The 56,609-nt window shown below is 73.1% G+C and carries 49 protein-coding genes (2 of these 49 cut by a window edge); 22 read left to right on the forward strand and 27 right to left on the reverse strand.

All coding sequences use genetic code 11. The features are described from left to right. Both N6H00_RS30815 and N6H00_RS30820 read right to left on the reverse strand, forming a co-directional pair. A protein-coding gene (locus tag N6H00_RS30815; protein ID WP_268975099.1) for a TetR family transcriptional regulator crosses the window boundary here: on the reverse strand, positions 1-434 show its 5' portion. It extends 391 nt beyond the left edge of the window; only the first 434 of its 825 coding nucleotides appear in the window; the start codon lies at positions 432-434; its stop codon lies beyond the left edge, outside the window. A 115-nt stretch (positions 435-549) separates the two neighbouring features. Then, on the reverse strand, positions 550-2,391 hold the full coding sequence (locus N6H00_RS30820; RefSeq protein ID WP_268975100.1) for a 3-hydroxyacyl-CoA dehydrogenase family protein: 1,842 nt from the start codon (positions 2,389-2,391) through the stop codon (positions 550-552). Positions 2,392-2,782: 391 nt separating this feature from the next. On the opposite strand from N6H00_RS30820, the gene N6H00_RS30825 reads away from it, so the two are divergent. After that, positions 2,783-3,472, forward strand: a complete 690-nt coding sequence (locus N6H00_RS30825) for a HEAT repeat domain-containing protein (RefSeq protein ID WP_268975101.1) — start codon at positions 2,783-2,785, stop codon at positions 3,470-3,472. Positions 3,473-3,556: 84 nt separating this feature from the next. Here N6H00_RS30825 and N6H00_RS30830 read toward each other — a convergent pair whose 3' ends face one another. Then, positions 3,557-4,591: an Rv2578c family radical SAM protein gene (locus N6H00_RS30830; RefSeq protein WP_268975102.1), complete on the reverse strand. Its 1,035-nt coding sequence runs from the start codon at positions 4,589-4,591 to the stop codon at positions 3,557-3,559. A gap of 157 nt (positions 4,592-4,748) precedes the next feature. On the opposite strand from N6H00_RS30830, the gene N6H00_RS30835 reads away from it, so the two are divergent. The 10 genes from N6H00_RS30835 (at position 4,749) to N6H00_RS30880 (ending at position 19,543) form a co-directional block, all read left to right on the forward strand. Then, entirely contained in the window at positions 4,749-5,192 is a 444-nt protein-coding gene (locus tag N6H00_RS30835; RefSeq protein WP_268975103.1) for an SRPBCC family protein, read from the forward strand. Positions 5,193-5,455: 263 nt separating this feature from the next. Next, complete coding sequence (locus N6H00_RS30840) at positions 5,456-8,020, forward strand: MFS transporter (RefSeq protein ID WP_443073089.1); 2,565 nt, start codon at positions 5,456-5,458, stop codon at positions 8,018-8,020. Positions 8,021-8,184: 164 nt separating this feature from the next. Then, complete coding sequence (locus N6H00_RS30845; protein ID WP_268975104.1) at positions 8,185-10,671, forward strand: SpoIIE family protein phosphatase; 2,487 nt, start codon at positions 8,185-8,187, stop codon at positions 10,669-10,671. Continuing rightward, positions 10,668-11,387, forward strand: a complete 720-nt coding sequence (locus N6H00_RS30850) for a class I SAM-dependent methyltransferase (protein ID WP_268975105.1) — start codon at positions 10,668-10,670, stop codon at positions 11,385-11,387. The genes N6H00_RS30845 and N6H00_RS30850 overlap by 4 nt, the downstream gene beginning before the upstream one ends. 132 nt (positions 11,388-11,519) lie before the next feature. Then, positions 11,520-12,353, forward strand: coding sequence for a M55 family metallopeptidase (locus N6H00_RS30855; RefSeq protein WP_268975106.1), 834 nt, complete (start codon positions 11,520-11,522; stop codon positions 12,351-12,353). Further along, the gene (locus N6H00_RS30860; protein ID WP_268975107.1) at positions 12,346-13,686 is read left to right on the forward strand and encodes a M20/M25/M40 family metallo-hydrolase; all 1,341 of its coding nucleotides are present in this window, start codon (positions 12,346-12,348) and stop codon (positions 13,684-13,686) included. Before N6H00_RS30855 ends, N6H00_RS30860 begins: the two co-directional genes overlap by 8 nt. Positions 13,687-13,779: 93 nt before the next feature. Beyond that, positions 13,780-15,828 carry a S9 family peptidase gene (locus N6H00_RS30865; RefSeq protein ID WP_268977177.1) on the forward strand — a complete coding sequence of 683 codons (2,049 nt, stop codon included), beginning with the start codon at positions 13,780-13,782 and terminating at the stop codon, positions 15,826-15,828. Continuing rightward, positions 15,825-16,568, forward strand: coding sequence for a 4'-phosphopantetheinyl transferase family protein (locus N6H00_RS30870; RefSeq protein WP_268975108.1), 744 nt, complete (start codon positions 15,825-15,827; stop codon positions 16,566-16,568). Before N6H00_RS30865 ends, N6H00_RS30870 begins: the two co-directional genes overlap by 4 nt. Then, the gene (locus tag N6H00_RS30875; protein ID WP_268975109.1) at positions 16,561-17,127 is read left to right on the forward strand and encodes a GNAT family N-acetyltransferase; all 567 of its coding nucleotides are present in this window, start codon (positions 16,561-16,563) and stop codon (positions 17,125-17,127) included. Before N6H00_RS30870 ends, N6H00_RS30875 begins: the two co-directional genes overlap by 8 nt. A 118-nt stretch (positions 17,128-17,245) precedes the next feature. Beyond that, a complete protein-coding gene (locus N6H00_RS30880) occupies positions 17,246-19,543 on the forward strand; it encodes a DUF5107 domain-containing protein (RefSeq protein ID WP_268975110.1) in 2,298 nt (765 codons plus the stop codon). Positions 19,544-19,873: 330 nt separating this feature from the next. Here the strand turns inward: N6H00_RS30880 and N6H00_RS30885 are convergent, their stop codons facing one another. The 5 genes from N6H00_RS30885 to N6H00_RS30905 all read right to left on the reverse strand — a co-directional run bounded on the left by N6H00_RS30885 (position 19,874) and on the right by N6H00_RS30905 (position 23,360). Continuing rightward, a complete protein-coding gene (locus N6H00_RS30885) occupies positions 19,874-20,227 on the reverse strand; it encodes a VOC family protein (RefSeq protein ID WP_268975111.1) in 354 nt (117 codons plus the stop codon). A 23-nt stretch (positions 20,228-20,250) separates the two neighbouring features. Then, positions 20,251-21,060 (reverse strand): class I SAM-dependent methyltransferase, encoded by an 810-nt coding sequence (locus tag N6H00_RS30890; protein ID WP_268975112.1) that lies wholly within the window; start codon positions 21,058-21,060, stop codon positions 20,251-20,253. Positions 21,061-21,214: 154 nt separating this feature from the next. Continuing rightward, on the reverse strand, positions 21,215-21,598 hold the full coding sequence (locus N6H00_RS30895) for a CBS domain-containing protein (protein WP_268977178.1): 384 nt from the start codon (positions 21,596-21,598) through the stop codon (positions 21,215-21,217). Positions 21,599-21,745: 147 nt separating this feature from the next. Then, positions 21,746-22,129 carry a DUF2795 domain-containing protein gene (locus tag N6H00_RS30900; protein WP_268975113.1) on the reverse strand — a complete coding sequence of 128 codons (384 nt, stop codon included), beginning with the start codon at positions 22,127-22,129 and terminating at the stop codon, positions 21,746-21,748. 61 nt (positions 22,130-22,190) lie between these two features. Then, positions 22,191-23,360 (reverse strand): baeRF2 domain-containing protein, encoded by a 1,170-nt coding sequence (locus tag N6H00_RS30905; RefSeq protein WP_268975114.1) that lies wholly within the window; start codon positions 23,358-23,360, stop codon positions 22,191-22,193. 240 nt (positions 23,361-23,600) lie between these two features. On the opposite strand from N6H00_RS30905, the gene N6H00_RS30910 reads away from it, so the two are divergent. Both N6H00_RS30910 and N6H00_RS30915 read left to right on the forward strand, forming a co-directional pair. Next, a complete protein-coding gene (locus N6H00_RS30910) occupies positions 23,601-24,137 on the forward strand; it encodes a phage holin family protein (protein WP_268975115.1) in 537 nt (178 codons plus the stop codon). Between the two features lie 6 nt (positions 24,138-24,143). Further along, a complete protein-coding gene (locus N6H00_RS30915; protein WP_268975116.1) occupies positions 24,144-24,719 on the forward strand; it encodes a TIGR03086 family metal-binding protein in 576 nt (191 codons plus the stop codon). A gap of 1,247 nt (positions 24,720-25,966) precedes the next feature. On the opposite strand, the gene N6H00_RS30920 is transcribed toward N6H00_RS30915, so the two are convergent. The 5 genes from N6H00_RS30920 to N6H00_RS30940 form a co-directional block, all read right to left on the reverse strand. Continuing rightward, positions 25,967-28,066, reverse strand: a complete 2,100-nt coding sequence (locus N6H00_RS30920; protein WP_268975117.1) for a catalase — start codon at positions 28,064-28,066, stop codon at positions 25,967-25,969. Continuing rightward, positions 28,063-28,629 carry a type 1 glutamine amidotransferase domain-containing protein gene (locus N6H00_RS30925; protein WP_268975118.1) on the reverse strand — a complete coding sequence of 189 codons (567 nt, stop codon included), beginning with the start codon at positions 28,627-28,629 and terminating at the stop codon, positions 28,063-28,065. The genes N6H00_RS30920 and N6H00_RS30925 overlap by 4 nt, the downstream gene beginning before the upstream one ends. 99 nt (positions 28,630-28,728) lie before the next feature. Beyond that, a complete protein-coding gene (locus N6H00_RS30930; protein ID WP_268975119.1) occupies positions 28,729-30,534 on the reverse strand; it encodes a thiamine pyrophosphate-requiring protein in 1,806 nt (601 codons plus the stop codon). A gap of 67 nt (positions 30,535-30,601) precedes the next feature. Continuing rightward, positions 30,602-31,567 (reverse strand): TIGR03557 family F420-dependent LLM class oxidoreductase, encoded by a 966-nt coding sequence (locus N6H00_RS30935; protein WP_268975120.1) that lies wholly within the window; start codon positions 31,565-31,567, stop codon positions 30,602-30,604. Between the two features lie 627 nt (positions 31,568-32,194). Then, positions 32,195-33,391 carry a PAS domain-containing protein gene (locus tag N6H00_RS30940; protein ID WP_268975121.1) on the reverse strand — a complete coding sequence of 399 codons (1,197 nt, stop codon included), beginning with the start codon at positions 33,389-33,391 and terminating at the stop codon, positions 32,195-32,197. Positions 33,392-33,535: 144 nt separating this feature from the next. Here N6H00_RS30940 and N6H00_RS30945 point away from each other — a divergent pair, with 144 nt between their 5' ends. After that, positions 33,536-34,324, forward strand: a complete 789-nt coding sequence (locus N6H00_RS30945; protein ID WP_268975122.1) for an ANTAR domain-containing response regulator — start codon at positions 33,536-33,538, stop codon at positions 34,322-34,324. Here N6H00_RS30945 and N6H00_RS30950 read toward each other — a convergent pair. Further along, entirely contained in the window at positions 34,248-34,814 is a 567-nt protein-coding gene (locus tag N6H00_RS30950; protein ID WP_268975123.1) for a hemerythrin domain-containing protein, read from the reverse strand. The genes N6H00_RS30945 and N6H00_RS30950 overlap by 77 nt on opposite strands. Before the next feature lie 206 nt (positions 34,815-35,020). Here N6H00_RS30950 and N6H00_RS30955 point away from each other — a divergent pair, with 206 nt between their 5' ends. The 4 genes from N6H00_RS30955 to N6H00_RS30970 all read left to right on the forward strand — a co-directional run bounded on the left by N6H00_RS30955 (position 35,021) and on the right by N6H00_RS30970 (position 40,161). Beyond that, positions 35,021-36,244, forward strand: coding sequence for an aminotransferase class I/II-fold pyridoxal phosphate-dependent enzyme (locus tag N6H00_RS30955; protein WP_268975124.1), 1,224 nt, complete (start codon positions 35,021-35,023; stop codon positions 36,242-36,244). A 508-nt stretch (positions 36,245-36,752) separates the two neighbouring features. Further along, the gene (locus tag N6H00_RS30960; protein WP_268977179.1) at positions 36,753-37,751 is read left to right on the forward strand and encodes an MBL fold metallo-hydrolase; all 999 of its coding nucleotides are present in this window, start codon (positions 36,753-36,755) and stop codon (positions 37,749-37,751) included. Between the two features lie 230 nt (positions 37,752-37,981). Beyond that, positions 37,982-39,076, forward strand: a complete 1,095-nt coding sequence (locus N6H00_RS30965) for a right-handed parallel beta-helix repeat-containing protein (protein ID WP_268975125.1) — start codon at positions 37,982-37,984, stop codon at positions 39,074-39,076. 11 nt (positions 39,077-39,087) lie between these two features. Beyond that, positions 39,088-40,161 carry a methyltransferase gene (locus tag N6H00_RS30970; RefSeq protein WP_268975126.1) on the forward strand — a complete coding sequence of 358 codons (1,074 nt, stop codon included), beginning with the start codon at positions 39,088-39,090 and terminating at the stop codon, positions 40,159-40,161. 61 nt (positions 40,162-40,222) lie between these two features. Here the strand turns inward: N6H00_RS30970 and N6H00_RS30975 are convergent, their stop codons facing one another. From N6H00_RS30975 to N6H00_RS31015, 9 genes are all read right to left on the reverse strand, one after another. After that, positions 40,223-40,972 (reverse strand): class F sortase, encoded by a 750-nt coding sequence (locus tag N6H00_RS30975; RefSeq protein WP_268975127.1) that lies wholly within the window; start codon positions 40,970-40,972, stop codon positions 40,223-40,225. A gap of 111 nt (positions 40,973-41,083) precedes the next feature. Beyond that, a complete protein-coding gene (locus tag N6H00_RS30980) occupies positions 41,084-41,650 on the reverse strand; it encodes a hypothetical protein (RefSeq protein ID WP_268975128.1) in 567 nt (188 codons plus the stop codon). Positions 41,651-42,054: 404 nt separating this feature from the next. Next, positions 42,055-42,384 (reverse strand): TcmI family type II polyketide cyclase, encoded by a 330-nt coding sequence (locus tag N6H00_RS30985; RefSeq protein WP_268977180.1) that lies wholly within the window; start codon positions 42,382-42,384, stop codon positions 42,055-42,057. 2 nt (positions 42,385-42,386) lie between these two features. Continuing rightward, a complete protein-coding gene (locus N6H00_RS30990) occupies positions 42,387-42,851 on the reverse strand; it encodes an SRPBCC family protein (RefSeq protein ID WP_268975129.1) in 465 nt (154 codons plus the stop codon). A gap of 2 nt (positions 42,852-42,853) precedes the next feature. Further along, entirely contained in the window at positions 42,854-43,111 is a 258-nt protein-coding gene (locus N6H00_RS30995; protein WP_268975130.1) for an acyl carrier protein, read from the reverse strand. Further along, positions 43,111-44,361, reverse strand: coding sequence for a ketosynthase chain-length factor (locus N6H00_RS31000; RefSeq protein WP_268975131.1), 1,251 nt, complete (start codon positions 44,359-44,361; stop codon positions 43,111-43,113). Before N6H00_RS31000 ends, N6H00_RS30995 begins: the two co-directional genes overlap by 1 nt. After that, the gene (locus N6H00_RS31005; protein ID WP_268975132.1) at positions 44,358-45,626 is read right to left on the reverse strand and encodes a beta-ketoacyl-[acyl-carrier-protein] synthase family protein; all 1,269 of its coding nucleotides are present in this window, start codon (positions 45,624-45,626) and stop codon (positions 44,358-44,360) included. The genes N6H00_RS31000 and N6H00_RS31005 overlap by 4 nt, the downstream gene beginning before the upstream one ends. Next, positions 45,623-46,030 carry a cupin domain-containing protein gene (locus N6H00_RS31010; RefSeq protein ID WP_268975133.1) on the reverse strand — a complete coding sequence of 136 codons (408 nt, stop codon included), beginning with the start codon at positions 46,028-46,030 and terminating at the stop codon, positions 45,623-45,625. The genes N6H00_RS31005 and N6H00_RS31010 overlap by 4 nt, the downstream gene beginning before the upstream one ends. 102 nt (positions 46,031-46,132) lie before the next feature. Then, positions 46,133-47,311 (reverse strand): SchA/CurD-like domain-containing protein, encoded by a 1,179-nt coding sequence (locus N6H00_RS31015; RefSeq protein WP_268975134.1) that lies wholly within the window; start codon positions 47,309-47,311, stop codon positions 46,133-46,135. Positions 47,312-47,476: 165 nt separating this feature from the next. Between N6H00_RS31015 and N6H00_RS31020 the strand changes: the two genes are divergently transcribed. Continuing rightward, a complete protein-coding gene (locus tag N6H00_RS31020) occupies positions 47,477-49,114 on the forward strand; it encodes an FAD-dependent oxidoreductase (protein WP_268975135.1) in 1,638 nt (545 codons plus the stop codon). A gap of 702 nt (positions 49,115-49,816) precedes the next feature. Here N6H00_RS31020 and N6H00_RS31025 read toward each other — a convergent pair. Both N6H00_RS31025 and N6H00_RS31030 read right to left on the reverse strand, forming a co-directional pair. Next, positions 49,817-50,488, reverse strand: a complete 672-nt coding sequence (locus N6H00_RS31025; RefSeq protein WP_268975136.1) for a DedA family protein — start codon at positions 50,486-50,488, stop codon at positions 49,817-49,819. Continuing rightward, entirely contained in the window at positions 50,488-51,270 is a 783-nt protein-coding gene (locus N6H00_RS31030; RefSeq protein WP_268975137.1) for an MBL fold metallo-hydrolase, read from the reverse strand. The genes N6H00_RS31025 and N6H00_RS31030 overlap by 1 nt, the downstream gene beginning before the upstream one ends. A 203-nt stretch (positions 51,271-51,473) precedes the next feature. Between N6H00_RS31030 and N6H00_RS31035 the strand changes: the two genes are divergently transcribed. Then, on the forward strand, positions 51,474-52,499 hold the full coding sequence (locus N6H00_RS31035) for a dipeptidase (protein WP_268975138.1): 1,026 nt from the start codon (positions 51,474-51,476) through the stop codon (positions 52,497-52,499). A gap of 564 nt (positions 52,500-53,063) precedes the next feature. Here the strand turns inward: N6H00_RS31035 and N6H00_RS31040 are convergent. Both N6H00_RS31040 and N6H00_RS31045 read right to left on the reverse strand, forming a co-directional pair. Further along, positions 53,064-53,846: an alpha/beta fold hydrolase gene (locus tag N6H00_RS31040; protein WP_268975139.1), complete on the reverse strand. Its 783-nt coding sequence runs from the start codon at positions 53,844-53,846 to the stop codon at positions 53,064-53,066. Continuing rightward, on the reverse strand, positions 53,843-55,006 hold the full coding sequence (locus N6H00_RS31045; RefSeq protein WP_268975140.1) for an FAD-dependent oxidoreductase: 1,164 nt from the start codon (positions 55,004-55,006) through the stop codon (positions 53,843-53,845). Before N6H00_RS31045 ends, N6H00_RS31040 begins: the two co-directional genes overlap by 4 nt. 122 nt (positions 55,007-55,128) lie before the next feature. Between N6H00_RS31045 and N6H00_RS31050 the strand changes: the two genes are divergently transcribed. Both N6H00_RS31050 and N6H00_RS31055 read left to right on the forward strand, forming a co-directional pair. Further along, on the forward strand, positions 55,129-55,878 hold the full coding sequence (locus tag N6H00_RS31050; protein WP_268975141.1) for a TetR/AcrR family transcriptional regulator: 750 nt from the start codon (positions 55,129-55,131) through the stop codon (positions 55,876-55,878). Positions 55,879-56,038: 160 nt separating this feature from the next. Further along, a protein-coding gene (locus N6H00_RS31055; protein ID WP_443073249.1) for a SpoIIE family protein phosphatase crosses the window boundary here: on the forward strand, positions 56,039-56,609 show its 5' end (the start). It continues 1,901 nt past the right edge of the window; only the first 571 of its 2,472 coding nucleotides appear in the window; the start codon lies at positions 56,039-56,041; the stop codon falls past the right edge of the window.

Consider the following 56,609-nt stretch of genomic DNA (forward strand, 5'->3'; position numbering starts at 1 on the left):
TCCCGCAGGGCCGGTACCTCACGGGTCAGCCGGTAGCGCTCCACGGAGACGGTCGGCGCGGACGCGTACATCCGCATGACCTCCTTGATCCCGCGGCACACGGTGTCCAGGGGGTTCTCATGCGGAGGCGCCGCGTCCAGCACCGCCGCGGCCCGCACCAGCGTGTCGTCGTGGTCAGGGAAGATCGCCTCTTCCTTGGAGCGGAAGTGCCGGAAGAAGGTGCGCCGGGCCACCCCCGCGCGGGCCGCGATCTCATCGACGGTCGTCGCCTCGTACCCCTGCGTCGCGAACAACTCCATCGCCGCGGCGGCGAGTTTGCGCCGCATGGACAGACGCTGAGCCGCGGCGCGGCGGCTTCCCGCGCTCTCACCGCCGCCGGACGAGGGGGGTCGCTTCGTACGCTCCGTACGCGTGGCCTTCACGGGCTGGGACATGTGGGGAACGTAACACGCTTGTGTGTGCCGGTGCGGGGGCAGACCGACGGAAGGCTCCAGCAGCCCTCCCCACCGGGCACCGGACTGCGCCGGTCCGCCCCACCCGGAGCCGAATTCAGGCCTTGGCATACTCGCGGAAGCCGCGCCCCGTCTTGCGCCCCAGGCACCCGGCCGCGACCAGATGCTCCAGCAGCGGCGCCGGCGCCAGACCCGGTTCCCGGAACTCCCGGTGCAGCACCCGCTCGATGGCCAGCGACACATCGAGCCCCACGACGTCGAGCAGTTCGAAGGGACCCATCGGATAGCCGCCGCCCAGCTTCATCGCGGCGTCGATGTCGTCCGGGGTGGCGTAGTGCTCCTGGACCATCTTCACCGCGTTGTTGAGGTACGGGAACAGCAGGGCGTTCACGATGAAACCGGCCCGGTCGCCGCAGTCCACCGGATGCTTGCCCACCGCCGCACACACCGCGTGCGCCGTCGCGCGCACCTCGTCCGCCGTCAGCACGGTGTGCACCACCTCGATGAGCTTCATCGCGGGCGCCGGGTTGAAGAAGTGCAGGCCCACCACGTCCTGCGGGCGCGAGGTCGCCCGCGCGCAGGCGATGACCGGCAGCGATGAGGTGGTCGTGGCCAGCACCGCACCCGGTTTGCAGACCTTGTCCAGCGCCCGGAACAGCTCCTGCTTGACGACCAGGTCCTCGGCCACCGCCTCCACGGCCAGATCCACCGAGCCGAACGCGTCCGGCGAATCCGCCGTGGTGATCCGCTCCAGCGCCTGCCGCCGGGCCGGTTCGGTCATCCGCCCCTTGGCCACCGACCGCCCCAGGGACTTGGCTATGCGGGCCTTCGCCGCCTCGGCCTTCTCCAGGGTCCGGCCCGCCAGCACCACCTCCAGGCCCGCCTTGGCGAAGACCTCGGCGATCCCGGCGGCCATCGTGCCCGAACCCGCGACGCCGACGGCGCGCACCGGGCGCGCCCCATCGGTGGAGTGCCGCACCTGGTCCGACGCGGCGTCCGGGACCACGGTGCCGCTGCCCGGCGCCTCGTACGTATAGAAGCCGCGGCCCGCCTTACGGCCGGTGAGACCGGCCTCGGCGAGCTGCCCCAGGACGGGCGCGGGCGCGTGCAGCCGGTCACCGGAGGCGGCGTACATGGCCTCCAGGACGGTACGGGCGGTGTCGATGCCGATCAGGTCGAGCAGGGCCAGCGGGCCCATCGGCAGCCCGCAGCCGAGTCTCATCGCGGCGTCGATGTCCTCCCGTGCCGCGTACTTGGCCTCGTACATCGCGGCGGCCTGGTTGAGATAGCCGAACAGCAGCCCGTCGGCGACGAACCCGGGCCGGTCGCCGAGCGCCACCGGCTCCTTGCCCAGATCGCGGGCGAGCGCGGTGACCGCCTCGACGGCCGCGGGGGCGGTGAGCACGCTGGAGACGATCTCGACGAGCTTCATGGCCGGTGCCGGATTGAAGAAGTGCAGGCCCAAGACCCGTTCCGGATGGGCGGATTCGGCGGCCAGCCGGGTCACCGACAGCGCGTTGGTGCCGGTCGCGATGACCGCGGCGGGGCTGACCACGGTGTCCAGCTCGGCGAAGACCTCGTGCTTGGTGTCGTAGTCCTCGGGCACCACCTCGATCACCAGGTGCGCGTCGGCGGCGGCACGCAGATCGGTCGAGACGCGGAATCGGTCCAGGATTCCGGCCCGTTCCCGCTCGCTGATCCGCTCGCGCCGCACGGCGCGGGCGGTGGCGGCCTCGAGCGCGGTGACGGCTCGGCGGCAGGCGCTCTCGCTGATGTCGATGCCGATCACCTCGCGGCCCGCTCGGGCCAGGATCTCGGCGATGCCGGTGCCCATCGTGCCGAGCCCGACGACGGCGACAGTAGTGAGCGGGGCCCGGGAGGGGGAGAGATCAGAGGGGGACGTAGTGCTGACGCCGGTGTGTGGGAGACGACGGTCCATCGCGGACTCCAGAGGGTGTTCCCCGGCACGGGGATGACGTGACGACTGAGGGGAGCTCGGGTCATGCCGCTGCCACCGCTCACACCACGCATGCGCGGGGGGCTGACGCGGCTGACGCACATCCCCGACGGAAGGTCTTGCACGCTCCCTGGCGGACAGCGCCGTACGGAGGAGACTGCCCGTGGGAGACACGTGGCCGGCCCTGTCCCGGGGCCATGCCGTATCTGCTTGTGGGAACTGCCGAACCGACGTCACACAGGGCGGCTGCGTCACCAGGCCGCCGGAGCAGGGGTACTGCCCGTGTGGCCATATTAACTCGCGGGTAACCAAGATGCCAGAGCCATTGTGAGTCCGTGCCGGGACGCGGCTCACCGGGGAGGGGAGACCTCGTATGGACGATGAATTCCGGACGCTGACGGAGCGGGTACGGGCCTCGCTCACGACCCCGCAGGAAACCGCGGCCCATGCCTCGCTGCTCGCGCTCGTGCGCCAGGGCACCCCCGCCGCGCGCGAACAGCTGGCCCGCATCCTGGTCGCGCCGGAGCAGCCGCTGTGGGCGCGGGAGACCGCGGCCTTCGTGCTCGGCAGCGCGGGCGACCGCCGGGCCTTCGAAACCCTCGTCCTCCTGCTCAACTACCGCGAGCCGGCCCGCTGTGCGACCGCCGCCCGGGTGCTGGCCCGCCTCGGCGATCCGCGCACCGCGCGGGCCGCCGCCGCCCTGGCCACGAACCCGCTGCGCACCGCGTACTCCCTGCACCCCATCCGGCTGCTGGTGGAGCTGCGCGCCCCCGAGTCCGTACCGGCCCTGGTCGCCGCCCTGGAACGGCAGTTGGCGGCCCGCGACCGCCACTGGGCGATCGCCCGCGCCTGCGTCGAGGGCCTGGGCGCGATCGGCGACGAGCGCGCCATCCCGGCCCTGACCGCCGCCGCCCGGCACATACGCCTCAGCGCGGCGGCCGCCGCCGCCCTGGCCCGCATCACCGGCGAAGGCGCCGTCACGGGCGGTGGCGCCCCGGAGCCGGCGGGCACGGCCGGTAAGGCCGGTAAGGCGGAGAGCGTGGGTGAGGCCCGCGTGCCGTGAGGGGAGCCGTGTTCGTGCCGCGGTGACCGGGACGGCCTACAGCAGTGACGGCCTATGGCAGTGACGGTCTATGGCAGTGACGGTCTACAGCAGTGACAGCTGGGACGGCGCCGGGGGCGAGTCGGACCGGGTCTCCGGCTCCTCCTGGACGTTGCGGTGCGCGCCCGCCGCGTACGGGCCGATGCCGTACTCGGCGGCGAAGTCGTGCACCATCCCGGTGATCCGCCGCTGGTACCACTTCGGGGCGTAGGAGCCGCCCTCGTAGAGCGCGTCGTACCGCCGCAGCAGGCGCGGATGGCGGTGGGTGAGCCAGGTGGTGAACCACTCGCGGGCGCCGGGACGCAGATGGAGCACCAGCGGGGTCACGGAGCTGGCCCCGGCCTCGGCGATCGCCCTTACGGTGGCGCGCAGTTGCTCGGGGGAGTCGCCGAGGAAGGGGATCACCGGGGCCATCAGCACCCCGCACGGAATCCCGTGAGCGGACAGCGTGCGCACGACGTCCAGGCGCCGCTCGGGCGAGGGCGTGCCCGGTTCGACCGTGCGCCACAGCTCGCCGTCGGTGAAGCCGACCGAGACCGAGACGCCGATGTCGGTGACGCGTGACGCCCGCCGCAGCAGCTCCAGATCGCGCAGGATCAAGGTGCCCTTGGTGAGGATCGAGAAGGGGTTGGCGCGCTCCGTGAGCGCCGTAAGGATGCCGGGCATCAGTTGGTACCGGCCCTCGGCGCGCTGGTAGCAGTCCACGTTCGTGCCCATCGCGATGTGCTCACCGGACCAGCGGCGGGAGGCCAGCTCGCGGCGGAGCAGCTCCGGCGCGTTGGTCTTCACCACGATTTGGGAGTCGAAGCCGAGCCCGGTGTCCAGGTCCAGATAGCTGTGCGTCTTGCGCGCGAAACAGTAGACGCAGGCGTGGGTGCAGCCACGGTACGGATTCACCGTCCATTCGAACGGCATCCGGGAGGCGCCGGGCACCCGGTTGATGATCGAGCGCGCCCGGATCTCATGGAAGGTGATCCCGCGGAACTCCGGGGTGTCGAAGGTGCGGGTGGTCACCGCGTCCGCGGCGAAGAGGGCCGGGGTGGCCGCCCCGTCATCTCTGCTCAGGTTGTCCCAGCGCATCGCAGGCACCTCCGGGTCTCGCTCGTACCACAATAGAACACATGTGTGATTCGTTTTCGTCAAGCCTGGATTTGGGCCGGTGACCTGGAGGTGGTTGGCTTGCGTTTGTCAGGACGTCACGGGCAGGGACGTCACGTCGAACGCGGGAGGAAAAGCGATGGGGCAGGTCGAAGCCACCACGGAGCGGATCGTCACGGGTAAGCCCGAGGACGTGTTCGACGCACTCGCCGACTATCGCGAGACCCGCCCCCGGCTGCTTCCGCAGCAGTTCAGCGAGTACGAGGTGCGCGAGGGCGGCGACGGCGAGGGCACCGTCGTGCACTGGAAGCTCCAGGCCACCAGCAAGCGGGTGCGCGACTGCCTGCTGGAGGTCTCCGAGCCGACCGATGGCCGGCTGGTCGAGAAGGACCGCAACTCCTCCATGGTCACCACCTGGACCGTCACCCCGGCGGGTGAAGGCAGGTCGCGGGTGGTCGTCACCTCGACCTGGACCGGCGCGAGCGGCATCGGCGGCTTCTTCGAGCGGGCCTTCGCCCCCAAGGGGCTGGCCCGGATCTACGACGAGCTGCTGGCCAAGCTCGCCGCCGAGACCGCCCAGTAGCGCCTCGGGCCGGAGTCGGAGTCCGAACCCGGCCTCGTCTCCGGGCCCAACCTCGTCGCCGGCCCTGGTCCCGCCCCGTCCCCGGACCGAACGTCGCATTCACCGGTTCGGGTGGTTTTCTCCGCTGTCCGGCATACCCCCGCACACGCTCTCACCGGGGGGAATGCCATCGGCCGTCCCTCGTCGACGATTCGTCGCTGTTTGCCCCTGATTGCGCGTGATGCGAGAAATGGGCGGCGCAGACGTGACGAGGGGAGAAGGACGTGGGCGGCACCACCGGGACCACCGGGGCCACCGTGCCGAAGCGGCGAGAGGGCCACGAGCGGGCCGGGGCGTGCGGACCGGCGGGCCCTCCCGCCCACGCCACCGACGAGAGGCCTGGGGAAGCCGGGGCGGGCCCTCCACCGCCGCCGGTGCCGGTGGCGGTGGAGGCGGGCGACGCCGCCCCGGCCCCCCTCCCGCTCAGCCCGGCCCGGGTGCGGATGGTCTTCGTCGCGCTGATGCTCGCGCTGCTGCTCGCGGCACTCGAACAGACCATCGTCGCCACCGCCCTCCCCGAGGTGGTCGGTGAACTCCACGGCCTGGACAAGATGTCCTGGACCGTCACCTCCTACCTCCTCGCGGTCACCGTCGTGCTGCCGCTCTACGGCAAGCTCGGCGATCTCATCGGCCGTAAGAGCGTCTTCCTCTTCGCGATCGTCGTCTTCGTCGCCGGGTCCGCGCTCGCGGGCTGGTCACGCACGATGGACGAGCTGATCGCCTTCCGCGCCGTCCAGGGCGTGGGCGCCGGCGGTCTGATGATCGGGGTCCAGGCGATCATGGCGGACATCGTTCCTCCCCGGGAACGCGGCCGCTATATGGGGCTCATCGGCGCCGCGTTCGGCCTCGCCTCGGTGGCCGGGCCGCTGCTCGGCGGGTTCTTCACCGACCATGTCTCCTGGCGCTGGTGCTTCTACGTCAACGTCCCCTTCGGGCTGGTCACGCTCGCCGTCGTGGCCGCCGTCCTCAAGGTGCCGGAGCCGGCCCGCCGGGCGCGCTTCGACGTTCTGGGCGCGCTGTTCCTGTCGGTGTTCTCCACCTGCGCGGTGCTGCTGACGAGTTGGGGCGGCACGGAGTACGCATGGGGCTCTCGCGTCATCCTCGGACTCGCCCTGGGGGCGGCGGTCGCGGCGGTCCTCTTCGTCGTCGTGGAGTGTGTCGTCCCCGAACCGATCATCCCCATGCGGCTGTTCCGCGACTCGGTCTTCTGCGTCAGCGGACTGATCGGCGCCGTCGTCGGCGTCGCCCTCTTCGGCGCCGCCAGCTATCTGCCGACCTTCCTCCAGATGGTCGACGGCGTCTCGGCCACCGAGTCGGGGCTGCTGATGGTGCCCATGATGGGCGGCATGGTGCTGGCCTCCGTCCTCTCCGGCTACCTCATCAGCACCACCGGCCGCTACAAGCTCTTCCCGATCCTCGGCGGGCTGATCTCCGCCATCGGCATGTGGCTGCTCTCCCGGCTCGAGGAGGACACCTCCCGCCAGGACTACAGCCTGTGGATGGGCGTCCTCGGGCTCGGCATCGGGCTCGTCCTGCCGGTGCTCATCCTCGCCGTGCAGAACTCCGTGCCCGTCGCCGACCTCGGCTCGGCCACCAGCGCCAACAACTACTTCCGGCAGATCGGCGGCAGCGTCGGCGCGGCCGTGTTCGGCACGCTCTTCGCGAACCGGCTCGCCGACCGCCTGAGGGTCGACCTGCCCTCCGGGGCGGCGAACGGGCACGGCGGCGACGGCTCCGGTCTGCCCGACCCCGACTCGGTCACCCCGCAGATGGTGCACGCGCTGCCGAGCGCCCTGCGCGACGGCTACATCGCGGCGTACGCCCACGCCATGCCGCGGATCTTCCTCTATCTCGTGCCGGTGCTCGTCCTGGGCTTCCTGCTCGCCTTCCTGCTGAAGGAGAAACCTCTGGTGTCCCACACCGACTACGCCGTCCAGCAAGACCCGCATGACCTGCGAGAGCCGGTGGTGCCGGCCGCGCGCACGGGCGCCGGGCCCCGGCACGCCGGGTCCGCCGCGCCGCCGCCCGCCGCGGGTGTCCCGGTGTGCGGCACGGTCCAGCACCACGACGGCACCTCGGTCCCTCGGGCCGCCCTGACCCTCATCGACGTCGGCGGCCGCCAGATCGGGCGCGGCGCCACCGGGGAGGACGGGCGGTACGCGCTGAGCACGCCCGGCGCCGGGTCCTACGTCCTGATCGCGGCGGCCGGCGGCCACCAGCCGCGCGCGGTCAGCGTCACCGTCGGGGACCGGCCGGTCGAACTGGACGTGGTCCTCGGCGGCGCGGGCCGGCTCGCCGGTGCCGTCCTTACGGCCGACGGCACGCCCGTAAGGGAGGCGACCGTCACCCTGACCGATGTGCGCGGCGAGGTCGTCGCGGCCACCCGCAGCGGGCGCGAAGGGGGCTATGTGATGGACGAGTTGGTGGCGGGTGAGTACACCCTCGCCGCCAGCGCCCCCGCGTTCCGCCCCGCCGCCCTCCCCGTCACCGTCCAGGCCGCGCGCGAGACCCGGCAGGACGTCGAACTGGCCGGCGGCGCGGTCCTGCGCGGGGTCGTCCGGGCCACCGGAGGCCGGGTGGTGGAGGACGCCCGGGTCACCCTGCTGGACGCGGCCGGCAATGTGGTCGACACGGCGACGACGGGCCCGGACGGCGCGTTCCGCTTCATCGACCTGTCGGCGGGCGAATACACGGTCATCGCGGCGGGCTACCCGCCGGTGGCGACGGTCCTCCAGGTCGCGGGCGGCGGCCGTACGGAGCGCGATCTGCAACTGGGCTACGAGGACTAGACCTTGAGCCGGGAGGCGTGGCGAACCGGCGCCTCCCGGCGGCAAGGTCCCCGCACGCACGCGCACATGACACCTATTCGGGTATTGCCTCCCGTCGGTGCCCGCAACAGCCGTACCGTGGGTAGCACTGTCGCAGATCTTGCGTGCGAAGGAGTCTTCCGCCTATGGAGTACGGCACGTCGCGCTGCGGCGACGGCCGGGGCGAGCCGCCCGCGGTGCCGGAGCAGCGCACGGGTGTCCACGGGAGGATGCCGCTCGCGGTCGTCGTCATCGACGCCGACGGACTCGTCACGCACTGGAGTTCCGGGGCGCGCAGGCTCTTCGGACCCGCCCGCGAACAGGCCGTCGGCGCTCCCGCCGTCGATCTGATGCCGGTCTCCGGCGCGTTGCGCGGCGCACACGTGCGCACCGACGCGACGGGCCACCCCGAACTCGACGACTCGCGGCTCGGCACCGTGTCCTACCCCACCGCGGGGCGGGCCCGTATGGCGGACCCGGACCATGGCCAGGCCGACGTCCTGTGGTGGGCGTACCCCCTGGTGGGTCCCGAACCGGAGCGGCTGCTGGTGCTGGCGGCGGACGCCAAGGGGGTGGGCGGCGGCGCGCTGGGGCAGGACGAGCGGATCGCACCGGTGTTCGCGCTGCACACCGAGTTCCCCGGCGCCGAGCGGCTGGCCGACCGGCTGCCGGACATCCTGCCCAACATGGGTCCGGCCACGGCCGGCCGGATCGTCGCCCAGGTGCTGGAACTGGGCTATCCGGTACTGGAGATCAGCCGCTGTGAGCGGGTGCCGGTGACCCCGGACTGGGGGATGCCCCGCTACCGCGAGCGCCTGGCGCGCCAGGAGGCCGTGCGGCGGCGCGGGGTCGTGGCGGACGGCGCGCCGGAGCAGGCGCACGCCCCCGAGCGGCCGCTGGACCCCGGCGATGTGGACCTGGAGCACGCGGCGGTCCGTGAGCGGCTGGAGTTCCTCAACGAGGTCAGCGGCCGCATCGGCACCTCCCTGGACCTCGCCCGCACCATCCGCGAGGTGACCAGCGCCGCCGTCCCGCGCTTCGCGGACTTCGCCGGGACGCATCTGCGCGCCCAGGTGCTGGCGGGCGAGGGGTTCCCCGAGGGCCCGCCCGACGTCACCACCGTCTGGCACCGTGTCTGGGTCGAGCACAACGACGAACCGGGCCGCTGGGACGACACCGTGCCGGTCGGGGAGAGCATCGCGTTTCCCGATCACACCCCGTTCTTCCAGTGCATGGTCACCGGCGATCCGGTGCTGATCCCGTACATCAGCGACGAGGTGGGCGACCGGATCGCCGGGCAGTTCGAGAAGCGCGACCTCAGACCCCTGATCAACGGCCGGTCGATCCTGATCGTGCCGCTCAAGGCGCGCGATGTGGTGCTGGGCTTCATGGTGCTGCTGCGGCGCCCCGGGCGTGAGCCGTTCGACGACATGGACCGCACGACCGGAGCCGAACTGGCCGCCCGCGCCGGGCTCGTCCTCGACAACGCCCGTATGTACACCCACCAGGAGAACGTCGCGGAGACGCTCCAGGACAGCATGCTGCCCCAGGTGACCCCGCGCATGGCGGGCTGTGACACCGCCACCCGCTATCTGCCCGGGACCCGGCTCGGCCGGGTCGGCGGCGACTGGTTCGACACCATCAAGCTGCCCGGTTCGCGCACCGCGCTGGTGGTCGGCGACGTCATGGGGCACGGGCTCACCTCGGCGGCCATGATGGGGCAGTTGCGCACCGCCGTGCAGACCATGGCCGCGCTCGACCTGCCGCCCGCCCAGCTGCTGCGCAGCCTCGACGATCTGGCCCAGCGGCTCGGTGAGCACTACCTGGCCACCTGCCTGTACGCCGTCTACGACCCCGTCCGCTCCGAGCTGCTGATCGCCAACGCGGGCCATATCCCGCCCGTGCTGGTGCGGGCCCAGGACGGCCGCAGCGAGCTGCTGGACCTGCCGACCGGGGCGCCGGTCGGCGTGGGCGGAGTGCCCTTCGAGACCGTGACGGTGCGGGTGACGCCCGGCGACCGGCTGGTGCTGTGCACGGACGGCCTGGTCGAGGTGCGGGGCCAGGACATCGGCGCCGGGCTCGCCGCGCTGTGCGAGTCCGCGGCGCATCCGGCGGCGTCCATGGACGACGCGTGCGACACCATCATCCGGGCCCTCGCCGCCGCCTCCCGGGACCAGGACGGCCGTGGCGGCCGTAAGGACGACGTGGCGCTGTTGATGGCCCGGCTGAACGGTATCCCGGCCGAGGACGTCGCCCAGTGGCGGCTCGCACTGGACCCCAGCGAGGTCGGGCGGGCCCGCCGGCTCGTGCGCGAGCGGCTGGTCCGGTGGGGGCTGCCGGAGGCCGTGGAAACCGCCGAGCTGCTGGTGAGCGAGGCGGTGACCAATGCGATACGGCATGCCCACACCCACCATGTGCGGCTGCGTCTGGTCCGCACGGACGCCCTGCTGTGCGAGGTCACCGACGACGACCACGAGGTGCCGGCGCTGCTGGGCGCGGACCGGGACGACGAGAGCGGGCGCGGGCTGCGGGTGATCAGCGAGCTGGCGCGCGAGTGGGGCACGAGCCGCACGGGGCGCGGTAAAACGGTCTGGTTCGAGCAGGCGTTGGCACACCCAGGGGAGCGGCGATGAGCGTCTCGGAGCGCTACCGGCAGGCGTGGGAGAGCTACTGGCGGAACACCTCGGACGCTCCGGGGGACGCCATCTGGGACGCGGACCCCTCGCTGAGCGCGGCCCCGCACCTGGACCTGCTGGCGCCGCACGCCGACCCGTCGCTGCCGATCGTCGACCTGGGCTGCGGCAACGGCACCCAGACCCGCTATCTGGCCACCCGCTTCGAACGGGCGCTGGGCGTCGACCTGTCCCGGGCGGCGGTGGAGCACGCACGGCGCGCCGACCCGGCGGGCGTGGCGGAGTACCAGCAGCTGAGCCTGACGGACGCGGCCGGAGTGCGGGAGCTGTCCCGGCGGCTCGGCGACGCCAACGTCTATATGCGTGCCGTCATCCACCAGAGCGACGCCCCCGACCGGCGCGCGGTCGCGGAGGCGGTGGCCACGCTGCTGGGGCGGCGCGGGCGGGGGTTCGTCGCGGAGCTGACGGCGGAGTCCAAGGCGGTGCTGGGCGAGCTGGCGGCGAGTCCGGGCGGTCCGCCGCCGAAGCTGCGCCGGGTCCTGGACCACGGGCTGCGGCCGGCCGACGCGGCGGACAAGGAGATCCCGGAGGTGCTGGCGGAGGCCGGGCTGGAGATCCTGGCCGAGGGCCCGACGGCGCTGGCCCAGACGGAGCGGTGGCCGGACGGCTCACGGGTCGAGCTGCCGGCCCGCTGGTTCGTGGTGTCGCGGGCGTAGCGCCGGCCCGGTGGACGGCGGCGGGCGCACACCGGGGCGGAACGGACCCGGTCACCGGGGTGTGGCCAGTGGATTGGACCAGTTATCCACAGGGGTGGTTCGGGTCCGTCGCGGCGCGTAACGTGACGAGGCATGAAGATCCTCATCAGCGCCGACATGGAGGGCGCCACCGGCGTGACCTGGCCGGCTGATGTGCTGCCCGGCACCCCGCAGTGGGAGCGCTGTCGCCGGCTGTTCACCTCCGATGTGAGCGCGGCCGTCGCCGGGTTCCTCGACGGCGGCGCGGACGAGGTGCTCATCAACGAGGCGCACTGGAGCATGCGCAATCTGCTGCTCGAGGAGCTGGACGAGCGGGCCCAGATGCTCACCGGGCGGCACAAGAGCCTGAGCATGGTCGAGGGGGTGCAGCACGGCGATGTGGACGGTGTGGCCTTCGTCGGCTACCACACCGGCGCGGGCACCGAGGGCGTCCTCGCCCACACCTATCTCGCCAACTCCATCACCGGGGTGTGGGTGGACGGCGCACGGGCGAGTGAGGGCCTGCTCAACGCCCTGGTGGTCGCCGAGTACGGGGTGCCGGTGGTGCTGGTGACCGGGGACGACAAGACCTGTGAGGACGCCAGGGGCTATGCGCCGCACGCCCGTTCGGTCGCGGTCAAGGACTATGTCTCGCGCTATGCGGCGGTGTGCCGCACCCCCGCCCGCACGGCCGCGGACATCCGGGCGGCGGCGCGGGAGGCGGCGGTGCTGGCGGTGCGCCATGAGCCCGCCCGCGGCGGGCCGTTCACGGTGGAGCTGGAATTCGACGCCGAGCATCTGGTGGGGGCGGCGAGCGTCGTACCGGGCGTGGAGCGCAGCGGCGAGCGGCGCGTCGCCTACACCTCACCGACCATGTACGAGGGCATCCGCTGCTTCAAGGCCGTCACGACGGTCGTGTCGGCCGCGGTGGAGGAGCAGTATGGCTGACCTGGACCATCCCGAGGCGATCGACGCCCAGGCGCTGGAGGAGGTGGTGCGGTTCACCTCCGAGCTGATCAGAATCGACACCACCAACCGCGGCGGGGGTGACTGCTCCGAGCGCCCGGCCGCCGAGTATGTGGCCGAGATGCTCGGCGACGTGGAGATCGAGCCCACTTTGCTGGAGCGGTCGCCGGGGCGCACCAACGTCGTGGCCCGGATCGAGGGCACCGATCCGGCCGCGCCCGCGCTGCTGGTCCACGGCCATCTGGACGTGGTGCCCGCCGAGCCCGCCGACTGGACCGTGCACCCCTTCTCCGGGGAGGTGCGCGACGGGGTCGTCTGGGGCCGGGGCGCCATCGACATGAAGGACATGGACGCGATGGTGCTCGCCGTCGTCCGGGCCTGGGCGCGCACGGGCGTGCGGCCGCGCCGGGACATCGTGCTGGCCTTCACCGCCGATGAGGAGGACAGCGCCGCCTGGGGCGCCGGCTTCCTCGCCGAGCGGCACGCCGGGCTCTTCGAGGGCTGCACCGAGGGCATCAGCGAATCCGGGGCCTTCACCTTCCATGCCGGGGCCGGGAGGCGGATCTACCCCATCGCGGCGGGGGAGCGCGGCACGGCCTGGCTGAAGCTCACCGCCCACGGCCGGGCCGGACACGGCTCCAAGGTCAACCGGGCCAACGCGGTCAGCCGGCTGGCCGCCGCCGTCGCCCGGATCGGTGAGCACAGCTGGCCGGTCCGGCTGACGCCCACGGTGAAGGCCGCACTCACCGAACTGGCCGCGCTCCAGGGCATCCCGGCCGATGTGGACGCCGCGGACTTCGACGTCGACGCCCTGCTGGCCGAGCTGGGGCCCGCCGCCGCCCTGATCGAGCCCACCGTGCGCAACAGCGCCAACCCCACGGTGCTGGAGGCCGGCTACAAGGTCAATGTGATCCCGGGCAGCGCCACCGCGTTCGTGGACGGGCGGATACTGCCCGGCGGCGAGGAGGAGTTCCAGGACACCCTCGACCGGCTCACCGGGCCGGATGTGGAGTGGGAGTTCCACCACCGGGAGCGCCCGCTGCAAGCGCCGGTCGACACCCCCACCTACCGGGCGATGCGCACCGCCGTCGAGCACTTCGACCCGGGCGCCCGCGCCGTGCCCTACTGCATGTCGGGCGGCACCGACGCCAAGCAGTTCTCCCGGCTCGGCATCACCGGATACGGCTTCTCGCCGCTGCGCCTGCCCGAGGGCTTCGACTATCAGGCGCTCTATCACGCCGTGGACGAGCGGGTGCCGGTGGAGGCCCTGCACTTCGGCGTCCGGGTGCTCGACCACTTCCTGCGGAGGGCGTGAGAGACGGTGCGGCAGCAGACATCGGCACAGCAGCAGACGGCGGCACAGCAGCAGACGGCGGCACAGCAGCAGACATCGGCACAGCGGCGGACAGTGGTCACGGCCCCCTACGGAACCTGGCGCTCCCCGATCGACGCCGCGCTCGTCGCCTCCCGCGACGGCCATCCGGAGTATGTGGGCACGGTCGGCGAGGAGGTGTGGTGGACCGCGCCGCGCCCCGAGGAGGGCGGCCGCCGCGCCCTGATCCGGCGGCGGACCGACGGCGCGGAAGTGGCGGTGCTGGCCCCGCCGTGGAATGTGCGCAGCAAGGTGATGGGGTACGGAGGGATGCCCTGGGCCGCGGTGGACCGCGCGCGCGGCGGCCCGCTGGTGGTGTTCGTCCACTTCGCCGATCAGCGGCTGTACGTCCATGAGCCGGACGCCCCGGCCCAGGGCCCGCCGCGCCCGCTGACCCCGCTGTCTGCGGTGGGGGAGGGGCTGCGCTGGGCGGATCCGGTGATCCATCCGGACCGCGGCGAGGTGTGGTGTGTGCTGGAGGAGTTCACGGGCGAGGGGCCGACGGATGTGCGGCGGGTGATCGCCGCCGTGCCGCTGGACGGCTCGGCCGCCGAGGACCGGACGGCGGTGCGGGAGCTGACCGGCGACCGGCACCGCTTCCTCACCGGGCCCCGGCTCTCGCCCGACGGCCGGCGGGCCGCCTGGATCGTCTGGGACCACCCCCGGATGCCCTGGGACGGCACCGAGGTGATGCTGGCCGATGTCGCGGAGGACGGCTCCCTCACCGGCGCCCGGACGGTGCTGGGCGGGCCGGACGAGGCGGTCGCCCAGATCGAGTGGGCCGAGGACGGCGCGCTGCTCGCGGCCACGGACCGCACCGGCTGGTGGAATCTGCACCGCCTGGAGCCGCCGGCGGAGGCGGCCGGCGCCACGGCGTGGGACCGGGCCCGGCCGGTGGCGCTGTGTCCCCGGGAGGAGGAGTTCGCCGGGCCGCTGTGGAAGCTCGGCCACCGCTGGTTCGCCCCGCTGTCCGGCGGTCTGATCGCGGTGCTGCACGGCCGGGGCGCGATGACCCTCGGCATCCTCGATCCACGGACCGGCGATCCCGCCGATGTGCCGGGCCCCTGGACCGAATGGGAGCCCACGCTGGCCGTGAACGGCACACGGGTGGTCGGCGTCGCGGCGAGCCCGCACAGCGGCCATGAGGTGGTCGAGCTGGACGTCTGCACCGGCCGCTCCCGGACCATCGGCAGCGCTCACACCGACCCCGTGGACCCCGCGTACCACCCCCGGCCGCGGACCCGCACCTTCACGGGTCTGGGCGGCCGGGAGATCCACGCCCAGGTGTATCCGCCGCACCATCCCGGCCACACCGCGCCGGAAGGTGAGCTTCCGCCGTATGTGATCTGGGCCCACGGCGGGCCCACCGGCCGCGCCCCGCTCGTGCTCGACCTGGAGATCGCCTATTTCACCTCACGCGGCATCGGCGTCGCCGAGGTCAACTACGGCGGCTCCACGGGCTACGGCCGCGCCTACCGCGAGCGGCTGCGCGGGCAATGGGGCGTGGTCGATGTCGAGGACTGCGCCGCCGTGGCCGAGGCGCTCGCCGACGAGGGCACCGCCGACCGCGCCCGGCTCGCGATCCGCGGCGGCAGCGCGGGCGGCTGGACGGCGGCCGCCTCCCTCACCGCCACCGAGCTGTACGCCTGCGCCACCGTCAGCTACCCCATCCTCGACCTGGTCTCCTGGGCCACCGGCGGCACCCATGACTTCGAGTCCCGCTACACCGAATCGCTGGTCGGCCCGCTCGCGGAGGTGGCGGACCGCTACCGCGAGCGCTCTCCGCTGTACCGGGCCGACCGCGTCGGCTCGCCCTTTGTGCTGCTCCAGGGGCTGGACGACACCATCTGCCCGCCCGAGCAGTGCGAGCGGTTCCTGGCGGCGGTCTCCGGACGCGGCGTACCGCACGCCTACCTCACCTTCGAGGGCGAGGGCCACGGCTTCCGCCGGGCCGATACGATGATCCGCGCCTTGGAGGCCGAATTGTCGCTGTACATCCAGACCTTCGGACTGCACAGATCCGATGTGCCCACCCTGGAGCTGCTGACGTCAGCGGCCCCGAACTCCACTGGAGGAGCGAGTTGACACCCCCACCGGCCCCGCGCGTCCTCGGCCGTGAGCCGCTGCCCGCCGCCGTCGCCGACGCCTGGCCGCAGGGCGGCGAGCCCGAGACCTGGCTGCTGAACGTCTCCCGGTACACGGCGGCCATGGACACGGGCGCACCCGGCAAGACCCTGGACGCCGAGGAGCGGGAGCGGGCCGCGAAGTTCCTGCGGGCGGAGGACGGCGAGCGCTATACGGCGGCCCATATGGGGCTGCGCGAGCTGCTCGGCGCCTATCTGGGCCTGGCCCCGTCCGATGTGCCGTTCACCCGTGAGCCGTGCCCCGGCTGCGGCGGTCCGCACGGCCGCCCCGCCGTCTCCGGCACCCCGCTGCACTTCAACATGTCACACGCCGGTGATCTGGTGCTCTTCGCCTTCGCCGGCACCCCGGTCGGCGTGGATGTGGAGAAGCTCCAGCCCGTCTCGGTGGTCGACCAGGTCGCCGAGAGCCTGCATCCGAGGGAGCGCGCCGAGCTGAGCGCGCTGTCGCAGGCCGACCGGCCCGCCGCCTTCGCCCGCTGCTGGACCCGCAAGGAGGCGTATCTCAAGGGCCTGGGCACCGGTCTCTCCCGGGACCCGGCGGTCAACTACGTGGGCACCGGGCTCACCCCCGTGCCGGTCGGCCCGTGGACCATGACCGACATCCCGGTGGACGAGGGCATATCCGGTGGCGCCGGTTATGCGGCGGCCATGGCGCTGCTGTCATCATCGCCGCATGTCTGACATCCGGTACGTCAGCGAGGGAACCCGGGCGGCCATCCGCCGCACCCGCCGCGAGGACGGTGCGGAGTTCATCCGGCGCGCCCGGGAGAGCGTGGCGTTCCACCGCCCCTGGCTCACCCTTCCCACCACGGAGCAGGCGTATGAGTACTACATCAGCCAGCTGGAGCGCGAGGACCGCGAGGGCTTCCTCGTCTGCGTCCGGACAACCGGTGACCTCGCCGGGTTCATCAACATCAACAACATCGTGCGCGGCGCCTTCCAGTGCGGCTCGATCGGCTACGGGGCCTTTCCGCCCGCCGCCGGACAGGGCTATATGTCCGAGGGGCTCGGGCTCGTGCTGCGCCACGCCTTCGGGCCGCTGGGGCTGCACCGCGTGGAGGTCAACATCCAGCCGGGCAACAAGGCGTCGATCGGGCTGGTGAAGCGCCATGGCTTCCGGCTGGAGGGATTCTCCCCCGACTTCCTCCACATCGAGGGCGCCTGGCGCGACCACGAGCGCTGGGCCATGACCAGCGACATGCTGGACAGCGGCCCGGAGCCGGCTGACGGTCCCGCCTGACGGGGCGGCCTGATCGGTCCCGTAGCGCTCTGTTCAGCCGGCCCGCGACGTTGTTCCATGGGTCACCTGACGGTCGCCGCAGCCGAGGTGGCCCAAGGCAGTCGGAGCGAGGGAGCCCGTGGCCACGAGCGTGCGACGCACCACCCTGACCCTTCCCACCGCCCCTCTCGGGCCGGACAACCCCCTGCCCGCGCTGCACCCCCTCGACGAGGTGCACCGCGTGGACGACCGCGTCCGGGCCACACTCCCGGCCGACATGGCCCGTCAGGTCGCCTATGAGCCACTGCGCTCGGTGCTGCCGGTGCGGCTGCGCGACGGCTACGGCCGCGACCGCGCCCCCGCCACGCTCGACGCGATCGTCCTGGAGAACGGCCGGCTGCGGGCCACCGTGCTGCCCGGACTCGGCGGCCGCGTCCACTCACTCGTCCACAAGGCCACCGGCCGTGAGCTGCTCTACCGCAACCCCGTGTGCCAGCCCGCCGACTTCGCGCTCAACGGCGCCTGGTTCTCCGGCGGGATCGAGTGGAACATCGGCGCCACCGGCCACACCACCCTGTCCTGCGCACCCCTGCACGCCGCCCGGGTCCCCGCCCCCGACGCCGCCGACGGGGGCGCGATGGTGCGGCTGTGGGAGTGGGAGCGGCTGCGCGACCTGCCCTTCCAAGTGGATCTGTGGCTGCCCGCCGACTCCGCGTTCCTCTACGTGGGTGTCCGGATCCGCAACCCCCACCACCACCCCGCCCCCGTCTACTGGTGGTCCAACATCGCCGTCCCCGAGGACGAGCACACCCGCGTCCTCGCCCCCGCAGACGACGCCTGGCACTTCGGCTACGCCCGCACCCTCCGCCGGGTCCCGGTCCCCGAGTGGGACGGCGCCGACCGCAGCTATCCGCTGCGCGGCGCCTACCCCGCCGACTACTTCTACGACGTGCCCGAGGGCGCCCGCCGCTGGATCGCCTCGCTCGACACCGACGGCAGCGGCCTCGTCCAGACCTCGACCGATCTGCTGCGCGGCCGCAAGCTCTTCGTCTGGGGCGCCGGGCCCGGCGGGCGGCGCTGGCAGCGGTGGCTGACCGAGCCCGGCACCGGCGGCTACGCCGAGATCCAGGCCGGGCTGGCCCGCACCCAGCTGGAGCACGTCCCGCTGGAGGCGGGTGAGGAGTTCGCCTGGCTGGAGGCGTACGGACCGCTGTCCGCCGACCCGGCCGCCGTCCACAGCGCCGACTGGGCGGCCGCCCGCCGCGAGACCGAGGCCCGCCTGGAGGCGGCGCTGCCGCGCGCCGCCGTCGACGCGGCCTACGCCGCCTGGCGCCCGCACGCCGACGCGGAACCCGCCGAGCACCTCGCCACCGGCTCCGGCTGGGGCGCGCTGGAGGTGGAGCGCGGCGGCTTCGAGCTGCCCGGTACGCCGTTCGACCCGGGCACGCTGGGCGAGGAGCAGGAACCCTGGCGCCGGTTGCTGCGCACCGGCGCCCTGCCCGACTGGGCGCCGGACGCCTCCCTCGTCGGCCCCGGCGCCTCCCTGGTCGCGCCCGCCTGGCGCGACCTCCTCGAAGCGGTCCCCTCCACCGCCGCCGCCGAGTACCACCTGGGCGTCGCCCAGTGGCATGCGGGCGACCGCGCACAGGCCGAGCGCAGCTGGGAGCGGTCGCTGCGGTGCGCCGAGACGCCCTGGGCACTGCGCTGTCTGGCCGTAGCCGACACCGCGTCGGGTCATCCGGCGCGCGCGGCGGAGCGGCTGCTGCGCGCCGTACGGCTCCTCCTCGCCTCGGCCGCCGCACACGCCGCGCAGGAGTCCGCACCGGTCCCGGCGCCGGAGGCCCCGGTGCCGGACGTCCCGGTGCCGGAGGCGGCGGGCGCGGCAGCGGGGGCGGGGGCGTCGGCCGCCGTCTCCCTGGCCCCGCCGCCCGTCGCCGCCGATCCGGTCGCGCTGGAAGCGGCCGAGGCGGCCGAGGCGGCGCTCGGCCGGGAGGCGATCGCCGCGCTGCTCGCGGCCGGCCGCGCCGACGACGCACGGGCGGTCCTCGACGCGCTGCGCCCCGCCATCCGGGCCCGCGGCCGCTTCCACCTGGTGCGCGCCCAAGTGCTGCTGGCCCAGGGCGACGCCCCGGCCGCACGGGCCGTCTTCGACGAGGGTTTCGAGGTCTGCGATCTGCGCGAGGGCGACGAGGCGTTGAGCGACACCTGGTACGCGGTCGCGGAGCGGTTGGTGGCGGGGGCCGGGGAGCCGCTGACCGAGGAGGTGCGGCGGCGGGCGCGGGCCGAGCATCCGCTGCCCGAGCGCTATGAGTTCCGTATGCGGCCCGCAGAGGGACCTGCCGGCCTGTATAGGGACCTGCGGCCCGCTGGGCGCCGTCCTGCGCGGAGCACCACGAGCGTGGAAGCGCGTGAGCGGAATCGCTGCACGGGCGGCTGACCGATGGAGCCGGAGGCGGGGGAGTCGGCCGGGTCCGGGGACGGGCCGGTGAGGTGGCTGGAGGCGGAGGCCGGCGCGGCGGGGGCCGGGCCCCGCGCTCCCGCGAGAGCGGGACGCTTCCTCCCAGGAGGGCTCGACCGGCGGGCCGGCCGCCGCGGCGGAGGCGGTCCGGATCGAGCGCGATGACCTCCGTGACGTGGACGGTCTCTACGAGGAGACCGACCACGAGGAGATCACCGCGGATCCGGGACCGCCCTCCTGGCGGGTCTGGCCCTCTTGAAGGGTCTGGCCCTCCCGACGGGTCTGCCGGACGGTGTGTTCACGGGCGGGTCACGCCATCGGATTCCGGTCGACGTACTCGAAGATCGAGCCGTCGGGGTGGCGGGCCACCAGGGTGCGGCCCACCGGGGCGGGCAGCGGACCGGCGACGATCTGCCCGCCGACCGCCGTGAGGTCGGCGACCGCCTGGTCCACGTCCTTCACCGCGATCGTCGCCGTGATCTTACGGAGAATCGACAGCTCCGACTCCGGGCCGCTCATCAGGAAGAAGCAGCCGACCGCCGCGACCGAGACGGGACCGCGCTGGAAGCGCACCGCCTCGGCTCCCGTCAGCCGTTCGTAGACGGCGATCGCCGCGTCCAGATCGTCGACGCACACACGGAGTGAAGTCCCCAGAATATCCATGCGGGCGAGCCTAGTTGAACTGCTCAGACGCGGCAGAGGATCTCACCGTGCAGGACGGCGAACCAACCGTCCGGGGCCTCGCCCCAGGTCCGCCACGCCTCCGAGATGGACCGCAGCTCGTCCTCGGTGGCATGGCCGCCGTCCACCGCGAGCCGGGCGTACGAGGAGGCGACCGTGCGGTCCGCCCACAGACCGCTCCACCACGCCCGCTCCTCCTCGGTGGCGTAACACCACGCCGTGGCGGTCGAGGTGACATCGGTGAACCCCGCCTCCAGGGCCCAGGAACGCAGCCGGCGTCCGGCGTCCGGCTCGCCCCCGTTGGCCCGTGCCACCCGGTGGTACAGATCCAGCCAGCTGTCCATGCCCGGGACGGACGGATACCAGGTCATGGTGGCGTAGTCGGCGTCGCGCACCGCCACGAGCCCGCCCGGTGCGCATACGCGCCGCATCTCGCGCAGCGCCCGCACCGGGTCGCCGACGTGTTGCAGCACCTGATGGGCGTGGACCACGCAGAAGGAGTCGTCGGGGTAGTCCAGCGCGTGGACGTCGGCGACCGCGAAGGAGACATTGGCCAGTCCGCGCTGCTCGGCCAGTGAGCGGGCCTGCTCCAGGACCGAGCCCGCCGCGTCGACGCCCGTGACCTGCCCCTGGGGGACCAGCTCGGCCAGGTCCGCGGTGATGGTGCCGGGCCCGCAGCCGATGTCCAGGACGCGCATATGCGGCTTGAGGTGGCCGGTCAGATACGCCGCGGAGTTGGCCGCCGTGCGCCAGGTGTGCGAGCGCAGCACCGACTCATGGTGACCGTGGGTGTAGACGGCGGCGTCCTTCGGCATGGTGGAACTCCCCCTTCGGGCCGGTGTTCGGTAGCTCCACCGTAGAGGGCATCTCGTATCACGAGAAGAACTGTCTCACGATGTGAGTGAGGGGTGCATGGCGAAGGGGGCGGTGGGGTCTGCCCCACCGCCCCCTTCGGGGCACGGGAATTGCCTAGGGCGGTTCGGTCACATCGCCGAGGCTGATCACGCCTAACGGACGCCCCGCCTCGACCACCGGGAGCCGCCGCACCGCATGCCGCCGCATCAGCGCGGCCGCCTCGGCCACCTCCTCGTCCGGTCCGATGGTCACCGGGTCCGCGGTGCACACCGCATGGCAGGTGACCGCGAGGGGGTCGACGCCCTCGGCGACCGCGCGCAGGGTGATGTCGCGGTCGGTGAGCACCCCGAGCAGCTTCCCGCCGTCGGCCACCAGCACTTCGCCGATGTCCTGTGCGCGCATCAGCTGGGCGGCCTCCACCAGCGAGGCATCGGGGTGGACCGAGACCACGGGCCGTGTGATGACGTCCCGCACATGGCGCGGCGGGTCCTGGGACATCTGTGACATCTGTCCACTCCTTCGTGGGTGATGTGCTGCCCGCAGTACCCCGGCCGCGCCCTGCCATTCATGCGCGACGGAGACGCGTCGAGACCTCGATCTCCTCGCCCTTCCTTACGTTCCCAGGGCTCCTACGTCCCAGGGCTCCTACGTCCCAGGGCGCAGCCCCAGTGCCGAGACCACCTCCTGCACGGTGTGGAACGTCTGGTCCGCGGGCAGCTCCTCGGCCAGGTCCATCAGGCCGTCCGGTGCGTGCCGATCCTCCAGGGTGCGCAGCAGCGCCTCGCGATCGGCGGGGAACGACGTACGCCCCAGGCGGCGCGCGAATTCGAACCGCACCGCCTCGGCCTGACCGGTCGTCCCACGGGCCGGGACCGGCCCCAGGGTCACCTCCGGGTCGTCGTCGGCGGACGGCTCCGGGTCGTGCCACTCCTCGGCCCGGGTGGGGTGCCCGGAGCGGATCAGTCCCTGGAGCTCGTGCTTCATCTCATCGTCCTTGTGGACGCTCAGCCGGTCGCTGCCTCGCTGCATGTCGGTCCCCTTCCTCAGCGGGTCCGTTTGTCTCTCGGGTCGGTCGCGGTCCCGAGACGTGTCACTCCGTATCGCCCTCGTACGGCCAGCGCAGCAGTGCGCCCAGGCCGCCCACCGGGATGTCGCCGCCGTCCGTCTCCTCGTCGGCGGGCGCCACCGTCAGCACCTCGGCGCCGGTGACCACGGCCGAGCGGATCAGCGCGTCGTCGGCGCGGGCCGGGGACGGCCGGGCATCGCCCAGGTACTGGACATCGGTACGGCGCAATGCGACCTGGTCCGGTTCGGTGCCGACCCATACTTCGCGGTAGAGGTCGACCCCGTCGGGGCGTACCAGCAACGAGCCTATGCGGTGTTCACGCGCCGCGTCGACCAGCGCCGGAACCCCTTCGGCGGCCGCCACGCGCCCGCCCGAGGGCGTCCGGCCGGCCCGGAACCGCTCCATCGCCGCCTCGTCGCGCTCCCGTGTGTACTGTGCGCGCGCCTCGTCCACTTCCTGTTCCAGCAGCCGGGCGGCATGGGTGCCGGGCGGGGCGGAACCGGCGGCGCGGCCCCCGTGCGGGGTCTCCACGGCCGCCTCGCGCAGCGGCTTGGGCAGCTGGTCGTGGACCGCGCGCCGCTCGCGCGCGTCCCCGGCCAGCACCAGCAGATCGGCGTGGGTCTCCTCCTGGCAGGTACGCAGCTCATCGGCGATCAGCGCCGCGTTGTGCTCCCAGGTGTTCTCCGTCTTGAGCTGGAAGTGGCGTTCCGACCAGTCGGCGCTGGCGGTCCGGTGCACCGGCCACTGCCGTCCCCGCACCGAGCCGACCCGCTCGCCACCGCGCCCGTGGCGCAGCTCGACGTCCGCGCCGGTGCGGTCGATGTAGGCCACCAGGCAGGACGGGTCCTCGCCGGTCAGCTCCAGCAGCGGCCCCACGTGTGGCAGCGCCGACCAGCACGGTGGTTCGCCCAGCGGCGGCGGGGTCAGCAACGGCAGGTCGACGACCACCTCACCGGCCGTGGCGAAGACGGCCCACCCGGCCGGCCCGGCGGCGGGCGGCAGCGCGGTCAGCCTGTCGTACACCGCACGGCAGGTGTCCTGGTCGGCGCCCTGCCGCTCCAGCCGACGGCTCGCCTCGCGGGCGGCGCGTTCCTGTTCCTCGGCCGCGGACTCGTCGGGGTGCGAGGTGTCGAAGTAGACGCTGGCCCACGGGCCAGGGCGGTCGTAAAGCGGTTGGAGATGTCCGAGTCGCATGTACTCCCTCCAGGTTTTGCGTCCCCCACGCGTACCCCTCACCACGTCGTCAACACGGGCTCGTGCGGACGTTTGACGACCCCGGGGAGGGGGACCCGTCGATCGGCCGAGCGGCCCGTAGGGAGTGAGGAGCGGCGTCGGACGTGGGACATCAGGGGCCGCGTCCGACGCCGTGCCCTGCGTAGGTCCGGGTACCCGTGCCCCTGTTAACGGCGGTGGGGCACGGGTACCCGGCGGTACATGACTGACAAATCGGCCTATCCCAAGGCGGGTCTGCCGTCGGCCGGGGACCTGGCGGAACCGGTCGCGCGGGCAGTCCGCGAAGAAGTACGCAGAGAGCTGCGCGAGCAGTCCGGGCGGCGCGCCGTCCGCCTCTACGGTGGCGCGGCGGCGGCCGCGCTGTACGCGGGAGGTGCGCTGACGGCGTGCCTGGTGCTGCTCTTCGCCATCGCCATTCCGGCGTGGGCGGCGGCGCTGGTCGTGTTCGTGCTGCTGCTGGTGGCGGCCGGGTGGCTCAAGAATTCGGCGGGGCGGGGGGCGGGGCCCGCGGCTGCGCCGCGGCACGCCGCTCCTTCGGCGCCCTCGGGTCCTGGTGGTCCTTCTGCGGGCCAGGGCGCTCCTTCTGGCCCCTCCGGCCCTTCGGCCGGGCCCTCGCCATCGGAGCCTCCGCCGCCTCCGCCGCCTCCGCCTCCGGGGGCGGGGGGACCTCCGCCGCCTCCGCCGCCTCCGGGTGCCGGAGGGCCTCCTCCGCCGCCTCCCCCTCCGCAGACGGGGTGATCGCCCATGGCTGAGAATCCGCTACTGGCCAGGCATCGCGAGGCCCTGGACCTCTTCACCGAGCGCGTACACGCCATCCGGCCCGATCAGTGGGACGGCCCGACGCCGTGCACCGAGTGGACCGTGCGCGATCTGGTGAACCATCTCGCGGTCGAGCAGATGTGGGTGCCGCCGCTGATCCACGAGGGGACGAGCGTCTCCGACCAGGGCGATGCGCTGGAGGGCGATCTGCTCGGGGACGATCCCGTCGCCACGTGGGACGCGGCGGCGGCCGCGGCGCGGGACGCCTTCCGGGAGCCGGGGGCCCTCGACCGGATGGTCGAGCTCTCGTACGGGGAGAGTCCCGCCACGCATTACTGCGCCCAGATGACGGCCGACGCGGCCGTGCACGCATGGGACCTGTCCCGGGCCATCGGGGCGGACGAGCGCATTCCGCGGTCGTTGGTGGACTTTTCGGTGCGGGAGGTCGCGCCGTACGCGGCGGATTTGGAGGAGAGCGGGCTTTTCGCGGCGCCCGTCGATCCGCCGCCGGGGGCGGATGCGCAGGCCCGGCTCTTGGCGCTGCTGGGGCGCGAGCCGTAGGCGTGTGAGTCCCCCACCCCGCCCCTTCCCGAACCGATGGGGCTCCGCCCCCTCGACCCCCACCGGAACTCCGCCGCGGCCCCCGCGCACAGCGGACCCGGCGATGGCCCGGAGGCCACGGTGGCGTGCCCATCCACGCACAGGCGGCACGGGTCCGGCTTCACACGGCCGGACGGCGCGGGCCGTGCCTACCCCGTGGTCAGCGGTGCGGGTGGGGCACACCTCTGGGCGGGCGGCCGCAAGCATGTCCGCGGTATGTCCACGGGTTACGGCGGGTGGGCGGCGTGGCCGTGTCCACCCCCGTGTGCGGCGGCGCGGGGGTGCCTGCTCCGTGGACGGTGTGGCTACCCGTGGGCGGGCGCTGCGGGTGTGGGGCTATCCGTGAGTGAGAGACGCGGGGCGTGCCCGCCTGTGTGCGCCATCCATGGTCAGCGGCGGCGGCCGCAAGGTCCACCGGCGGATGGGCGGCGTGGCCGTGTCCTCCCCCCGTGTGCGGCGGCGCGGGCGTGCCTGCCCCGTGGGCGGGTGCCGGTGCGGCTACCCGTGGGTGGGCGTTGCGGGTGTGCCTACCCCGCCGTGAGCGGGGCGGTGTGGGCGTGCCCGCCCCTGGGCGGTTGGGGGGCGGGTGCGGTTGCCCACCCGTGCGCGGCGGCGTGGCCGGCCGTGTCCTCCCCCCCCGTGTGCGGCGGCGCGGGCGTGCCTGCCCCGTGGGCGGGTGCCGGTGCGGCTACCCGTGGGTGGGCGTTGCGGGTGTGCCTACCCCGCCGTGAGCGGGGCGGTGTGGGCGTGCCCGCCCCTGGGCGGTTGGGGGACGGGTGCGGTTGCCACCCGTGCGCCCCACCCGTGCGCGGCGACGCGCCGGGCGTGCCCGCCCTTGAGTGGGGTCGTGGGCCTGCTGTCCACCCCGCGTACAGGCGGCGCCGCCGGCGTGCGCACCCGTGCGCAGGCGGTACGGGTGGACACCCCCGTGCACAGGCGGCACGGGTGGGGCACACCCCCTTGGACGGGCGGCATTACGGGTGGGCATACCACCCATGGACAGGCGCCGCCGGCGTGCGCACCCGTGCGCAGGCGGCGCGGGTGGGCCCACCCATGCACAGGCGGCGCGGGTGGGCACGCCCCATGCGCGGGCGGCGCGGGCGCGGGTGGGCGCGCCCCGGGGCCGTGCGGGTGTGTGTGGGGCGGAGGGGGCCGCCCCACACCCATCACCCATGCACCGGAACCGGGTGAACCGCGCCCCGCGGAATTCAGCAGCGGACTGCTGGGCGGTCCCAGTGGCGGTGGGCGGCTATCGCTTCGGTGAAGGCTTGGGTGAACTCCTCGCTCGCCGTGCCCGTCGTCGCGTCCGTGACCACGCCGCGGTCGGCGCAGACGTGGCCGTGGCCCGAGGCGATGTGGAGGCCCTCCGGTTCCAGGGTGGCCAGGATGCCGACGCCGGAGCCGAGTGCCCCGATGGGCTTGCCGTGGCGGTAGGCGTCGCGGACGAAGCGCATGGCGGTGCTGTCCGAGGCCAGGTCGGGGGTGCCGGTGGGGCCGCCGGGGAGGAGGACGGCGTCGTAGAGGACGGAGGCGACCGTGGGGAGGGCGCGGTCGACCGCGTAGCCGTTGCCGTCGGCGCCGCGCACCTTGCCGTCGTGCGCGGCGAGGGCCTCGACGACGGCGCCCTGGGCGGTGAGCGCCTCCTGGGCCTGGGTGAGCTGCTCGGTGTCCACCCCGTCGGTGACCAGTACCGCGATCTGGCGGGTGCGGATCGAGCCGTCGCCCTGGAGGTTGTCGAAGCTCAGCGCGGGCGAGGACTGCGGCTTGTGGTTGGCGGCGCCCGGTTCCGGATTCGCCACGCCGATGCCCTGGGCCACCTGCGAGGCCAGGTCGTAGTCGACGTGGGCCAGCTGATCGACGGTGCGCTCCCGTACGTGTACCGCGCCGACCTTGCCCAGTTCGAAGCGGAAGGCGTCCACGATGTGGCGCTTCTCCCAGTCGCTCATGCTGTTCCAGAACAGCGCGGCCTGGCTGTAGAAGTCCTTGAAGGACTCGCTCCGCTTGCGGATCTTGTGGCCCTCGACCCGCTCCGCGTAGTGGGAGAAGGCATAGCCGTCCGCGCCCGCGATCGCCGGGCAGCCCCCGCCGAGGGAGTTGGGGGAGTAGTTGGTGCCCTGGTGGATCGCGGTCTGGTGGTAGCCGTCCCGGTGGTTGGTCCGGGCCGGGGCGACCGGCTGGTTGACCGGGAGCTGCGAGAAGTTGGGGCCGCCGAGCCGGATCAGCTGAGTGTCCAGGTACGAGAAGTTCCGGGCCTGGAGCAGCGGGTCGTTGGTGAAGTCGATACCGGGGACGACGTTCCCGGTGTGGAAGGCCACCTGCTCGGTCTCCGCGAAGAAGTTGTCCGGGTTGCGGTCCAGGACCATGTGGCCGATGGGCCGCACCGGCACCTGCTCCTCCGGAATGATCTTCGTGGCGTCGAGCAGATCGAAGTCGAAGTTGAACTCGTCCTCCTCCGGGACCAGCTGCACCCCCAGCTCGTACTCGGGGTACTCACCCGCCTCGATCGCCTGCCACAGATCGCGCCGGTTGAAGTCCGGGTCGCGGCCCTGGCACTCCTGCGCCTCGTCCCACACCAGCGAGTGGACGCCGAGTTTCGGCTTCCAGTGGAACTTCACGAAGGTGCCGCGCCCCCGCGCGTCCACGAAGCGGAAGGTGTGCACGCCGAAGCCCTGCATCATCCGGAAGCTGCGCGGAATCGCCCGGTCCGACATGAGCCACATCATCATGTGCATGGTCTCGGGCTGGAGCGAGACGAAGTCCCACAGGGTGTCATGGGCGGAGGCGCCGGTCGGGATGTCGTTGTGCGGCTCCGGCTTGAGCGCGTGCACGAAGTCGGGGAACTTGATCCCGTCCTGGATGAAGAAGACCGGCATGTTGTTGCCGACCAGGTCGTAGTTGCCCTCCGAGGTGTAGAACTTCGTCGCGAAGCCCCGCACGTCGCGCACCGTGTCCGCCGAGCCCCGGGGCCCCTGCACGGTGGAGAACCGTACGAAGACCGGGGTGCGCACGGACGGGTCCTGGAGGAAGGCGGCGCGGGTGAACTCCGCGCACGACTCGTACGGCTCGAAGTAGCCGTAGGCGCCCGCGCCCCGCGCGTGCACGACCCGCTCCGGGATGCGCTCATGGTCGAAGTGGGTCATCTTCTCGCGGAAGTGGAAGTCCTCCATCAGGGTCGGGCCGCGTTCGCCCACCGTGAGGGAGTCATCGGTGTGGTCGACCGCCACACCCTGGTCGGTGGTCAGCGGGCCTTCGGCGGGATCGGCGGCACGGTACTTCTCGCGCTGCCGCTCCTTGCGGTTCTCCGTCATCGTGCCGATCCCTTCGTCGAGCCCTTCGCCGTCTTCGCGAACTCCTCCAGGAACGCCTCGTGGAACGCCTTGAGGTCATCGGGCTTACGGCTGGTGATCAGGGTGTTGGGGCCGCCGGTGCAGACCTTGACCTGCTCGTCCACCCACGTCCCGCCGGCGTTGGTGATGTCGGTGCGCAGGCTCGGCCAGGAGGTGAGGGTGCGGCCGCGTACGACGTCGGCCTCCACCAGCGTCCAGGGGGCGTGGCAGATCGCGGCCACCGGTTTGCCGGCGTCGAAGAAGCCCTTGGCGAAGGCGACGGCCGCCGTGTCCAGGCGCAGGAAGTCGGGGTTGGCGACGCCGCCGGGCAGTACCAGGGCGTCGTACTCGTCGACCGTCGCGTCCTTCACGACCTGGTCGACCTCGAAGGTGTCCGCCTTGTCGAGATGGTGGAAAGCCTGGACGCGGCCGGGCTTGGTGGACACCAGCCGGGGGGTGCCACCGGCGTCCCGGACCGCCTGCCAGGGGTCGGTCAGCTCAACCTGTTCCGTGCCTTCCGGGGCGACGAGAAAGGCGACCTTCATTGCTGTTCACGTCCTTCCGGTCCGGATATCGCTCTCGCGTCTCGCATGCGTGCGTCCGGTGCGGCGGGTAGCCAGCCGGACGGGGTCGAAACGGGTACGTCACGCCTCTTCGGAGGATTTCTTCCGGTGCGGCAGGAAGTCCTGCACCTTCGCCTTCAGGCCCTGCCGGACCATGCCCGCCCGGTCCGGGTCGCCCTTGACGATCGACTCGACCGTGGCCTCCATCTGCTCCCAGGTGGCGTGCGGCGGAATCGGCGGCACGGCCGGATCGGTGAGGAACTCCACGACCGCCGGGCCGTCCGCGTCCCAAGCCCGGCGCCACGCGTCCGCCACCTGCTCGGGCTTCTCCACCCGGATGCCGGTCATGCCGAGCGATTCGGCGAACCGCGCGTAGGACACGTCGGGGATCTCCTGCGAGGGCCGGAACTGCGGTGCGCCGCCCATCGCCCGCATCTCCCAGGTGACCTGGTTGAGGTCCTGGTTGTTCCAGACGCCGATCACCAGCCGGGGGTCCTCCCACAGGTGGTGGTACTTCGCCACCGTGATCAGCTCCGCCATGCCGTTCATCTGCATCGCGCCGTCCCCGACCAGCGCCACCGCCGGCCGGTTGGGACGGGCGAACTTGGCGCCGATCGCGTACGGCACCCCGCAGCCCATCGTGGCCAGCGTGCCCGACAGCGAGGCGCGCATCTCGCCGCGCATCGTCAGATGGCGGGCGTACCAGTTGGCGACGGAGCCGGAGTCGCAGGTGAGGACGGTGTCGGAGGGGAGCAGCGGATCCAGGCAGTGGGCCACGTACTCGGGATTGATCGGGTCGGCGGACACCTCCGCGCGCCGGGCCATCACCTCGCGCCAGCGCCGTACACCCCCGATGATCTCCTCCTGCCAGTCGCGCGCCTCCTTGCGCTCCAGCAGCGGCAGCAGCCGCAGCAGGGTCTCGCGGGCGTCGCCGACCAGATTGACCTCGTACGGATAGCGCATCCCGATCATGTGCGGGTCGAGATCGATCTGCACCCCGCGCGCCGTGCCGAACTCCGGCAGGAACTGGGCGTACGGAAAGCTGGAGCCGATCGTCAGCAGTGTGTCGCAGTCCCGCATCATCTCGTACGAGGGGCGGGTGCCCAGCAGCCCGATGGGGCCGGTGACGTACGGCAGCTCATCGCCGAGCGCGTCCAGACCGAGCAGCGCCTTGGCGACACCGGCGCCGAGGGTGTCGGCGATCCGCTGGACCTCCTTGCGCGCCCCGGCGGCACCCTGGCCCACCAGGATCGCGACCCGCTCGCCCGCGTTCAGCACCTCCGCGGCCCGGTCCACGGCGGTGCTGGAGGGCACCGCGGACCAGCCGCTGCGGTCCAGGCTGGAGGGCACCATCTTGAACTCGTGGGTGGGCGCGGAGTAGTCGAGCTCCTGCACATCCGCCGGGATGATCACGGCGGTGGGGGCACGGCGGGCGTAGGCGGTGCGGATCGCCCGGTCCAGGACGTTGGGCAGCTGCTCGGGGACGGTGACCGTCTCCAGGAAGTCGGAGGCCACGTCCTTGTAGAGGCTGTGCAGATCCACCTCCTGCTGGTACGAGCCGCCCATCGCGCTGCGGTGGGTCTGGCCGACCAGGGCCACCACCGGCACATGGTCCAGCTTGGCGTCGTACAGCCCGTTCAGCAGATGGATCGCGCCGGGGCCCGAGGTGGCCGCGCACACGCCGAGGCGGCCGCTGAACTTGGCGTAGCCGACGGCGTCGAAGGCCGCCATCTCCTCGTGCCGGGCCTGGATGAACCGGGGCTCGTTGTCGGCCCGCCCCCATGCGGCGAGCAGGCCGTTGATGCCGTCCCCCGGGTAGCCGAACACATGCTCGACGCCCCATTCGGACAGCCGGGCGAGGAGGTAGTCGGCCACTTTCATGGTCATGTGGGTCATCACTCCGTTCGGGGTTTCTTTCGGCCACTCGGCGATCCGGCCGTGACCGCCTGAGGTCTCAACCGGCCACCTGCGGCAGCACCTTGGTGCGGTAGAAATCGAAGAAGCCGCGCTGATCGGGACCGATCTGGTTGACGTAGACGGTGTCGAATCCGGCATCGGCGTACGCCTTCAGCGCGCCGACATGCGCCTCCGCGTCGTCCCCGCAGACCACCCGCTCGGCCAGCCGCTCGGGGGTGACCAGCTCGGCGGCCTGCTGGAACTGGCCCGGGGTGGTCAGCGTCGACAGCAGTGAGCCGGGCAGCGCCTCGGTCGGCCACAGCCGGTGGACGGTGCGCAGCGCCTCGTCCGGGTCCGGGCCGTAGCACACCTTCAGTCCGCCGCGGGCCGGCTTGCTGTTGCCGCCGGCGCCGCTGCCGCGCCGGAACCGCGCCACCAGTTCCGCGTCCGGGACCACGGTGATGAAGCCGTCACCGACCCGCCCGGCCAGCGCCGCGGCGGCCGATCCGAAGGCCGCGATGTCGATGGGCACCGGCTCCTCGGGCACCGTGTACAGCCGTGCGTTCTCCACCGTGTAGTGCTTGCCGTAGTGGGTGACGCGGCGCCCCTCGAACAGCTGCCGCATCACCATCACGGCCTCCTCCAGCATCTCCAGCCGGACCGGCGCGGTCGGCCAGTGGTCGCCGAGCACATGCTCGTTCAGCGCCTCGCCGCTGCCCACGCCCAGCCGGAAGCGGCCCTCCAGCAGCACCGAGCTGGTCGCGGCCGCCTGGGCCACGATGGCGGGGTGCATACGGATGATGGGGCAGGTCACCGCCGTCTGCACGGGCAGGCTGGTGGCCTGTGCGAGGGCGCCGATCACCGACCAGACGAAGGGACTCTGGCCCTGGGCGTCGTTCCAGGGGTGGTAGTGATCCGAGATCCACAACGCGTGGAACCCGGCCTGCTCCGCCATCCGGGCCTGCTCGACCAGCTCCGCGGGCCCGTGTTCTTCGGCGGCCAGGAAATAGCCGTACTCGGTCATGGGGCCCTCCTCGAGCGCGGGATGCGGCAGATGCGACGGGTAACCGGCGCTCGGGGAAGAAAACCTCGGTCGGCGGGGCGCGGGGCGGGCACGGGGCGCCCCGGTCCCCGCCGGGACCGGGGCGCGCCCCGGTTCCGCCCGTGGCCCGGCCGGGCCACGCCCGGGGCCCGGCGGGAGCTGCCCGGGAGCCGCCCGGGAGCCGAGCGGAACCGCGTGGCGCGGGCGGGGGTTAGGTGATCGTGTGGCGCGGGCGGCGCTCACGTGGCCGCGCGGCGTGCGCGGCGGCTGCGTATCCACGCGGCGGGCGGTTACGTGGCGTGGGCGGCGGCTGCGTGGCCGCGCGTGGTGGCGCTGGCGGCGGCAGGCGGCCGGTCCTGCTTGGCCGGGGATTCTGTACGGTCGTCCCGTCGCGTCTGGCGGGCCGAGCGCCACTACCCGGTGCGGGGCGTCGGAGTCGACCTCCGGGTCACCCCCGCCAGATCCGGCCGGGACTCCGCGTGCCACGCCCCGGCGGCCGTTCCCGCGCCCGCCGGGGCGACGCGCGGCGGTGACGCGTTGGTGGGCGCGGTTACGTCCGCGTGGGTGTTCCCGGGCGGCCTTGGTGCCGCCCGGGGTGCCCTGCGCCGCTTACGTCTCGGCGGCCGGGGTGCGGGGAGTCGTGCGGGGCATGGTCAGGGCGATATGGCGGGAGATGCGGTCCGCCGCGCCCGCCTCCGCCATTTCGAAGGCCGCGCGCCCGCCCGTACGGAAGAGCGTGAGCGCCCCGCGGACCGGGTCCGTGGCGGAGGTGCGCAGGGGTATGCACAGCAGCGAGGTGACCTCCTCCCGGACCAGGACAGGCGCGCCCGTCGCGTCCCGCCCGAAGGCGTCCGCGTCGGGCTGCCCGACCCGTAGCGCGGAGACCCCGTCGGACAGCGCGTCCACCACCAGGGGGCAGCCGGCCGGGTCCTGCTTGGCCAGGGATTCCGTACGGTCGCCCGCCGCGTCCGGCGGGCCGAGCGCCACCACCCGGCGCGGGGCGTCGGAGCCGGTCTCCGGGGCCAGGTCGGCGATCACCCAGTCCGCGAACCGGCCGTGCAGCACCTGTGCCGCCCGGACCAGCACGGGCTCCGGCCCGCCGCCGTCGAGCGCCACTTTCAGCAGCGCCGTCGTCATGTCGTCGACCAGGTCCAGCAGCTGGGCATGGCGGGTCACCTCCGCCAGATCCGGCCGGGACTCCGCGTGCCACGCCCCGGCGGCCGTCCCCGCGCCCGCCGGGTGGTCGGCCATTCCGGGCTGGAACGCCGCCAGCACCGCCGGATGGGGTTCGCCCGGCGGCCGCAGCGCGGCCAGGGTCACCCGCGCCTCGCCGTCGGCCGACGGCTGCGACAGCCGCACCGTCAGGCTGCGGTCGCCCTCGCCGCGGGCGACGGCGGCGACCTGCGAGCGCAGCGCCGCCTGCCCGTCGCGCCGCAGCGCCGCGGTGAGCGGGCGCCCGGTGGCGTAACCGGCGCGGGTGTTGAACAGCTGGGTGGCGGCGAAGTTCATCCGCCGCACCACGGATTCGCGGTCCAGCAGCACCGCCGCGACCGGCATCCGCTGGAACAGCGCCCGCAGCAGCTGCTGTTCCTGCGGGTCGCCCCGGCCGCCGCCGGGGCGCGGGGAGGCGGCCGCCAGCTCCTCGTACCTGGGCCACAGCACGTCCACCACATGCTGGAGCTCGAAAAGAGCGGCGTCCAGCAGGGACAGCCGCTCCTGCGAGGGCAGCGCCCGCGCGGCCCGCAACTCGCCCACCCGTCTGCGGAAGTCTTTGAGCTCCGCACCAAATTCCTGCGCCCCTGGCATGGGCACACCGTAGCCTGACCGTTCGCGGCGCACGGCATGGGTGGTGTTTTCGGCTCAATGGCGTGGGAAGCCGAAAAAATCGGGGCCCCGCGGGGACGGGGCCGGACAGCGCAGCACACGGGAGCGAAAGGACCGGACTCGGCGATGCCCGGACGTACGCACGGCCGCCCGATATGCCAGACCGACGCGCCGACCCTCGGCCGCGGCCTGGCCGAGCTGGCGGAACAGGCCGCCGCCGGCACCCCGGACAGCTGTGGGGCCACCGCCACCGCCGTGCTCGCCCAGGACCCCCTCCGCGACGCGGACGCCGACCCGACCACCGCGGCCACCCACCCCGATCTGTCCGCGCTGGTGTCGGTCCAGCTGAACTCGGGCGAGGGCCCGATCCTCGCGGCGATCGACACCGGCCACCCGGCGGGCGCCGACGACCTGCTGCACGACGACCGCTGGCCGCGCTACCGGGCACGGGCGCTGGCCGCGGGCGTACGGTCCACCGCCTCCCTGCCGTTCGCCTGCGACGGGCTCACCGTGACCGTCTCGGTCTACGGACTGCGCCCCGGCCCCCTGAAGAAGGCCGCCCAGGGCGTCACCGGGCTGCTCGGCGATCTGGCCACCGAGAGCATGGCCCGGGACCGGCTCTACCGCGCCGCCCTCGCCCAGGTGGACCAGCTGGACGCGGCGCTGCGCAGCCGGCCGGTGGTCGACCAGGCATGCGGCATCGTCATGTACGTCCTGGGCTGCGACGCGGACCAGGCGTTCGATCTGCTGCGCCGCATCTCCCAGCGGTCCAACCGCAAGCTCGCGGAGCTCGCCGAGACCGTGGTGCGCAGCCGCGGCCGCGGTCTGGAGAAGAACCTCATCGCGTTCGACCGGTCAGCTGCTCCCGGACCCGGTCGGCCAGCGTCCGCCCCGGACCAGGGCCTTCCGGGCTGATCGGTTCACTGACCGGTTCGCCGACCGGTGCCATGCCCCGCGCCGCGGCCGTCGCCTCGCCGACGCGCAGGCCCAGCGCCATCCGCTCCTCGGGGGTGAGCCGCTCCCGCAGCTCGGGGAAGACCAGGTCCTCCTCGCCGCGGATATGCATGGACATCACGTCCATCAGATCCCGGACCAGCGGGTCGAACCGCCGGTCCCGGGGGTCCACCGCGTCCAGGTCGGACAGGATCCGCTCGGCCTCGGTCAGCTCCTCGATCTCCTCGTCGGCGATCCGGTCGCCGTTCGGCAGCGCCTTGCGGACCGTGGGGTACAGATGGGCCTCCTCGGCCACGGAGTGCCGCACCACCTCCACCGTGATCCGGTCGACCAGCTGCCGCCGCAGCTCGGGCTCGGTGGCCGTCCGGTACCCCTCGAAGAGGGCGCGCACCGCGCGGTGGTCCGCGGTGAGCACGTCCACCACATCGTGTTGTTCCGGCGTCGCTGTCATGGCACCCGGGTCCCCGGCCGTCCTTCCGCGAAACGGAGCCGCGGATCTGCGAAGGTGGACAGAAGGGGGACAGAAAGAACAGAAGACGGACCGCGGACAGTGGACCGCGGACAGTGGACTGCGGACAGAAAGAGTGGACAGAACCGGGCAGACGGTGGACGTACGCCAACCGTGACGCGCTGGGAACAGGGCGGAGGTGTGGACGAATGCAGCGGCAGTGGACCGCCCCGGCTCCGGCCGACCGGGACGACGGCGGGCTGCCGGTCCTCCCGGAGCTGCTCGACAGCTTCGTCGCGGCGGCCGGCCACACCGCGCCGGAGCCCGTCGCCGGCTCCGCGGAGCTGCGCTCGGCCGCCTGCGGCTACTGGTCGCGGCGCGGGCTGTGGACCGACCCGGAGCACGTGGTGGTCGCCCCCGGCGCCGAGCCGCTGCTGCTGGCGCTGCTCGCCTCGGCCTCCCGCGGCGACGTGCTGCTGCCCCGCCCCTGCGCCGCCTGGTACGCACCGCTGGTGCGGCTGGTGGGCCGGCGCGGCCACCCCGCGCCCGTCCCGGCCGAATGCGGTGGGCTGCCCGATGCGTTCGCGCTGCTGGAGACCGTGCGCAGAATCCGCGCCGAGGGCGGGGTGCCCCGCATCCTGCTGCTGTCCGTGGCCGACGACCCCACCGGCACGGTGCCCCCGCCCGAGCTGCTGCACGAGGTGTGCGAGGCGGCGGTGGCCGAGAAGCTGCTGATCGTCAGCGATGAGACCTGGCGGGACACCGTCCACCATCCGCGGGGCACGGTGCTGCTCAGCCCCGCCGAGATGAGCCCCGAACATGTGATCGTGCTCTCCGACCTGGTGGGCGCCTTCACCCCGGCGGGCTGGCCGGCCGCGATGGCCCGGTTCCCGGCCACCGAGCGCGGTGTGGAGCTGCGCGGCCGGGTGCTGTCCCTGCTCACCGCCGTACGGTCCGGGCTGCCCGCGCCCGTCGCCGCGGCCGCCGGGTACGCCCTCGGCGAGCCCGAACCGGTCCGGGGCCGGATGGCCGCCGCGGCCCGAGCACACGGGGCCGTGGCCGCCGCGGCGTATCGCACGCTGACCGCCGTCGGGGCACTGTGCCGCCCGCCACAGGCCGGCCGCCACCTCTACGCCGACCTCGACGAGCTGCGCGGGGTGCTCGCCGTCCGGGGCATCACCGACTCGGTGGAGCTGGAGCGCGAGCTGACCCGGCGGATCGGCCGGAGCGTGGCCGGAGGCCATCGCTTCGGCGACCCCCCGCACACCCTGCGGCTCCGGCTGGCGACCCTGCCGCTGCTCGGCGCGGCGGAGGAGCCGCGGCTGCGGGCGCTCCAGGCGCCGGACCCGCTGGAACTGCCCCATGTGGCCATGGCGTTGGCCGCCTTCGAGACGGCCTTCCGCGATCTGATCGGGGATGCCGAGGTGACCTGAGCCTTCGTGGACCACCACCTTCACGACACGCCGGCGCGGCAGGGCCGGCCCGGATACGGAAGGGAGCCAGGCCATGACCGATCACGCCGAACCGGCCGAACCGCCCGAACCGGCCGAACGGAGCCGCCCCCGCCCCGGCACCACACCGCCCGAGCCAAGCCCCACCCGGCCCGACACCGTTCAGCCCGGCGCCGCCCGGTCTGACGCCGTTCAGCCCGGTGCCGTACCGGCCGAGCCGAGTCGAGCCCGGCCCGATGCGGCCCGGTCCGATGCTGCCGTCCGGTCTGACGCGGTTCAGCCCGACGCTGCTGCGCAGTCCGGTGCCGCTCCGGGCGGGCCGAGTCGCGTCCGGTCCGACGCTGCCGTCCGGCCCGACGCGGTTCAGCCCGGTGCTGCTGCGCAGTCCGGTGCCGCTCCGGGCGAGCCGAGTCGTGCCTGGCCCGATGCGGTCCGGTCCGACGCCGTCGTCCGGCCCGACGCCGTTCAGCCCGGTGCCGTCGCCCGGTCCCTGTTGGTTCCGGCCGTTCCTGAGCCGGCTGTTCCGCGGCCGTTGGGCGAGATCCGTAGCTGGCCGCGGTCCTTCCTCGATCGGCTCACCGCCCCGTTGCCGGGGGTGCGGGCGCTTGCCCGGCTGGCTCGGGAGGGGCGGCTGCGGCCGCCGGTGGAGTCGTTGCGGGAGATTCCCGAGCTGCCCTTCGAGCCGGGGCCGCTGCCGCTCGCCGGGGCCGGGCGTACCGCGGTCACCTGGGCGGGGCACGCCAGTTGGGTGGTGCGGACCGGTGGGCTCACCGTGCTCACCGACCCGGTCTGGTCCCGGCGGATTCTGGGCACCCCGGCCCGGGTCACCCCGGTGGGGGTCCGCTGGGAGGATCTGCCGGGTGTCGACGCCGTCGTCATCAGCCACAACCACTACGACCATTTGGACGCGCCCACGGTCAAACGGCTGCCGAAGGCGACGCCGGTGTTCGTCCCCGCCGGGCTGGCCCACTGGTTCCGGGTGCGCGGATTCACCCGGGTGACCGAGCTGGACTGGTGGGAGGCGGCCGAACTGCCCGGCGAGACCGGCCCGGTCCGCTTCGACTTCGTCCCGGCCCACCACTGGAGCAAGCGCACCCTCACCGACACCTGCCGCTCGCTGTGGGGCGGATGGGTCATCACCGCGCCCGGCGGGCACCGGGTGTACTTCGCCGGGGACACCGGCTACGGCCACTGGTTCCAGCAGATCGGCCGCCGTTACCCGGGCATCGATCTGGCGCTGTTGCCCATCGGTGCCTATGAGCCGCGCTGGATGCTCGGCGCGGTGCACACCGATCCGGAGGAGGCCGTACGGGCGCACCGGGACCTGGGGGCGCGGGTGCTGGCGCCCATGCACTGGTCGACCTTCCTGCTCTCGGCCGAGCCGCCCCTGGAGCCGCTGCACCGGATCCGCGCCGCCTGGGAGGCCACCGGTCGCCCGCGCGAGGAGCTGTGGGACCTGCCGGTCGGAGGCTCCCGCGTGCTCGAATAACTCGAATAAGCAGCCGCAACGCCGGTTGCGGCCTGCGTCCCTGCCTGCCTGTCCTGTCTACCTGGTAAACCCTCCGCCCCGCCGCCCCGCGCCCCCGCCCCAGGCCGGGCGCGCTTGCGTCCTCGCGTCGGAGGATGGGCAACACAGCGGCCAAGTGGGGTAATCCGGCGCGCGACTGGTAGATGGATCATAAGTGGCGAATGGTGCGGGCCACACCTAACTTCCTTTTCATGCGCACACCGAAACTTCGTCACCTCGCGGGCCTCACGGCCGTCCTCGTCATCGAACTCGCCCAGCTCCCCGGAGCCCACGCCGCCCCCGCGGCCCCCACCGCCCCCGTCGACCAGGCGGGGACCGTTCATGTGGTCGCGCCGGGTCAGTCCATCCAGGCCGCCGTGGACGCCGCCGAGCCCGGCGACACCATCGAGATCCAGCCCGGCGTCTACCGGGAGAACATCCAGATCACCACCGACCGGCTGACCCTGCACGGCGCGGGGGAGTCCACCGTGCTCTCCCCGGCCGATCAGCCGTCGGACAACGCCTGCGGCGCGGCCGGCCACGGCATCTGCGTCACCGGGACGGACCAGCAGCCCGTCTCGGATGTACGGATCAGCTCACTGAAGGTCACCGGCTTCCCGAAGAACGGCATCTGGGGGTCCGGCACCGACCGGATGACCGTACGGGACACCGTCACCGAGCAGAACGGCCAGCAGGGCATGGGCCAGGAGCTGTCCACCCGTGGCGCCTTCGTCCACAACGTCTCGCGGGACAACGAGCAGTCCGGTGTCTTCCTGGCCAACACCATCGACGCCGAGGGCGGCGCCACCGACGCCCTGGGCACCGTGGTCGCCGCCAACGAGCTCAGCGGCAACCGGTCCGGTGTGGTGGTCCGCCGGCTGCGCGACCTCACGGTCGAGCGGAACACCATCACCGGCAACTGCGCCGGAGTGTTCATCGTCGGCGACGAATCGACCCCGCGCGCCGGGGATCTGACCGTCCGCTACAACGTCGTCACCGAGAACAACGCCTACTGCGCGGCCACCGACCGGCTCCCCTTCATCCAGGGCGCCGGGATCGTGCTCACCGGCGCCGAGGGCACCCGGGTGACGGCCAACCAGGTGCACGACAACGTGGGCACCTCGCCCATGTCCGGCGGGATCGTGCTCTACACCAGCGTCGTCGGCGCCCCCAACGCCCAGAACGCCGTCAGCCGGAACGTGCTGAGCGGCAACAAGCCGGCCGACCTGGCCGACCGGGACAAGGGCGAGGGCAACACCTTCACCGAGAACGTGTGCGAGCTGTCCGAGCCCACGGGCCGGTGCTGAGAGGCGGCGACATGACCACCCAAGAGAGCACCGACCCCGCGGCCGCCGGACACCCCCCGCCGGCCGCGCTCCCGCCGGCCATGCGGCTGCGGGAGATCGTCTTCGGCGCCGCACGGGCGGCGTCGGTGCGCGCCGCGGTCCGGCTGGGGGTCGCCGACGCGCTGGGGGAGCGGCCCGCCACCATCGGCGAACTGGCCTCCGCCGTGGACGTCGAGCCCGATCCGCTGCGCCGGCTGCTGCGCTCCCTGGCCTGCTGCCAGATCTTCGCCGAGACCGACGACGGCCGGTTCCGGCACACCGAGATGTCCCGGCTGCTGCGCGAGGACACCCCGGGCAGCCTGCGGAACATCGCCCTGTGGTGCACCGAGCCGTGGACCTGGGAGGCGTGGCCGCTGCTGGAGCGTGCGGTGCGCACCGGCGGCTGTGTGGTGAACGAGATCTACGGCAAGGGCTTCTTCGAGTACCTCCACGAGGACGCGCCCGAGTCGGCCCGGGTGTTCGACGCCGCGATGACCACCTCCAGCCGGCAGTCCGCCGCCGATGTCGCCGCCTTCCTCGACCTCGACGGGGTCAAGGAGGTGGTGGACATCGGCGGCGGCCAGGGGCATGTGCTGGCCGGCCTGCTGGAGAAGCACCCGGCTCTGCACGGCGTGCTGCTGGATCTGCCGCAGGTGGTGGCGCACGCGGACGCGCGGCTGCGGGACGGCGGGCCACTGGCCTCGCGGGCGACGCTGGTGCCCGGCGACTGCCGTCGTGAGGTCCCCGTCGAGGCGGACCTGTACATCATCAAGAACATCCTCGAATGGGACGACGAGAGCACCCGCCGGACGCTCGCCAACGTGGTCGCGGCGGCCCGGCCCGGCGCGAGGGTGGTCGTCATCGAGAACCTCGTCGACAACAGCCTCTCCTCGTTCACCACCGCGATGGACCTGTTCCTGCTGCTCAATGTGGGCGGCCGGAAGCACACCGAGGACAGCATGGTGGCGCGGATGACCGAGGCCGGTCTGAACGTGACCGACATCCGGCCCGTCAACGGCGCTCTGCACGCCTTCGACTCCACGGTGTCCGCCACGGCCCGCCGCTAGCGGGTGCGAACGCCACGGTGCCCGCGTCGTCCTTCCTCGACGACGCGGGCACCGCGGTGTGTCAGGCGTAGCGGTACGAGGCGAGGTGCGCGAACGCCACCACATTGGCCGTGTAGTCGTTGACCGTGTGGTCGTAGGCGCCCCCGCAGGTGATCAGCCGCAGCTGGGCGTTGGGGGTGTCCCCGTACACCTCGCGGTCCGGGAACGCGTCCTTCTCGAACGTCTTGATCCTGTCGACGACGAAGGTCGCGATGATCCCGTCCTCGCGGGTGATGGTCAGCTTGCTCTTGGGCTTGAGCTGGCTGAGGTTGTAGAACACCGCGGGACCGGTCTTGGTGTCCACGTGCCCGGCCACGATGGAGTTGCCGCGCTCACCGGGTGAGGGGCCGCCCTCGAACCAGCCCACCAGGTTCTGCTCGGTGTCCGGAGGCGGGACCAGCACGCCCTGGGCGTCCAGCGACAGCGGCACGAACGGCGCGCTCACCCCGATCGAGGGGATGTCCAGCTGGACCGCGGGGGAGCGCGGCAGCGCCGGTCCGGGCCGGGACTCGGGGGCGGCCGAGGACTCCGTGGAGGCGTCCGGGGATTCTTCCTCGATCGAGGTGTCGTTCTCCGGCGTGGAGATGGACGTGGGGGAGGTGGGGGACGTGGAGGCGCCGGCCGTGGGTCCGGCCGGCGTCGCCGAGGTGTTCTGGGAGGCGGCGTCAACGGAGTTGTAGATGAGGAAGACGCCGATGAGGGCCGACGCGGCGGCCCAGCGGAGAGTGCGGGTGTTGCTGTCGGCAGCGCCCTGTTTGGCCGGCTTTCCCATAGGGGTGTTCGCCTTTCTCACAGCGCTTTTCTCCCAGCGCTCGTGGCGCCGCCGTGGCACCACCGCTGAGCGGTAGTGCCACGGCGGCAGGAAATTACGAAAGCGTCAGGCTCAGATCGCGGTGCCGGTCGGCTTGCGGCGGCGCAGGGCGTAGGCGCCCGCGCCCAGGCCACCGAGGAGCAGGACCGAACCGGCGGCCATGCCGCTCCCCGTGGTGGCCATGCCGCCACCACCGGTGTGGACGCCGCCACGCGGCTTCTCGCCCTTCTCGTGGTCCTTCCACGAGCCGCCGGACCACTCGTGGTCGTCCTTCTTGCCGGACCACTCGTGCTCGCGCTCCTCCTTGCCGTGGCCGGACCAGTCGCGCTCGTCCTCGTCCTTGCCCCGGCCGGACCAGTCGCTCTCGTGATCCTCCTTGCGCGGCTCCTCCTTGCCGTGCTCTTCCTTGCCCTGCTCTTCCTTGCCGTGCTGCTCTTCCTTGCCGTGCTCTTCCCGGTCCTTGTCCTTCCAGGAGCTGCCGCCCTGGCCGTAGCCGTCCTCGGAGGACTCCTGGCTGCTCGAGTACCCACCGTGACCGCCCGGGTCCGAGACGTCGGCGGCGAACGCGGCGGCGGGGGCGCCCAGGGTCAGGGTGGCGGCGATCGCCGCCCCGGTGAAGAGTGCGCGAGTAGATCGCATGAGTCATTCCTTCCGGCGCCGTCACGATACTGACTATTTGCCAGATAAAGGGATCGCAGCGGCGTCTCATCCACCGTCAGCGAAGAGGGCGCCCCCTGCCACTCGGCACGGCCCGCTATCTGCCGGGTTGTAAGCCCTCTGGGTGGAGATAAGCGCAATGATCACTCATTCGCCGCGCGAACGGGCTGATGCCGTGTCACCGGCTCGGCGGATATCCATCCGATGAGCTCAGTAGTGTGTCCAGTGCGTCCGCCGAAACGGAAATCCGAGTGCGCGTACGAAAGGGGCCGCCGGGGAGTGGAAACTCCCTCAGCGGCCCCGGGGCGCGGGCGATTTCGTTCGGCGGCACCATGGACCCGACGGTTTCCGAGCGGATATGGCGCCCGGGTCCGGTGTGCTCCGCATCAGCCCGGATCGCGGTCCCAGCGGTAGAACTCATGCGCCATGGCGTCCTTGGGCTCACGCCAGGTCGCCGGGTCGTACGCCTGCATATACGGCTGGAGCCGCGCGCTGACGTCGCGGAATTCCGGGTGCTTGGCGTACTTCATGACCGCGTCGGCCGGCGGCCGCTCGGCCTCGATCAGATGCAGATACACATCGCCGAACTGGAACAGGCTGCGGCCGGTGACACCGATCAGCTTGGGCAGTTCACCGCGGTCCGATTCCGCGAAGATCTCGGCCACTTTGGGACCGGCGTCCCGTTGCATCTTGGCGACGATCATGGTGCGGTACATGCTCATGCCCCCACCGTTTCGCGGGCCCGCTGCTCGATTTTCTCCCGGATCAGATCCATCTGAATGCGGGAATTGCGATTGATGTGGTCCGCCATCGTGGGGTCGTCCACCGGTGCGTCGGGCCGCATTTCGAAGTCCTGGGTCCAGCGCATGCGGGTGCCGTCGGACTCCTCCTCGTACTCCCAGCGGATGTTCATGTAGGCGAAGGGGCCGGGCTCGACGCGGCGTGCCCAGACCGTGCGCACATCGCGGGCCGTCTCCCGCTCGGACACCCAGCTCCAGACCTTGCCGTTCTCGTCGGGGTGCATGGTGAGGCGGAAGGTGGTGGTGTCCCCGTTCCGCTGGAGCACCTCGACCGAGGCGTACTCGCTGAACAGCTGCGGCCAGTTCTCCAGGTCGTTGGTCATGTCCCAGACGAGGTCGAACGGCGCCTTGATCATGACCTCGTTGTCGGTGTGGCCTGCCATCGTCATGCTCCTGAGGTAAGTGAGGTGTTGATGACCTCGAGGAAGTCACCGGGGGTCTTGCAGCTTTCGGCACCCGGTTCGATCGGGGTGCCGTACCGGTTCTCCAGCTCGCCGACGATGGCGAGCAGACCGAGCGAGTCCAGGCCGTACTCCTCGAAGGTGGAGTCCGGCCGGTCCCGCATCGTGTCCGGGTCGACGGTGAGCCCCGCGCACCGCTTCATCAGCGTGGCCAGTTCGGCGTAGGACAGTTGGCTGGACATCAGTAATCTCCTTCCGGTCCGCGGAGCACGAGCGCCGCGTTGCATCCCATGAGCCCTCGGCTGAGCACCAGCGCCGTCCGCGGTTCGGCGGGTCGGGAGCTGCGGGTGACGAGGTCGAGGTCATGGCAGACGTCGGTGACGTACGGGGTCGGGGGCACCACGCGGTGCTCCATGGAGAGCACCGCGGCCACCACGTCCAGCGTGGGGGCCGCGCAGTGCACCCGGCCGAAGCCGGCCTTCGGCGCGGTCACCGGGACCCGGGTGCCGTGCGGCCCCAGGGCGTCGGCGATCGCCAGCGCCTCGGCGCGGTCCGCCTCGGGCACCCCCAGCGCGTCGGCGAACACCACGTCGATCTCCTCGGGCGCGCACTCCGCGTCCTCCAGGGCGACCCGGATGGCCTGGGCCAGCCCCTCCCGGGACCGCTCCCACCGGGACGCCCCGGTGAAGGTCGAGCCGTAGCCGGCGATGAAGCCCCGGATGCGCACCCCGCGCCGCCGGGCGGCCCCCTCCTCCTCCACCACCAGCATCGCCCCGCCCTCCCCGGGCGCGAATCCGCAGGCGTCCTCGGTGAACGGCAGATAGGCCCGGCCCGCGTCACGGGCCCGGCTCACCTCGTCCCACCCGAGCATGCAGACGACGGAGTACGGCGCCAGCGACGCCTCGGACGCGCCCGCGACCATCGCGTCCGCCCCCCGCCGGATGGACCGGCGGGCGTGCGCGAGCGCGTCCAGACCGCCGGCCTCGTCGTTGGCCACCACCCCGCAGGGGCCCTTGAACCCGCCCCGGATGGAGACCTGGCCGGTGCTGGCCGCGTAGAACCACGCGATGGACTGGTACGGGCCCACATGGCGCGGCCCCTTGCCGTACAGCTGCTGGAGCTCGCGCTGGCCGAACTCACCGCCCCCGGAACCGGCGGCGGTCACCACGCCCACGGCGAACGGCGACATGTCGTCCACCGGCAGCCGGGCGTCCTCCAGTGCGAGATCGGCCGAGGCCATCGCGAAGTGGGTGAAGCGGTCGGTCTGGACCAGGAACCGCTCCTCGATCATCGACGCCGGATCGAAGCCGCGGACCTGGCCCGCGATCCGGACCGGGAAGTGCTCACTGCCCTCCCGGGAGAGCCGGTCCAGGAAGGTGATCCCCTCCCGGGTCGCCTTCCAGAAGGCGTCGGTGCCCACCCCGTTCGGGGCGATCACACCGATGCCCGTCACGGCCGCACCCCGGTTCCGGGTGTTCATCGCGGCGTTCATGCCACCCTCCCGTCCGCCCGGCTCAGCACCACCGCCGACTGGAAGCCGCCGAACCCGCTGCCCACCGACAGCACATGGCGCAGCGGGAGGGCGCGGGCGGTGCGCGGGACGTAGTCGAGATCGCATTCGGGGTCGGGGGTCTCGTAGTTGGCCGTCGGCGGCACCACGCCATGGGCGAGGGCCAGGGCGCAGGCGACCACCTCGATGGCGCCGATCGCCCCCAGCGAGTGGCCCACCATGGACTTGATCGAGCTCATGGGGGTCCGGTACGCGTGCTCGCCCAGGGACCGTTTCACCGCCGCCGTCTCGTGCCGGTCGTTCTGCTTGGTGCCCGAGCCGTGCGCGTTGACGTAGTCCACGTCGGAGCTGTTGACGCGGGCGTGGCCGAGGGCGTGGTCGATCGCCTCGGACATCTCCAGCCCCTCCCGGGTCAGACCGGTCATGTGGTACGCGTTGCCGTAGGTGGCGAACCCCCGGAACTCGCAGTAGGCCCGCGCCCCCCGGGCCCGCGCGTGCTCCAACTCCTCCAGCACCAGCACGGCGGCGCCCTCGCCGAGGACGAAACCGTCCCGGTGGGCGTCGAACGGCCGGGAGGCGGTGGCCGCGTTGTCGTTGTTCGCCGAGGTGGCCTTGATCGAGTCGAAGCAGGCCACCGTCAGCGGGGTGATCGGCGAGTCCGCGGCCCCGGCGATGCACACATCGGCCCGCCGCTCCTCGATCGCCTGGAAGGCGTAACCGATCGCGTCCAGACCGGAGGTGCAGCCGGTGGAGACGGACTGCACCGGGCCCTGCGCCCCGGTCAGCTCCGCCACTCCGGAGGACAGCGCGCTCGGTGAGAACGCGTGCTGGAGATGCGGACCGGCCTTGCGGTGGTCCACGTCCCAGTGCTCACCGGCGTCGCTGACCTTGACGTAGTCCTGCTCCAGCCGGGTGGACGCGGCGACCGCGCTGCCCAGCGAAACCCCTATCCGCCAGGGGTTGATCGCCTGGAGGTCCAGACCCGAGTCCCGGACCGCCTCCTGCGCCGCCACCAGGGCGAACTGCACATAGCGGTCGGAGCGTTCGATCTGCTCGAAGCTCAGACCGCAGGCCACCGGGTCGAAGTCGCATTCGGCGGCGATCCGGGAGCGGAACCGCTCCGCGTCGAAGAGCGTGATGTTGCGGGTGGCCGTACGGCCCGCGGTGAGCATGTCCCAGAACGCCGGAACGCCCAAGCCTCCGGGGGCGACGATGCCGAGCCCGGTGACCACCACTCGTCGGGTCACGATGCCGCCTCGGCGGGTTCGGCGGCCTCCGTGTCCACGTGACCGAGCTCGGGGCGCGGCGCCAGGGGCCCGAGGTGGAAGACCATCCGGGCCTCGGTGTCCCCCACGTTGCGGAACCGGTGCCGCATGTTGATGGGGATCAGGATCGCCTGGTCGGGGCGGAGCGGATGCGCCGTGCCGTCCAGGTCCACCTCCACCTCGCCGCACACGAGGTACACGAACTCCTCGGAGTACGGGTGGTAGTGCTCGGCGACCCGTTCACCGGGTCCCACGATGGCCATCCCCATGAAGCCGCTCGTGGCGCCCGCCAGGCTCGGGGTGAGCATGGCGCGCACGTCACCACCGCGTCGGCGGTTGGGGGCGACCGCGGCGAGGTCGACGATGTGAGGGGACTGCGTGGTCATGATGAGTTCCTCCAGGTAGCGTCGCGCGGTCCGCGCCACGGGGTGGGAAACGGGCTGGTAAACGGGGCGGGAAGAGGGGGGAGAGGCGAAAGGGGCGGGACGTCAGTGGTCCGCCGCTCGGCGGTCGGTGACCGGGGTCATGTCGCAGTCGGCGAGGAAGCGGCGCAGCCCGTCGTCCACGGACAGGTCGATCGCCGCCCCCTCCGCCCCGAGGTCGAGCAGCCGGCCCAGCACGGCGGCCGCCCGCCGTCCGCTGACACCGGCCGCCATGGCGGGGTTCCGCTCCAGCGGCACATTCAGATCCACCAGCCGGACCACGATGTCGTCACGCTGGAAGATGGTGCTGCTCAGCAGGGTCCTGGCGGTCTGCTCCGCGGCCACCTCCCGGTTCACCGCCAGCTCGTCCTGGCGCGCCAGCAAGCTGGCCACCGCGGGTCCGCAGCCGGCCTTGACCGGGTAGAGCAGGGCGTGCCGGTGGACGTCCCCGGTGGGGCGCGGCCCGGCGGCCGTCATGTGGTGGACCACCGGGAGGGAGGCGCGGGCGAAGAACTCCCGCGCCGAGGCGGGGTCGTCGAGGTTGCGGTCCTCCTCCAGATACGGGTTGATGGCCTCCTCGACCGCCCTGATCTCCGGCTGCCGGGCCACGAACCGCAGCGCCGCGGTCAGATCCCCCTTGATCTCCACCGCCCGCACCACACGGTTGCCCCCCATGAACACGGAGGTGCGGACGAGCTCGGTGGTCTCGTCGACCCGCGCCTGGGGCGAGGCGTAATCGGCGAGGATCTTGGCGACGGCGTCCTCGCTGCCGGGCTGCACCGTGAAGGTGAGCGCCTGCCGGACCAGCCCGTCGCCGACCCGCAGCGCGGCCTCCACTCCACGGGTGGTGACATCGACCGGCGCCGATCCGGCGGTCAGCGTCTCCCGCAGGATGCTGAACCGCAGCGAGCGGGTGTCCTCCACGCATCCGTGGAAGGGCTTGACCATCTCCCGGTGCGCGGGGCTGTCCACCCAGGCCAGGAACGGAGGGGCGCTTTCCCACTCGCTGGTGATCAGCCATTGCGAGGGGTTCTCGATCGACTGGCACAGCTGGTCGCTGATGTGCCCGGGTACCGCGGCCACCTGCTGCGACAGCTGATCGTAGGCACGCAGAAAGCGCTGCTCGGCACCGCTGTTGACCTGCACCAGCAACACGACGCGCAACCTGGTGTCGGTGAGAGCGGATTCCACGGTCGTCGGTGTCTGATCCGCCGTGGTATCCGGCATCTCGGACAGGGTGCTCATATTCCACTCCTTATGTCGCGGGCGGGTCCTTCCGGGCATCGAGGACACCCGCCCGTTAGACGATCGTGGAGTGCTCCCACCAATGGCGCGAGATATGTGAGCCATCCGAGCGAACGCCTGGTCAGCGCATCGGAAGGGCCCGGAGGCACCGGGCATAGCAGCACAATGAACCGTCTTGCCGACAATGCTGAGCGTGTGCCCGTCCTCATCGCGGGCGGCTCCCTGGTGGGCCTGTCCGCCTCACTGTTCCTGGGCCGACTGGGGATCGGTCATCTGCTGGTCGAGAAACACCCGCGCACCTCGCACCACCCGCGCGGACGGGGGAACAACATTCGCACGATGGAGCTGTTCCGCACCGCCGGAGTGGAGCCCGCGATCCGCGAGGCCGCGTCCGTCCTGGCCGACAACCACGGAATCCTCCAGACGCCGTCCCTCACCGGTACGGAGGGCAACTGGCTCTTCCGGGAACTGGACCCGGACGGCAGAGCCGCCCGGATCAGCCCCTCCGGATGGTGCCTGTGCAGCCAGAACGACCTGGAGCCGGTGCTGCTGGGCGCCACCCGGGGACTCGGTGGCGAGGTGCGGTTCTCCACCGAGCTGATCTCCTTCGAGCAGGACGCGGACGGGGTCACCGCCGTGCTCCTGGACCGCAGGTCCGAGCGGCGCTCCACGGTCCGCGCCGACTACCTCATCGCCGCCGACGGCCCGCGCAGCCCGGTGCGCCGGGCGCTCGGCATCGGGCAGAGCGGACGCGGCGAGCTCTTCCACAACGTGTCCATCACCTTCCGCGCCAAGCGGCTCGCGGACGCGGTCGGGGACCGCCACTTCATCGCCTGCTACCTCACCAACCCGGAGGCCGACGGGGCCCTGCTGCCCGTCGACAACCAGGAGCAGTGGGTCTTCCACGCCCCCTGGCACCCCGAGCACGGCGAGCCGCTGGAGGCGTTCACCGACGAGCGCTGCGCCCAGCACATCCGCACCGCCGTCGGCATGCCCGACCTGGAGGTCGAGGTCACCGGAAAGGCACCCTGGCACGCCGCCGAGCGGGTGGCGGACCAGTACTCCGACGGCCGGGTCTTCCTCGCCGGGGACTCCGCGCACGAGATGTCCCCCACCGGCGCCTTCGGCTCCAACACCGGTATCCAGGACGCCCACAACCTGGCGTGGAAGATCGCCGCCGTGCTCGGCGGCTGGGCCGGCCCCGGCCTGCTGGAGACCTACGGCACGGAGCGGCGGCCGGTCGCCCAGGCCACCAGCGCCCGCGCCGCCGCCCGTTCGGCCGAGCACAGCCACCCCGGCTACTCGGCACCGGCCACCGAGGGCCCGCAGAGCAATGTCATGGCCGTCGCCATGGGCTACCGCTATGTGCGGGGCGCGGTCGTCGGCACCGACCCCACCGCCCCCTGCGTGCCCGAACGCTTCAGGGTCTCGGCCGAACCCGGCAACCGCGCCCCCCATATGTGGGTCCACCGCTGCGGTGTGCGGCTGTCCACCCTCGATCTGTACGAGCGCACCTGTGTGCTGCTCACCGGGCCGGGCGGTGCCTCCTGGTACGAGGCGGGCCACCGCACCGCCGACGCCCTCGGGGTGCCGCTGGACTGCTACCGGGTGGGCGAAGGACCGGACCACGAACTCGCCCCCGAACCGGGCGCGGACTGGGCCGAACTCCACGGCACCGCCCCCGACGGAGCGGTCCTCGTCCGCCCCGACGGCTTCGTCGCCTGGCGCGCGGAACGCTCGGTGCCGGACCCGGAAGCGGCGTTGACGCGAGCCCTGCGAGAAGTACTGCACCTCACCCGCTGACGTCCGTTCCCCGGCCCCGCCGCCCCCGCGGGAGCGCTGCCGCGGTCACCGACCGGGCACGTGACTGAGCCCCGCGGCCCGCCGACCCCGCGGGGGAGCCGTGTTAGGTGTCGGGAGGGGAGGTTCGGCAGTGAGCGTGACCGGCGGGCCACCCGGGCCACCGGCGCCAGCCGGGCCAGTCGGGCCAGTCGGGCCAGCCGCGTGGGCCGGGTCGGTCGGGCCGGCCGGGCCGCCCGAGCCACCCGGGCCACCGGCGCCAGCCGGGCCAGTCGCGTGGGCCGGGTCGGTCGGACCAGCCGGGCCAGCCGCGTCGGCTGCGTCGGCCGGGCCACCGGGCCAGCCGGGCCAGTCGCGCCAGCCGGGCCAGTCGCGCCAGCCGGGCCAGTCGCGTGGGCCGGGTCGGTCGGGCCACCCGAGCCACCGGGGCCAGCCGGGCCAGTCGCGCCAGCCGGGCCAGCCGCGTGGGCCGGGTCGGTCGGGTCAGCCGGGCCACCCGGATCACCCGAGCCACCGGGGCCGGGCCAGTCGCGCCAGCCGGGCCAGTCGCGTGGGCCGGGTCCGTCGGGCCGGCCGGGCTGGCCGCGTCGGCTGCGTCGGCCGGGCCGGCCGGGCCACGACGGGTCGGCCGCCCCGGCCGGTGGTCGGAGGCCGGCGACGTGGCCGGGGCGGGGGCCGCGGGGGCTCCCGCCCCGGCCGTCGGGGTCAGCCCGGCGCCTCGCTGTGGGCGTCGCCGGTGGTGCGGCGGCGCAGCCGCCGCCACAGTCCGGGGGCCGTACTGATCACCACCGTCAGCACCACGGCCGCCGCCACCCCCTCCCACGGCTGGGGGAAGAGCGAGCCGCCCAGGATTCCGATCAGCTGATACGTCACCGCCCAGGCCAGCGCCGCGGGCCCGGCACCGCGCGCGAACCTGCGCAGTGGCCAGCGCGCCAGCAGACAGGCCAGCATCACCGGTATCCGCCCCGCCGGGATCAGCCGGGACAGCACCAGGACCGCCACCCCGTGCTCGTTCAGCCGGTCCCGCGCCTGGTCCAGCCGCTCCGGCGCCGCGTGGTCGTGGATCCGCTCCAGCCACCGCGAGCCGTTCTTCGAGCGCACTCCGCGCCGCCCGAGCCAGTACAGCATCACGTCCCCGCAGAAGGCCGCCAGCGCGGCCACCGCGAAGACCACCAGCAGCGACAGCGGGGGAGCGGTCTGGTGGATGGCGACCACCGCCGCCGAGGAGACCACCGCCCCGGTGGGCACCACCGGCACCAGCGAGCCGAGCACCACCAGCAGGAACAGCGAGGGATACCCCACCGCCTGCTGGGTCGACTCGGACGGCACACTGCGCGCCAAATCCGCCACGTCCGCCAGGTCCGCCAAAGCCCCCATCACCTGGCGGGCTCCAGCCGAACGCACTCCCCGTGCCCCAGCCGGTGCACCACCGCGTCGGGGGCCAGCCGCCCGGCGTGGCGTACGAAGTCGTCGCCCGGGGCGTGGAATTCATGCGGCCGGATCGCGTCCATCCCGATCGGCCAGTACGTCCCGTAGTGCACCGGCACCGCGCAGCGCGCCCCCAGCCACGCCAGCGCCTGTGCCGCGCGGCCCGGGTCGAGATGGCCGTGGCCGAGGTACGGTCCCCAGCCGCCCACCGGCAGCAGCGCCACCTCGCACGGGCCCACCGCCTCCGCCATCCGGTCGAACAGCCCGGTGTCCCCGGCGAAGTACGTGGTCGACTCGCCGGTCAGCACATAGCCCAGCGCGGGCACCCGGCTCGGCCCGTACGGCAGCCGCCGTCCGTCGTGCGCGGCCGGTACGGCCCGGATGCGCACCTCGCCGACCGTGCACACGTCCCCCGGGGCCATCTCCGTCACCCGCAGCCCGCGCGCCGCCACCACCCGCCGGAGTCCGGGCACCGCACGCCCGGCCCCGCGCGGCACCACCAGCCGGGTGCCGGGCGCCAGTTTGGCCAGCGAGCCGAGGTGCAGATGGTCGGCGTGCAGATGGGAGACCAGGGCCACGTCGGCCACCGCCGCGGCGGCCGGCGGTACCGGCCCCCGGCGCCGCCGCAGATGGGCCAGGCGCCGTACGAAGAGCGGATCGGTCAGCACCCGCACCCCGGAGTCCCGCACGGTCGCGGTGGCGTGCCCCCACCACGTGATCTCCACCGACATCTCCCGCCTCCGTCCCTCGGGCCGTCCAACCGATCCTCTCACCCCACCGGGCGGACCCGGCCGGGCGGCCCGGCGGGGTGGAAATTCCATGGACCGGCGGGCGGCGCGTACGCCACGATGACCGGTGGCCCAGCCGCCGCTGCTGCCCGCCGACGGTGAACCCCTTCAGCGGGACCGGGCGCGACAGAAAGCGAAGCATCCGTATGAGCCGTGCGCTGCACCGGCGCGCCGTCGTCGCCGACGCCCACAACGATCTGCTGATAGCCGTCACCGCCCGCCCGCCGCACCGCTGGGCCGGCTACTTCCGGGAGCGCTGGCTGCCCCAGCTGCGCGAGGGCGGGGTGGACCTCCAGGTGCTGCCGGTCTTCATCGACGACCGGTTCCGCCCCGAGGGCGCGCTGCGCGAGACGCTGCGGATGATCGAGTGCGCCCACACCCTCGCCGAGGGCAACGCCGATGAGGTACGGCTGTGTCTGGACGGCGACGACATCGACGCCGCGCTCGCCGAGGGCCGGATCGCGCTGGTGCTGGCGCTGGAGAGCGCCCCCGGGCTGGACGCCGATGTGGAGCTGTTCTCCACCGTGCACCGCCTCGGGGTACGCATCGCCTCGATCGCCCACTGGGGCCGTACCGCCCTGGCCGACGGCAGTGGTGAGGACGCCACCGGGAGCCGGCTCACCGAGGCCGGGGTCCGGGCGCTGCGCGAGATGGAGCGTCTGGGCATCCTCTTCGACGTCTCCCACCTGGGCGCCTCCGGGGTGGCCCATGTCCTGGAGCTGGCCACCCGTCCCGTGCTGGCCACCCACTCCTCCGCCCGCGCGCTGCTGGACCATCACCGCAACCTCACCGACGAGCAGTTGCGCGGGATCGCCGCGACCGGCGGCCTGGTGTGCGTCAACTTCCTCGGCGAGTTCCTGGCCACCGACCAGGCCGACCGCACGGTGGACCGGCTGGCCGACCACATCCTCCACATCGCGGAGGTCATCGGCGTCGACCGGGTGGGTCTCGGCCCGGACTTCATCAAGGAGGTCAGCGATGACACCACCCCGCCCTGCTGCGAGGACGTCGAGTACGCCCGGCTGCTGGTCCCCGGCCTCGAAGGCCCCCGCGGACTGCCTCTGGTGACCGAGGCGCTGATCCGCGGGGGCCTTCCGGAGGCAGACGTCGAGAAGATCGTCGGCGGCAATGTGCTGGAACTCTTCCGCAAGGAACTGGGACGCCCCCGTTGACACCCCTTTCCCGACCGGCCCGAAGGGCGGTGCCACACAGGCCGGTGGCGGGGGCGGTGAATCACCGGCCGGTGGGGGCGGTGAGCCCATCGGCCGGCGGCGGGGATGGTGCCCTACGGCCCGTTGGCGGGGGCGGTGGACTACCGCCCGGCGGCGGGGTGGTGAGCCACCGCCCGGCAGCGGGGGCGGTGAATCACCGCCGGAGGCGGAGGCGGTGAGCCACCGGCCGGAGGTGGGGATGGTGCCTCACGGCCCGTTGGCGGGGGCGGTGAGGCACCGCCCGGTGGCGGGACGGTGCCCTACGGCCCGACATGCGGGGGCGGTGGACTACCGCCCGGCGGCGGGGTGGTGAGCCACCGCCCGGCAGCGGGGGCGGTGAATCACCGCCGGAGGCGGAGGCGGTGAGCCACCGGCCGGTGGCGGGGATGGTGCCCTACGGCCCGGCGGCGGGGTGGTGAGCCACCGCTTGGCAGCGGGGGCGGTGAATCACCGGCCGGTGGGGGCGGTGAGCCACCGGCCGGTGGCGGGGATGGTGCCTCACCGCCCGGCCGCGGGGACGGTGAACTATCGTCCGGCGGCGGCCAGGAAGGCGTCGATCGCGGCGAAGGTGGCCTGCGGTGCCTCCCGGGCGGGGAGGTGGCCCGCGTCCCGGATCAGTTCGAAGCGCGCCCCGGGGATGGCGGCGGCGTACGCGCGCCCGAAGTCGGGCGTGACGACCGTGTCGTTCTCCCCCCATACCGCGAGGGCGGGCACCTTCACCCGGGCGAGCCGGTGCAGCAGCTTCGGATCGGACAGCGACGGCCCGGTGTAGGCCAGCATCGTCCGGATGGCCTCGGGCGAGGGGCCCCGGGGCGGTTCCGGTGCGCCGGAGCCCTGCCCGGTCGGCGGGGCAGCCGGAGCAGCCGGGGCAGGCGAACCAGGCGGGGCGGTGGGAATCCGCACCTCGTGCCCCTCGACCCGCGGTCCGATGGCGTCCACGATGATCAGGGCGCCGATGCGCCGGCCCCGGTCGCGCACGGTCATCTCGGAGGCGATCCAGCCGCCGAAGGAGCTGCCCAGGACGACGACATCGCTCACGTCGCGGTCGTCCAGCAGCTCCAGATAGGTCTCGGCGAGGTCGCCGACCCCGGAGAACCACTCGGGCCGCGGGGTGCCGTCCCAGCCCGGGTGGGTCGGCGCCAGCACCCGGGAGGTGGCGGCGAAGTGGTCCACGACCCCGGTCATGGTGACGGGGCCGCCACCGCCGTGCAGGACGACCACGGGCCGGCCGGCGCCCACGTCCCGCACCGTCAGGGGGAGGCCAGGGTAGGGCTCGATGGTGAATCCCGTGGTCTGCTGGCTGGTCATCGGGCCGCACCCCCCGAGGTGACCGCGGTGAAGGCGTCCCGTGCGGTGCGCAGACCGTCCGGGCCGAAGAAGCCGGTGAGGTGCTCGGCCGACAGCGCGGCCGCCTCTTCGGCGCGCGGGAACATGGGTGTCTCGTAGGCGTTCAGGGCTGTCTCCAGGTCGTCGTGGGTGGCGAGGGCGAGGGCGAGTTCCGCGCCGTCGAGCATGGCGAGGTTGGCGCCCGCTCCCGCGAAGGGGGACATCAGATGGGCGGCGTCGCCCAGGAGCGTGACGCCGGGCACCCGGTCCCAGCGGTGGCCGATGGGCAGGGCGTGGATGGGCCGGGGGACGAGGGGGCCGTCGATGTGGGCGATCAGCGCGCGCAGTCCCTCGTCCCAGTCGGGGAAGAGGTCCAGGAGCCGCTTCTTGGACGCTGCCGGGTCCGCCGGGTCGATGAGGCCCGAACGGCTCCACTCCTCCGGCACCTTGACCGCGCTGTAGACGCGGATGCGGTCGCCGCCGTTGCGCTGGGCCGTCAGCCCCCTCTCGTCGGCCAGGGCGAACATCATGCCCTGTCCGACGAGTTCGGCGATGGCCGGGTGCCGGGTGCCGACGTCGCGCAGCAGACCGTCCACGAACGACAGGCCGGAGTAGACCGGGTCGGCGTCGGACAGCAGGGTCCGCACCCGGGACCACGCCCCGTCCGCGCCGACCAGCAGATCCGTCTCCATGGTGCGGCCGTCGGACAGGGTGAGCGTGGGCCGCCCGGCCGCCCCCATGGCGACCGTCCGCACCTTGTGGCCCCAGCGGACGGTGCCCTCGGGCAGCGAGCCCAGCAGCAGGTTCCGCAGTGCGCTGCGGTCGATCTCGGGGCGTTCGTCGCCCTCGCCCGGTTCCGGCGGGGGGATGCGCAGGCCGACGGTGGCGTCCTTGTCGAGCAGGCGCAGCTCCCCGCCCTCGGGGCGGCTCAGCGGCCGGAACTCCTCGAGGAGTCCGGCGAGCAGCAGCGCGCGCTGGCCGGACTCCCGGTCCAGGTCCAGCGTGCCGCCCTGGTCGCGTGCGGTCGGCGACGCGTCTCCTTCGTAGACGGTCGAGGCGATGCCGTGCACGTGCAGGACGCGCGCCAGCGTCAGCCCTCCCAACCCCGCGCCCACGATGGCGATTCGGCGTTCTCCGGACATGGTGGTGCCTCCTTGGCTCGGCGGCGCCGGTGCGCTGCGGACGACAGGAGAGTAGGGCGACGAACGCGTTCGTGGCAAACGCGTTCGTTACGAACGTGTTCGTCAACGGGTACGATGACCCCATGACAGCGCACCCCACCGCCCCGCGGAGCCGCCGGGAACGTCCGGCGAAACCGGCCCTGACCCGGGAAGGCATCATCGCCACCACGGTCGACCTCATGCGTGCCGAGGGCCTGGAGCGGGTCACGATGCGCCGCCTGGCCCGGGAGCTGGACACCGGGCCCGCCTCGCTCTACGTCTACGTCCGCAACCTCGCCGAGCTGCACGCGGCCGTCCTGGAGGAGCTTCTCGGCACGGTCGACCTGAGTCCAGCCGGAGCGGACGGCGACTGGCGCGACCGGCTGGTGCGGATCCTCACCTCGTACACCTCGCTGCTGTTCGAGTACCCCGGTCTCGCCCAGTCCGCCCTGGTGGCCCGCCCCTCCGGGAAGAACTATCTGAATCTGGGGGAGGCGCTGCTGACGCTGCTGGACGAGGGCGGCCTCGAGCCCGACCGGGCCGCATGGCTGGTCGACCTGCTGATGCAGTTCGCCACCGCGACCGCGGCCGAGCACGCCCACCGCGCCCCCGGCGACACGCCCCAGAGCGAAGCGGACTGGCAGGCGCTCGCCGCGCGGGTGCGGGGCGCGTCCCCGCGCACGCATCCGCACATCGCCGCGCTCGGCCCCCGGCTGCTGTCCGGCTCCCCCCAGGACCGGTTGGCCTGGGGCTTCCACGTCCTCATCGCCGGGGCGCGGCACACCCCACTGCCCGAGACGCTCGCCCCGTCCCCGGCGGACGGCGGCGCGATCACCGCCGCTCGCCAGGACTGATATGCCCCGCTTCGACCCTCTGTGCCATGCTTTGAGGGGAGAAGCTTGGCGGTGCTATCTGCGGGATCTGCGGGATCTGCGGGCTTTCTCCTTCCGGGAGGCATGACTCGGGTACGCCCACGAAACCGGCGGTCCGCGCACGGAGGCGGTGCAGGCGGCTGTGACCGGGCATGTGCTGACGTTCACGGGGACCGCGTTGGTGGCTGTCTACGTGCTCGACGCGGAGGGGGCCGAACTGCGGCTGGCCGAGACGGTGAGCGGCGCCGGACGGCCGTACGCGCTGCCGGCCCGCTATCCGCTGTCCGGCCGGTCCCCCGTGGCCGACGCCTTCCGCACCGGGCGCCCCCTGTGGCTGTCCCCCGACGAACTCGCAGGCTACGGCCGCGACACACCCGAAACCGGCACCGCGCCCGGCACACCCGAAACCGGCACCGCGCCCGGCACCACGCCGGGCGTCTCGCTGGGCGCGCTGCCGCTCGGCGGGGACGGCAAGGGGCTCGGATGCCTGGTGGTCGTGGACGAGGCGCCCGACGGCATCGACGCCGACCGCCGGGGCTTCCTCGAGCTCTACGCCCACCACGTGGCCGCCGGGCTCGAAGCGGCCGGCCCGCGGGCGCTCGCCCAGCCCGGATCCGCACTGCCCGGCCTGACCCCGGACCGGCTGCGGGTCGGCGCGTTCGTCCTGGTCCTCGGCACCGGGCGGATGACCGCCGACACCCAGGTGCTGGAGC

The sequence above is a fragment of the Streptomyces sp. S465 genome (assembly GCF_026898115.1).
GTDB lineage: Bacteria > Actinomycetota > Actinomycetes > Streptomycetales > Streptomycetaceae > Streptomyces > Streptomyces luomodiensis.

What these genes read in the sequence shown, in the direction of transcription:
- N6H00_RS30945 (WP_268975122.1), top strand. Translation starts at nt 33,536, where the DNA reads ATGCCCGGACGTACGCACGGCCGCCCGATATGCCAGACCGACGCGCCG.
- N6H00_RS30940 (WP_268975121.1), bottom strand. Translation starts at nt 33,391, where the DNA reads ATGCCAGGGGCGCAGGAATTTGGTGCGGAGCTCAAAGACTTCCGCAGA.
- N6H00_RS31025 (WP_268975136.1), bottom strand. Translation starts at nt 50,488, where the DNA reads ATGGGGGCTTTGGCGGACCTGGCGGACGTGGCGGATTTGGCGCGCAGT.
- N6H00_RS30820 (WP_268975100.1), bottom strand. Translation starts at nt 2,391, where the DNA reads ATGGACCGTCGTCTCCCACACACCGGCGTCAGCACTACGTCCCCCTCT.
- N6H00_RS30910 (WP_268975115.1), top strand. Translation starts at nt 23,601, where the DNA reads ATGACTGACAAATCGGCCTATCCCAAGGCGGGTCTGCCGTCGGCCGGG.
- N6H00_RS30830 (WP_268975102.1), bottom strand. Translation starts at nt 4,591, where the DNA reads ATGCGCTGGGACAACCTGAGCAGAGATGACGGGGCGGCCACCCCGGCC.
- N6H00_RS30985 (WP_268977180.1), bottom strand. Translation starts at nt 42,384, where the DNA reads ATGTACCGCACCATGATCGTCGCCAAGATGCAACGGGACGCCGGTCCC.
- N6H00_RS30835 (WP_268975103.1), top strand. Translation starts at nt 4,749, where the DNA reads ATGGGGCAGGTCGAAGCCACCACGGAGCGGATCGTCACGGGTAAGCCC.
- N6H00_RS30900 (WP_268975113.1), bottom strand. Translation starts at nt 22,129, where the DNA reads ATGCAGCGAGGCAGCGACCGGCTGAGCGTCCACAAGGACGATGAGATG.
- N6H00_RS30885 (WP_268975111.1), bottom strand. Translation starts at nt 20,227, where the DNA reads ATGGATATTCTGGGGACTTCACTCCGTGTGTGCGTCGACGATCTGGAC.
- N6H00_RS30935 (WP_268975120.1), bottom strand. Translation starts at nt 31,567, where the DNA reads ATGACCGAGTACGGCTATTTCCTGGCCGCCGAAGAACACGGGCCCGCG.
- N6H00_RS30925 (WP_268975118.1), bottom strand. Translation starts at nt 28,629, where the DNA reads ATGAAGGTCGCCTTTCTCGTCGCCCCGGAAGGCACGGAACAGGTTGAG.
- N6H00_RS30950 (WP_268975123.1), bottom strand. Translation starts at nt 34,814, where the DNA reads ATGACAGCGACGCCGGAACAACACGATGTGGTGGACGTGCTCACCGCG.
- N6H00_RS30915 (WP_268975116.1), top strand. Translation starts at nt 24,144, where the DNA reads ATGGCTGAGAATCCGCTACTGGCCAGGCATCGCGAGGCCCTGGACCTC.
- N6H00_RS30845 (WP_268975104.1), top strand. Translation starts at nt 8,185, where the DNA reads ATGGAGTACGGCACGTCGCGCTGCGGCGACGGCCGGGGCGAGCCGCCC.
- N6H00_RS31035 (WP_268975138.1), top strand. Translation starts at nt 51,474, where the DNA reads ATGAGCCGTGCGCTGCACCGGCGCGCCGTCGTCGCCGACGCCCACAAC.
- N6H00_RS30905 (WP_268975114.1), bottom strand. Translation starts at nt 23,360, where the DNA reads ATGCGACTCGGACATCTCCAACCGCTTTACGACCGCCCTGGCCCGTGG.
- N6H00_RS31050 (WP_268975141.1), top strand. Translation starts at nt 55,129, where the DNA reads ATGACAGCGCACCCCACCGCCCCGCGGAGCCGCCGGGAACGTCCGGCG.
- N6H00_RS30980 (WP_268975128.1), bottom strand. Translation starts at nt 41,650, where the DNA reads ATGCGATCTACTCGCGCACTCTTCACCGGGGCGGCGATCGCCGCCACC.
- N6H00_RS30875 (WP_268975109.1), top strand. Translation starts at nt 16,561, where the DNA reads ATGTCTGACATCCGGTACGTCAGCGAGGGAACCCGGGCGGCCATCCGC.
- N6H00_RS31045 (WP_268975140.1), bottom strand. Translation starts at nt 55,006, where the DNA reads ATGTCCGGAGAACGCCGAATCGCCATCGTGGGCGCGGGGTTGGGAGGG.
- N6H00_RS30995 (WP_268975130.1), bottom strand. Translation starts at nt 43,111, where the DNA reads ATGTCCAGCCAACTGTCCTACGCCGAACTGGCCACGCTGATGAAGCGG.
- N6H00_RS31030 (WP_268975137.1), bottom strand. Translation starts at nt 51,270, where the DNA reads ATGTCGGTGGAGATCACGTGGTGGGGGCACGCCACCGCGACCGTGCGG.
- N6H00_RS31015 (WP_268975134.1), bottom strand. Translation starts at nt 47,311, where the DNA reads ATGAGCACCCTGTCCGAGATGCCGGATACCACGGCGGATCAGACACCG.
- N6H00_RS30860 (WP_268975107.1), top strand. Translation starts at nt 12,346, where the DNA reads ATGGCTGACCTGGACCATCCCGAGGCGATCGACGCCCAGGCGCTGGAG.
- N6H00_RS30890 (WP_268975112.1), bottom strand. Translation starts at nt 21,060, where the DNA reads ATGCCGAAGGACGCCGCCGTCTACACCCACGGTCACCATGAGTCGGTG.
- N6H00_RS30895 (WP_268977178.1), bottom strand. Translation starts at nt 21,598, where the DNA reads ATGTCCCAGGACCCGCCGCGCCATGTGCGGGACGTCATCACACGGCCC.
- N6H00_RS31040 (WP_268975139.1), bottom strand. Translation starts at nt 53,846, where the DNA reads ATGACCAGCCAGCAGACCACGGGATTCACCATCGAGCCCTACCCTGGC.
- N6H00_RS31010 (WP_268975133.1), bottom strand. Translation starts at nt 46,030, where the DNA reads ATGACCACGCAGTCCCCTCACATCGTCGACCTCGCCGCGGTCGCCCCC.
- N6H00_RS30975 (WP_268975127.1), bottom strand. Translation starts at nt 40,972, where the DNA reads ATGGGAAAGCCGGCCAAACAGGGCGCTGCCGACAGCAACACCCGCACT.
- N6H00_RS30930 (WP_268975119.1), bottom strand. Translation starts at nt 30,534, where the DNA reads ATGACCATGAAAGTGGCCGACTACCTCCTCGCCCGGCTGTCCGAATGG.
- N6H00_RS30825 (WP_268975101.1), top strand. Translation starts at nt 2,783, where the DNA reads ATGGACGATGAATTCCGGACGCTGACGGAGCGGGTACGGGCCTCGCTC.
- N6H00_RS31000 (WP_268975131.1), bottom strand. Translation starts at nt 44,361, where the DNA reads ATGAACGCCGCGATGAACACCCGGAACCGGGGTGCGGCCGTGACGGGC.
- N6H00_RS30970 (WP_268975126.1), top strand. Translation starts at nt 39,088, where the DNA reads ATGACCACCCAAGAGAGCACCGACCCCGCGGCCGCCGGACACCCCCCG.
- N6H00_RS30965 (WP_268975125.1), top strand. Translation starts at nt 37,982, where the DNA reads ATGCGCACACCGAAACTTCGTCACCTCGCGGGCCTCACGGCCGTCCTC.
- N6H00_RS30955 (WP_268975124.1), top strand. Translation starts at nt 35,021, where the DNA reads ATGCAGCGGCAGTGGACCGCCCCGGCTCCGGCCGACCGGGACGACGGC.
- N6H00_RS30920 (WP_268975117.1), bottom strand. Translation starts at nt 28,066, where the DNA reads ATGACGGAGAACCGCAAGGAGCGGCAGCGCGAGAAGTACCGTGCCGCC.
- N6H00_RS31020 (WP_268975135.1), top strand. Translation starts at nt 47,477, where the DNA reads ATGAACCGTCTTGCCGACAATGCTGAGCGTGTGCCCGTCCTCATCGCG.
- N6H00_RS30990 (WP_268975129.1), bottom strand. Translation starts at nt 42,851, where the DNA reads ATGGCAGGCCACACCGACAACGAGGTCATGATCAAGGCGCCGTTCGAC.
- N6H00_RS30850 (WP_268975105.1), top strand. Translation starts at nt 10,668, where the DNA reads ATGAGCGTCTCGGAGCGCTACCGGCAGGCGTGGGAGAGCTACTGGCGG.
- N6H00_RS30855 (WP_268975106.1), top strand. Translation starts at nt 11,520, where the DNA reads ATGAAGATCCTCATCAGCGCCGACATGGAGGGCGCCACCGGCGTGACC.